The sequence below is a fragment of the Nitrospina sp. 32_T5 genome, from assembly GCF_052156635.1.
Lineage (GTDB): Bacteria > Nitrospinota > Nitrospinia > Nitrospinales > Nitrospinaceae > Nitrospina.
The window spans coordinates 918999-974654 of sequence record NZ_JBQKUO010000001.1 but is presented as its reverse complement, the minus strand read 5'-3'; the positions used below and the strand labels follow the sequence as shown (position 1 = coordinate 974654).

General features: G+C 59.0%; 55 protein-coding genes, 6 tRNA genes and 1 other RNA gene (1 of these 62 cut by a window edge). 25 read left to right on the top strand and 37 right to left on the bottom strand.

Annotation, left to right across the window (positions count from 1 at the left end):
- Positions 1 to 266: 266 nt before the first annotated feature.
- From rsmG to ACTRW9_RS04560, 6 genes are all read right to left on the bottom strand, one after another.
- A complete protein-coding gene (gene rsmG / locus ACTRW9_RS04585) occupies positions 267 to 914 on the bottom strand; it encodes a 16S rRNA (guanine(527)-N(7))-methyltransferase RsmG (RefSeq protein ID WP_442428463.1) in 648 nt (215 codons plus the stop codon).
- Positions 915 to 921: 7 nt separating this feature from the next.
- On the bottom strand, positions 922 to 1917 hold the full coding sequence (locus ACTRW9_RS04580) for an electron transfer flavoprotein subunit alpha/FixB family protein (RefSeq protein WP_442428462.1): 996 nt from the start codon (positions 1915 to 1917) through the stop codon (positions 922 to 924).
- Positions 1918 to 2122: 205 nt separating this feature from the next.
- Positions 2123 to 2551 (bottom strand): OsmC family protein, encoded by a 429-nt coding sequence (locus ACTRW9_RS04575; protein WP_442426947.1) that lies wholly within the window; start codon positions 2549 to 2551, stop codon positions 2123 to 2125.
- Positions 2552 to 2718: 167 nt separating this feature from the next.
- A complete protein-coding gene (locus ACTRW9_RS04570) occupies positions 2719 to 3276 on the bottom strand; it encodes a response regulator (RefSeq protein WP_442428461.1) in 558 nt (185 codons plus the stop codon).
- A gap of 82 nt (positions 3277 to 3358) precedes the next feature.
- A complete protein-coding gene (locus tag ACTRW9_RS04565; RefSeq protein ID WP_442428460.1) occupies positions 3359 to 4468 on the bottom strand; it encodes a saccharopine dehydrogenase C-terminal domain-containing protein in 1110 nt (369 codons plus the stop codon).
- Positions 4469 to 5324: 856 nt separating this feature from the next.
- Positions 5325 to 6113: an electron transfer flavoprotein subunit beta/FixA family protein gene (locus tag ACTRW9_RS04560; RefSeq protein ID WP_442428459.1), complete on the bottom strand. Its 789-nt coding sequence runs from the start codon at positions 6111 to 6113 to the stop codon at positions 5325 to 5327.
- A gap of 113 nt (positions 6114 to 6226) precedes the next feature.
- Here ACTRW9_RS04560 and ACTRW9_RS04555 point away from each other — a divergent pair, with 113 nt between their 5' ends.
- Together ACTRW9_RS04555 and ACTRW9_RS04550 are read left to right on the top strand one after the other, a co-directional pair.
- Positions 6227 to 7816: a hypothetical protein gene (locus ACTRW9_RS04555; RefSeq protein WP_442428458.1), complete on the top strand. Its 1590-nt coding sequence runs from the start codon at positions 6227 to 6229 to the stop codon at positions 7814 to 7816.
- 81 nt (positions 7817 to 7897) lie between these two features.
- Positions 7898 to 8179, top strand: coding sequence for a hypothetical protein (locus tag ACTRW9_RS04550; protein ID WP_442426942.1), 282 nt, complete (start codon positions 7898 to 7900; stop codon positions 8177 to 8179).
- A 3-nt stretch (positions 8180 to 8182) separates the two neighbouring features.
- On the opposite strand, the gene ACTRW9_RS04545 is transcribed toward ACTRW9_RS04550, so the two are convergent.
- Together ACTRW9_RS04545 and ACTRW9_RS04540 are read right to left on the bottom strand one after the other, a co-directional pair.
- Positions 8183 to 8698 (bottom strand): hypothetical protein, encoded by a 516-nt coding sequence (locus ACTRW9_RS04545; protein ID WP_442428457.1) that lies wholly within the window; start codon positions 8696 to 8698, stop codon positions 8183 to 8185.
- Positions 8699 to 8778: 80 nt separating this feature from the next.
- On the bottom strand, positions 8779 to 9138 hold the full coding sequence (locus tag ACTRW9_RS04540; RefSeq protein ID WP_442428456.1) for a hypothetical protein: 360 nt from the start codon (positions 9136 to 9138) through the stop codon (positions 8779 to 8781).
- Between the two features lie 329 nt (positions 9139 to 9467).
- On the opposite strand from ACTRW9_RS04540, the gene ACTRW9_RS04535 reads away from it, so the two are divergent.
- Positions 9468 to 10349, top strand: a complete 882-nt coding sequence (locus ACTRW9_RS04535; protein WP_442428455.1) for an XRE family transcriptional regulator — start codon at positions 9468 to 9470, stop codon at positions 10347 to 10349.
- 73 nt (positions 10350 to 10422) lie between these two features.
- On the opposite strand, the gene ACTRW9_RS04530 is transcribed toward ACTRW9_RS04535, so the two are convergent.
- The 16 genes from ACTRW9_RS04530 to ACTRW9_RS04455 form a co-directional block, all read right to left on the bottom strand.
- On the bottom strand, positions 10423 to 10914 hold the full coding sequence (locus ACTRW9_RS04530) for a hypothetical protein (protein WP_442428454.1): 492 nt from the start codon (positions 10912 to 10914) through the stop codon (positions 10423 to 10425).
- A 41-nt stretch (positions 10915 to 10955) separates the two neighbouring features.
- Positions 10956 to 12107 carry a hypothetical protein gene (locus ACTRW9_RS04525; RefSeq protein ID WP_442428453.1) on the bottom strand — a complete coding sequence of 384 codons (1152 nt, stop codon included), beginning with the start codon at positions 12105 to 12107 and terminating at the stop codon, positions 10956 to 10958.
- A gap of 15 nt (positions 12108 to 12122) precedes the next feature.
- On the bottom strand, positions 12123 to 12569 hold the full coding sequence (locus tag ACTRW9_RS04520; RefSeq protein WP_442428452.1) for a hypothetical protein: 447 nt from the start codon (positions 12567 to 12569) through the stop codon (positions 12123 to 12125).
- A 2-nt stretch (positions 12570 to 12571) separates the two neighbouring features.
- Positions 12572 to 12925, bottom strand: a complete 354-nt coding sequence (locus ACTRW9_RS04515; RefSeq protein ID WP_442428451.1) for a hypothetical protein — start codon at positions 12923 to 12925, stop codon at positions 12572 to 12574.
- Between the two features lie 99 nt (positions 12926 to 13024).
- Entirely contained in the window at positions 13025 to 16054 is a 3030-nt protein-coding gene (locus tag ACTRW9_RS04510; RefSeq protein ID WP_442428450.1) for a hypothetical protein, read from the bottom strand.
- Between the two features lie 18 nt (positions 16055 to 16072).
- The gene (locus ACTRW9_RS04505; protein ID WP_442428449.1) at positions 16073 to 16390 is read right to left on the bottom strand and encodes a hypothetical protein; all 318 of its coding nucleotides are present in this window, start codon (positions 16388 to 16390) and stop codon (positions 16073 to 16075) included.
- A gap of 4 nt (positions 16391 to 16394) precedes the next feature.
- The gene (locus tag ACTRW9_RS04500; RefSeq protein WP_442428448.1) at positions 16395 to 16769 is read right to left on the bottom strand and encodes a hypothetical protein; all 375 of its coding nucleotides are present in this window, start codon (positions 16767 to 16769) and stop codon (positions 16395 to 16397) included.
- Positions 16766 to 17446, bottom strand: coding sequence for a head-tail connector protein (locus tag ACTRW9_RS04495; protein ID WP_442428447.1), 681 nt, complete (start codon positions 17444 to 17446; stop codon positions 16766 to 16768). The genes ACTRW9_RS04500 and ACTRW9_RS04495 overlap by 4 nt, the downstream gene beginning before the upstream one ends.
- Positions 17447 to 17547: 101 nt before the next feature.
- Positions 17548 to 17937, bottom strand: a complete 390-nt coding sequence (locus ACTRW9_RS04490; protein ID WP_442428446.1) for a hypothetical protein — start codon at positions 17935 to 17937, stop codon at positions 17548 to 17550.
- A gap of 175 nt (positions 17938 to 18112) precedes the next feature.
- Positions 18113 to 19303, bottom strand: coding sequence for a phage major capsid protein (locus tag ACTRW9_RS04485; RefSeq protein WP_442428445.1), 1191 nt, complete (start codon positions 19301 to 19303; stop codon positions 18113 to 18115).
- Positions 19304 to 19367: 64 nt separating this feature from the next.
- Positions 19368 to 19895 carry an HK97 family phage prohead protease gene (locus ACTRW9_RS04480; protein WP_442428444.1) on the bottom strand — a complete coding sequence of 176 codons (528 nt, stop codon included), beginning with the start codon at positions 19893 to 19895 and terminating at the stop codon, positions 19368 to 19370.
- A 67-nt stretch (positions 19896 to 19962) separates the two neighbouring features.
- Positions 19963 to 21204: a phage portal protein gene (locus ACTRW9_RS04475; RefSeq protein ID WP_442428443.1), complete on the bottom strand. Its 1242-nt coding sequence runs from the start codon at positions 21202 to 21204 to the stop codon at positions 19963 to 19965.
- Between the two features lie 214 nt (positions 21205 to 21418).
- Positions 21419 to 22063 carry a phage terminase large subunit gene (gene terL, locus ACTRW9_RS04470; protein ID WP_442428489.1) on the bottom strand — a complete coding sequence of 215 codons (645 nt, stop codon included), beginning with the start codon at positions 22061 to 22063 and terminating at the stop codon, positions 21419 to 21421.
- Between the two features lie 833 nt (positions 22064 to 22896).
- Positions 22897 to 23349, bottom strand: coding sequence for a hypothetical protein (locus ACTRW9_RS04465; RefSeq protein ID WP_442428442.1), 453 nt, complete (start codon positions 23347 to 23349; stop codon positions 22897 to 22899).
- The gene (locus tag ACTRW9_RS04460) at positions 23342 to 23731 is read right to left on the bottom strand and encodes a hypothetical protein (RefSeq protein WP_442428441.1); all 390 of its coding nucleotides are present in this window, start codon (positions 23729 to 23731) and stop codon (positions 23342 to 23344) included. The genes ACTRW9_RS04465 and ACTRW9_RS04460 overlap by 8 nt, the downstream gene beginning before the upstream one ends.
- A gap of 116 nt (positions 23732 to 23847) precedes the next feature.
- The gene (locus tag ACTRW9_RS04455) at positions 23848 to 24036 is read right to left on the bottom strand and encodes a hypothetical protein (protein WP_442428440.1); all 189 of its coding nucleotides are present in this window, start codon (positions 24034 to 24036) and stop codon (positions 23848 to 23850) included.
- Between the two features lie 503 nt (positions 24037 to 24539).
- Between ACTRW9_RS04455 and dnaA the strand changes: the two genes are divergently transcribed.
- From dnaA to ACTRW9_RS04360, 19 genes are all read left to right on the top strand, one after another.
- Complete coding sequence (dnaA, locus tag ACTRW9_RS04450) at positions 24540 to 25931, top strand: chromosomal replication initiator protein DnaA (protein WP_442428439.1); 1392 nt, start codon at positions 24540 to 24542, stop codon at positions 25929 to 25931.
- 245 nt (positions 25932 to 26176) lie between these two features.
- Complete coding sequence (gyrB, locus tag ACTRW9_RS04445; protein WP_442428438.1) at positions 26177 to 28780, top strand: DNA topoisomerase (ATP-hydrolyzing) subunit B; 2604 nt, start codon at positions 26177 to 26179, stop codon at positions 28778 to 28780.
- 49 nt (positions 28781 to 28829) lie between these two features.
- Positions 28830 to 31247, top strand: coding sequence for a DNA gyrase subunit A (gene gyrA, locus ACTRW9_RS04440; protein WP_442428437.1), 2418 nt, complete (start codon positions 28830 to 28832; stop codon positions 31245 to 31247).
- Positions 31248 to 31283: 36 nt separating this feature from the next.
- On the top strand, positions 31284 to 32132 hold the full coding sequence (locus ACTRW9_RS04435) for an outer membrane protein assembly factor BamD (RefSeq protein ID WP_442426920.1): 849 nt from the start codon (positions 31284 to 31286) through the stop codon (positions 32130 to 32132).
- An 8-nt stretch (positions 32133 to 32140) separates the two neighbouring features.
- Positions 32141 to 33421, top strand: a complete 1281-nt coding sequence (gene serS / locus ACTRW9_RS04430; protein ID WP_442428436.1) for a serine--tRNA ligase — start codon at positions 32141 to 32143, stop codon at positions 33419 to 33421.
- Between the two features lie 124 nt (positions 33422 to 33545).
- Positions 33546 to 33631 (top strand) — tRNA-Ser (locus ACTRW9_RS04425).
- A gap of 95 nt (positions 33632 to 33726) precedes the next feature.
- Positions 33727 to 33819: transfer RNA gene (locus ACTRW9_RS04420), tRNA-Ser, on the top strand.
- Positions 33820 to 33896: 77 nt separating this feature from the next.
- Positions 33897 to 34898, top strand: coding sequence for a zinc-dependent alcohol dehydrogenase family protein (locus ACTRW9_RS04415; RefSeq protein ID WP_442428435.1), 1002 nt, complete (start codon positions 33897 to 33899; stop codon positions 34896 to 34898).
- Positions 34899 to 35163: 265 nt separating this feature from the next.
- Positions 35164 to 35748 carry a DUF2155 domain-containing protein gene (locus ACTRW9_RS04410; RefSeq protein WP_442426916.1) on the top strand — a complete coding sequence of 195 codons (585 nt, stop codon included), beginning with the start codon at positions 35164 to 35166 and terminating at the stop codon, positions 35746 to 35748.
- A 59-nt stretch (positions 35749 to 35807) separates the two neighbouring features.
- Positions 35808 to 35881 (top strand) — tRNA-Arg (locus tag ACTRW9_RS04405).
- 15 nt (positions 35882 to 35896) lie between these two features.
- A tRNA-Ser gene (locus tag ACTRW9_RS04400) sits at positions 35897 to 35982 on the top strand.
- A 103-nt stretch (positions 35983 to 36085) separates the two neighbouring features.
- Positions 36086 to 36171: transfer RNA gene (locus ACTRW9_RS04395), tRNA-Ser, on the top strand.
- A gap of 161 nt (positions 36172 to 36332) precedes the next feature.
- Entirely contained in the window at positions 36333 to 37118 is a 786-nt protein-coding gene (gene rhlP / locus ACTRW9_RS04390; RefSeq protein WP_442428434.1) for a rhombotarget lipoprotein, read from the top strand.
- Between the two features lie 92 nt (positions 37119 to 37210).
- A complete protein-coding gene (locus ACTRW9_RS04385) occupies positions 37211 to 37588 on the top strand; it encodes a rhomboid family intramembrane serine protease (protein WP_442428433.1) in 378 nt (125 codons plus the stop codon).
- Positions 37589 to 37642: 54 nt separating this feature from the next.
- An RNA gene (gene ffs / locus ACTRW9_RS04380) (signal recognition particle sRNA small type) lies at positions 37643 to 37740 on the top strand.
- A 52-nt stretch (positions 37741 to 37792) separates the two neighbouring features.
- On the top strand, positions 37793 to 39508 hold the full coding sequence (gene dnaX, locus ACTRW9_RS04375; RefSeq protein WP_442428432.1) for a DNA polymerase III subunit gamma/tau: 1716 nt from the start codon (positions 37793 to 37795) through the stop codon (positions 39506 to 39508).
- A gap of 18 nt (positions 39509 to 39526) precedes the next feature.
- The gene (locus ACTRW9_RS04370) at positions 39527 to 39856 is read left to right on the top strand and encodes a YbaB/EbfC family nucleoid-associated protein (RefSeq protein ID WP_442426914.1); all 330 of its coding nucleotides are present in this window, start codon (positions 39527 to 39529) and stop codon (positions 39854 to 39856) included.
- Entirely contained in the window at positions 39853 to 40461 is a 609-nt protein-coding gene (gene recR / locus ACTRW9_RS04365) for a recombination mediator RecR (protein WP_442428431.1), read from the top strand. Before ACTRW9_RS04370 ends, recR begins: the two co-directional genes overlap by 4 nt.
- A gap of 409 nt (positions 40462 to 40870) precedes the next feature.
- Positions 40871 to 40945 (top strand) — tRNA-Asn (locus tag ACTRW9_RS04360).
- 71 nt (positions 40946 to 41016) lie between these two features.
- On the opposite strand, the gene ACTRW9_RS04355 is transcribed toward ACTRW9_RS04360, so the two are convergent.
- Positions 41017 to 41979, bottom strand: coding sequence for a ketopantoate reductase family protein (locus ACTRW9_RS04355; RefSeq protein WP_442428430.1), 963 nt, complete (start codon positions 41977 to 41979; stop codon positions 41017 to 41019).
- 275 nt (positions 41980 to 42254) lie between these two features.
- On the opposite strand from ACTRW9_RS04355, the gene ACTRW9_RS04350 reads away from it, so the two are divergent.
- Positions 42255 to 44009 (top strand): YeiH family protein, encoded by a 1755-nt coding sequence (locus tag ACTRW9_RS04350; protein WP_442428429.1) that lies wholly within the window; start codon positions 42255 to 42257, stop codon positions 44007 to 44009.
- The gene (locus tag ACTRW9_RS04345; RefSeq protein WP_442428428.1) at positions 44006 to 44203 is read left to right on the top strand and encodes a hypothetical protein; all 198 of its coding nucleotides are present in this window, start codon (positions 44006 to 44008) and stop codon (positions 44201 to 44203) included. The genes ACTRW9_RS04350 and ACTRW9_RS04345 overlap by 4 nt, the downstream gene beginning before the upstream one ends.
- A gap of 22 nt (positions 44204 to 44225) precedes the next feature.
- Here the strand turns inward: ACTRW9_RS04345 and hypE are convergent, their stop codons facing one another.
- The 12 genes from hypE to ACTRW9_RS04285 all read right to left on the bottom strand — a co-directional run bounded on the left by hypE (position 44226) and on the right by ACTRW9_RS04285 (position 55411).
- Positions 44226 to 45290, bottom strand: coding sequence for a hydrogenase expression/formation protein HypE (gene hypE, locus ACTRW9_RS04340; RefSeq protein WP_442428427.1), 1065 nt, complete (start codon positions 45288 to 45290; stop codon positions 44226 to 44228).
- Positions 45291 to 45300: 10 nt separating this feature from the next.
- On the bottom strand, positions 45301 to 46386 hold the full coding sequence (gene hypD / locus ACTRW9_RS04335; protein ID WP_442428426.1) for a hydrogenase formation protein HypD: 1086 nt from the start codon (positions 46384 to 46386) through the stop codon (positions 45301 to 45303).
- 7 nt (positions 46387 to 46393) lie between these two features.
- Positions 46394 to 46648 carry a HypC/HybG/HupF family hydrogenase formation chaperone gene (locus ACTRW9_RS04330; RefSeq protein ID WP_442428425.1) on the bottom strand — a complete coding sequence of 85 codons (255 nt, stop codon included), beginning with the start codon at positions 46646 to 46648 and terminating at the stop codon, positions 46394 to 46396.
- 161 nt (positions 46649 to 46809) lie between these two features.
- A complete protein-coding gene (gene hypF / locus ACTRW9_RS04325; RefSeq protein WP_442428424.1) occupies positions 46810 to 49275 on the bottom strand; it encodes a carbamoyltransferase HypF in 2466 nt (821 codons plus the stop codon).
- A complete protein-coding gene (locus tag ACTRW9_RS04320) occupies positions 49262 to 49558 on the bottom strand; it encodes a hydrogenase/urease maturation nickel metallochaperone HypA (protein ID WP_442428423.1) in 297 nt (98 codons plus the stop codon). The genes hypF and ACTRW9_RS04320 overlap by 14 nt, the downstream gene beginning before the upstream one ends.
- Positions 49551 to 50039 carry a hydrogenase maturation protease gene (locus ACTRW9_RS04315; RefSeq protein ID WP_442428422.1) on the bottom strand — a complete coding sequence of 163 codons (489 nt, stop codon included), beginning with the start codon at positions 50037 to 50039 and terminating at the stop codon, positions 49551 to 49553. The genes ACTRW9_RS04320 and ACTRW9_RS04315 overlap by 8 nt, the downstream gene beginning before the upstream one ends.
- 11 nt (positions 50040 to 50050) lie before the next feature.
- Complete coding sequence (locus ACTRW9_RS04310; protein WP_442426903.1) at positions 50051 to 51343, bottom strand: Ni/Fe hydrogenase subunit alpha; 1293 nt, start codon at positions 51341 to 51343, stop codon at positions 50051 to 50053.
- Positions 51321 to 52142 carry an oxidoreductase gene (locus tag ACTRW9_RS04305; protein ID WP_442428421.1) on the bottom strand — a complete coding sequence of 274 codons (822 nt, stop codon included), beginning with the start codon at positions 52140 to 52142 and terminating at the stop codon, positions 51321 to 51323. Before ACTRW9_RS04305 ends, ACTRW9_RS04310 begins: the two co-directional genes overlap by 23 nt.
- A 1-nt stretch (position 52143) precedes the next feature.
- Positions 52144 to 52992 (bottom strand): FAD/NAD(P)-binding protein, encoded by an 849-nt coding sequence (locus tag ACTRW9_RS04300; protein ID WP_442428420.1) that lies wholly within the window; start codon positions 52990 to 52992, stop codon positions 52144 to 52146.
- Positions 52992 to 53474: a cyclic nucleotide-binding domain-containing protein gene (locus ACTRW9_RS04295; protein ID WP_442428419.1), complete on the bottom strand. Its 483-nt coding sequence runs from the start codon at positions 53472 to 53474 to the stop codon at positions 52992 to 52994. The genes ACTRW9_RS04300 and ACTRW9_RS04295 overlap by 1 nt, the downstream gene beginning before the upstream one ends.
- Positions 53471 to 54634 (bottom strand): 4Fe-4S dicluster domain-containing protein, encoded by a 1164-nt coding sequence (locus ACTRW9_RS04290; RefSeq protein ID WP_442428418.1) that lies wholly within the window; start codon positions 54632 to 54634, stop codon positions 53471 to 53473. Before ACTRW9_RS04290 ends, ACTRW9_RS04295 begins: the two co-directional genes overlap by 4 nt.
- Positions 54635 to 54673: 39 nt before the next feature.
- Positions 54674 to 55411, bottom strand: coding sequence for a 5-formyltetrahydrofolate cyclo-ligase (locus tag ACTRW9_RS04285; RefSeq protein WP_442428417.1), 738 nt, complete (start codon positions 55409 to 55411; stop codon positions 54674 to 54676).
- A 96-nt stretch (positions 55412 to 55507) separates the two neighbouring features.
- On the opposite strand from ACTRW9_RS04285, the gene ACTRW9_RS04280 reads away from it, so the two are divergent.
- On the top strand, positions 55508 to 55656 hold the 5' portion of the coding sequence (locus tag ACTRW9_RS04280) for a thermonuclease family protein (protein ID WP_442428416.1). It continues 535 nt past the right edge of the window; the window shows 149 of its 684 coding nt (coding positions 1-149); the start codon lies at positions 55508 to 55510; its stop codon lies beyond the right edge, outside the window.

Here is a 55656-nt window from a genome sequence, read left to right as displayed (position 1 = left end):
CGGATTTTTATACCCCGCCAACCGAAAAACCCCGGCCATGCGGCTTGTGACCCGATTTCAACCGGTTCCGTTCGTCCAGACAAAAGCCTCAATGTTCCACGTGAAACAGGGCCTGAGGCCCCATTCAATGTATTGCAGTTGAAACCCTCACAAATTCATTCATATTCCCCCCGGGCGGGGCCCGGTGTTTCACGTGGAACATTGGGGAAGGCGGGGGATTATTGAAATGGTTGATTGAGGGTTTTGGCCCCGGAAAAAGGGAAACTTCAGTGTTGGAGGCGGAATACGAGGAGCCGCGACTCTTTGCCGTCATGCCCGAAAATAGGGAAGGCCTGGTCTAATACAAAGGGGCTGGTGGCCGGGATGGTGGCCTCCCCTTCTTCCAGACCCTTTTTCACCACCACCCGCCCTCCCGGTTTCAAAAACGGCCGGGCCCATTCGAGGCATTGGCCGGTGGAACCCACCGCGCGGTAGGTGACGCAATCGAAAGATTCCGCCAGAGCCGGGTCGCCTGCCGCCTCTTCCGCCCGGGCGTTCACCACTTCGAAATCGTGGAACCCCAGTTCCGACCCGGAGGCATGCAGAAACCCGGTTTTCTTGCGCAGGCTTTCGAGCAGGGTGAGGGGAAGGTCGGGAAACAGGATTTTGAGCGGAATCGCCGGGAAGCCTCCGCCGGAACCAATGTCAAGGGTTCGCAAATCCGGCCCCACCGCCCGCGCGTATTGCAGGGAGTCGAACACATGCCGGCGGATCACTTCCCCCGCGTCTTTTTCAGAGGTCAGCTGGATTTTGGGATTCCATTTCTCCCACAGGCGAAGGAAACGCGACAGGGATGAAACGACAGCCGCGGGGTCCGGGTGCTTCGGCAGGTTCAGGTTGGGGTGACGCAGGAGGTCGGCGATCAGTCCTTCCACGGCGGGATCACTTTTGCAGGACTTTTTTGAATTCCGCCGTCATCACAGGAAGGATTTCCAGCACGTCACCCACGATGCCGTAATCGGCGACGTCGAAGATCGGCGCGTTGGGGTCCTTGTTGATGGCGACGATGCAGCGCGACGAGGACATCCCGGCCAGGTGTTGCACGGCGCCGGAGATGCCGCAGGCGATATAGAGGTCGGGGGAAACCGTCCGGCCCGTCTGCCCGACCTGGTTGGAGTACTCGCGCCAGCCGTTGTCCACCACCGGTCGGCTGGCACCCACCGCCGCGCCCAGCAATTCGGCCAGTTCTTCCAGCAGGGAAAAGTTTTCCGGCTTCTGCATGCCCATGCCGCCAGATACGATGATACGGGCTTCGGTGATATCAAGCTTGCGTCCGGCGGCCTGCACCACTTCCTTCACTTTCAGACGGAGGCCGTTTTCCGCGATGTCCGCTGTGACCGGCTCAACCGACACGGCATCGCCGGGGGTGGTCTCACCGGGACGGAATACGTTGGGTCGGAGCGTGAGAATGCAGGGCCGGGTGTCGCCGAACTGGAAGGTGATGTGCGCCTTGCCCGCGTACACCGGGCGGCGGGCTTTCACCACCCCGCCTTCGCCATGGAGTTCAATGCAGTCGGTGGCCAGGCCCGCACCCAGTTTGGCGGCAAGAGCCGGGGCCAGTTCCTTGCCGTGGTTGGTGGCGCCCATCATGACCACGTCGGGCTTTTCCGACTGGATCCCGGGGACAAGCGCTTCCACCAGCGCAAGGCTGTTGAAGGTTTCCAATGCCGCATGCTGAATGTGGAGTACCCGCGCGACACCGCAGGTGGCAACATCTTCCGGAATTTCGGCACCGGGTGCGGTGGCCACCACGGCCGTCACCGTCGCACCCAGTTCACCGCCCAGGGTCTGGCCCGCATGGAGCGCTTCCAGGCTGACCGGTTTCACCTGACCGCCCAGCACCTCCGCCAGAACCCAGATCTGTTTGCCCTCGCTCATGGCTCTCCTCTTGATTGAAATTCACAATCCCATTCGGGGCACCCCGCCAGCGAGCCTATTCTAAACGGAACCGGGCCCGTTCGGGGCGATTTTTTATAATGCCATTTTGGGCATCCTAAATATCTGCCACTTCAACCGGGTGCCTGAAAAATAAAAACCCCGGGAACTTGCGTTTCCGGGGTTTTTTGGGAACTGAAAAAAAAGTTTACTTCTTGAGAGTGGCCTGAAGTGTGATCTCCGGGCCCGCCAGTGCCTTGGACACCGGGCAACCGACTTTGGCGGCTTCCGCGATTTCCTGGAACTTGGCGTCATCGATGTCCGGGATGGTGGCTTCCATAACGAGATCGATCTGGGTGATGCCGAAGCCCCCTTCGACCTGGTTCAGGTGAACCGTTGCCGTGGTGGCCACCGACTCGGGCGTGAACCCGCTCTTTCCCAGAGTGGCGGAAAACGCCATGGAGTAGCAACCCGCATGTGCGGCGGCGATCAGCTCTTCGGGGTTGGTGCCGTCTCCGGATTCAAACCGGGAAGGAAACGAAAAGGGTCCCTCGTAGGCACCGCTTCCGAGTTTCATGGTTCCTTTCCCCTCTTTCAAACTTCCGTTCCAGCGTGCAGATGATTTTCTTTCAGGCATGGTTCTCCTCTCCAGAAAAGAAATAAATATTTATTGGGAGTATTTAAAGATTTGTATCTGATGGGTTGACCTGTCCAAGGTTATATTTTTAGAGGAAGGAATGGGTAAAAAGATTTATTTTAGGCGCATTTTTTTAGCCTCGTTCGGAGTGCGGGCATTTTCAGGGGTCAGGGAATATGCAGGATTTCCTTTATTTTCCTCATAAACTGCAATTTGGTATAGGGTTTAGGCAAAATGCCGTCGCACCCGGCCTGGCGGATGGCCTCCAGGTCCGAATCCCGGCACAAACCGGTGAGGGCGATGATTTGGGCCGGAAACCGTTTCTGCACCGATTCCATCCTGCGGATGGCTCGAGTGGCGGCCAGCCCATCCATTTTGGGCATTCGCATGTCCATGAAAACAAAGGGAAAGGGATCCCTTTGAAACTTGTCCACCACTTCCATCCCGTCGCTGGCAAACTCCACCATGAACGGAAAGGCATTCATATAGTACTTGATCAACAACTGCTGCTCCGGGGAATCCTCGGCAACCAGCACACGCACCGATTGAATGGGCATCGGCGCCATCCCGGGCTGGCCTGTCCGGTCCTGCAGGGGGGTGGAGGCGGGAGCGTCCAGAATATTTCCCGGGGACCCGAAATCCAAGGGGCAGCTGTCCAGCCGCTGCACCGGGATCTGGTTTTTTTTTCCAAAAATACCCGTATCCGCTTTTTTAAATCCGGACAAGACCGTTTCCCTCGGGCCGCAAATCTTTCTGGACATCATATGGATACCGGGGCCTCCCTTGGAATCCGCCCCCTCCCTGAGCTCATGCTTCAAACTCGGGAAAGTCGGTGCCCGGCCGGGATTCCTGGTCGTCGTACATGGCACCGTTACGGGTTTTGAAAAACAGATCCAGCGGGATGGTTTCCTGCTGCAGAAATCCGTTTTGCGGCAGGTCCCCATTGGAAACGAGTTCGACCACCGCACAAACGGAAGCCGCAGTGGTCCAGGAAATGGCGCGCCAGTGGTTGCCCGCAATTTTTCGCGGGTAATAACTGCGCACAAACTCCGCCCGGCCCAGTTTTTTGTTCCGCCAGCCTTCCACCGCCGCATACACGAACACCACGTCGTCGTTCACCGGCGGCTTGGCGTTGACCAGGATTTCCCCGGCCATTCTGCGGTCGTTGCGCAAGTGCAGTTCGTTGAAGAAAAACCGCATCAGTTTGTTGTGCCCGGGGTAGCGGATGGTTTTGTAATTCAACCGTTCCACCTTGCCGTCGTAGGCCTCGCACATGGTGCCGAGACCGCCTGAGGTGGAAAACGCCTCCAGTTGCATGCCGTCGATCACCACGGTCTCCAGGTTTTCCATCGCCGGAACCTGCGCGCACTGTCCGTCCTGGATGACATCGCAGTCGTTCAGGTATTCATTCACCACCCCCTCCGGCGACCAGTTGAAGGCGTAACCCAACAGCCCGCTGGGATTTTGCGGCAAGGCACCGACGCGCAGTTCGATGCTCCTCAATTTTTTGAAGGTCTTGGCAAGCTCCGCACCGACAATGCTGATGTACCCCGGGGCCAGCCCGCATTGGGGCGCAAGAATCCCTTTGCCCTTTCGGGCCATTTTACGGATTGCCGCCGTGGTGGCCACGTCTTCCGTCAAATCAAAATAATGTATTCCCAGGGAGTGGGCGCACTCGGCCACCGCTGTGTTCAGGTCATAAGGCAAGCACGACACCACCGCGTCATGACCGCGCATCTGCTTACGCAAGGTCGCAACCCGGGTCGCGTTTCCCTGCTTCACCGCAAACGGCAGGTCCTCATGAGTTTCGCTGTCCAACCCTGTTACAACGAAACCGGATTCATGAAGCAGGATGCCCACCAGTCGGCCCACTTTTCCCAGGCCAACCACAAGCACCGACTCGATTTTGCGATTCATATCCTAAACCCGAACCCAATGAAATTCATGGCTGATCATACCTATATTGTATGATTATTCATAAATCGATGTCTGGAATTTCACCCAGAATCCACAGATTTTTTTACTGTAAGGAGCCGCGTTTCCTTATCGGAAATCCGGAAAATCGCCCTTAGCCTAAAATGCTGAATGTTTTACGGATAGAACAAATATCATTTGGTATTTTTGGCATGATTTCTGCTTAATTTAACGCAATTGAACTATTTTCAAAGGAAACCTGGAACCATGTTGAACGGACAGATTTTCAACGCATCCTCATTCAAGCGGAATCAGCCCAAATATCTCAAAGCCGTCGCTCTTCTTGCCCTGTTGACCGTTCTTTTCATGGGGACCTCGAATCCGGTTTCAGTCTCCGACTACACCAAAACGATGAACAGTTCGGTTGCCTCCCGGAACTGACCCCCGGGAGCTTCATTCCCTGAAGTCGGGAATGACCATTGGTTCTCAGTCCATCTCCTGCTCACCTGCACGGACTCTCCTTTGTATAGACTTCAAACCTCCATGTAAAAAGGGGGAGGCTGGGGCCTCCCCCGGATTACACTTCCTCACCCGACTTTTTCCCAATTAAAATTTTCCCGGTGGCAAAAACAAGGAAAGGTTCAGGATCGACTCAAATTCAAAAAACTCGCCCGCGGCACCCAGAGTCAACAGGAACAAATAAAAGATCAGCGATCCCCATCCCCACCTGGCAAGCTTATTGTGTCGGACCGGGTCTGAAGCTGAGGGAAGGGCGTTGCGGGAGGAAGCAGGAGGGTCTTTGCCGGAAGGGTCCATGGACTTTTGCCCGATTTGGAAAGAGGGAGAACGTGGCCGTCGGTCACACCACTTTGATTTCGTCCCGCAGGATTCCAACCAGCTTTGAACTGATTTCCTGCGGACTGCCTTCCAGCATCACGCCTTTCTTGCGTGCGGGGGGTTTGGCCAGGTCCACCTGCGTGATGTGATTGGCCGCCGCTCCCTGTGTCGCGGGATCGAACCCGATCGCAGCCGCATCGAGCACGGCGATCTCTTTTTTCTTTGCGGCCATGATGCCTTTGAGCGACGGCAGCCGTGGTTCGTTCAGGCCTTTCTGACAGGTCAGCACAGCGGGCAGGGGCGTCTCGATGATTTCCGACCCGCCTTCGATCTGCCGGGTCACCTCGGCACTTTTCTTGTCGTCCGCGAGGGTCAGTTTGGTGATGACGGAAACGAACGGCAGACCGAGCAACACCGCCAGCGACGGACCCACCTGCGCCATGTCGTCGTCCACCGCCTGGCGGCCGCACAGGATGAGGTCGTGGTCGAGCGTGCGGATGCCCGCCGCCAGTACCTGTGCCACGCCCAGCGAATCCAGTCCCTCGAACGCCGGATCGAGCAGGTGCACCGCCTTGTCCGCACCCATGGCCAGTCCCCTGCGAAGGGTGTCCTTGAAATTGTCCGGCCCCATGCTGATGAGCGTCACCGTGCTTTCGCCGTCGCTTTCCTTGATGCGCACCGCTTCTTCCACCGCGAATTCGTCGTAAGGATTGAGCACGCGCGGCAGGCCTTCACTCTGCACCTTGCCGTCCTTGATTTCGATCGCCGCTCCGGTGTCGATCACCTGCTTGACGCATACGAGGATGTTCACTGTCGTCTCCGTCTGAATTGAAGGTTTCCGTTCAGTTTTGTTGGAAATTATCCCACGCTTGCCTGAAAATGTTAACAGCCAAAGTCAACCCGTCAACCCCTGAACAACCGCCTTTGCCGAATCCAACTCCAATCCAGCACCACAACACGCCACCGGGCCCCGGCGAAACGCCGGCTCCCGCCCGTCCGGCAGCCGAAAAGCACCTCATCCTCTGGGCGCGGGCATTCATTTACGTGTGGGCCGTCGCCTGGTTTTCGCTGGTGAGCGCCGACCCGGACCTGTGGGGCCACATCCACTTCGGTAAAGAAATCGTCGAACAGGCTGCGGTGCACGACACCAATCCGCACTCCTACACGGCGGAGGGTTACCGCTGGATCAACCACGAATGGTTGATGGAGGTGATCTTCTACGGCATCTATGCGGCGGCGGATTCCACCGGTCTCATTCTGGCCAAGCTGGGCCTGGGTATTTACATCATACATTTGCTGTCCGGGTTGCACTTCGCGCGATCGCGGAATGTCACCGTGTACCTCGGCCTGTTCCTGCTGGCGGTGCCGGCGATGTCCGCTGGCTTCATGACGCGCCCGCACCTGGCGACGTTCCTGTTTCTCACCTGGATGGTCGTCGTGCTTCAGAAATTTTTCGACGGCAACCAGCGTGTGATCCTCTGGATGCCGCTGATTTTCCTGGGATGGGTGAACAGCCACGGCGGGGTGGTCGCGGGTCTGGGCATCTTCGGCCTCATCACATTCATCGAGGTGGCGCGCGGATGGAAATCCGGAGAGCGCGCCCCACGTCTGCTGGTGAATATTTTCGTCCTGTGCTGCGCTGCGGTTTTGATGCATCCCAACCATTACAAGCTGTGGGTGTTCTTTTACGAATCGCTCGGCCGCGAGAGGGTCATCACCGAATGGATGCCGGTGCCGCTATGGACCACCGATTACATTCATTACAAATTCCTGGCGGCACTGTTTGTTGTGAGCTGGTTTTTGCCAACGAAAAAACGCGTCTGGGAAATCGCGGTACTGACCGTGGCCCTGGTTTACGGATTCAAGCACCAGCGCCACACGGTGCTGGCGGTCATCCTGTTGCTGCCGTACCTTTCCATGCAGTACAGCCTGATGCTGGGCAGGCTGGATTTCAGGCCGCACTACGTTAGGTTGTCCAACCATTTCCGCTGGGCGGCGCAGGCGGTGCTGCTGGTGTTCATGATATTTTTCCTGATCAACCGCTGGCAGTTGTTTTCCGGCAACAATTACAAAATCTGGGTCGAGGCCAGCGTGTATCCAACGTACGCCGCCCGTTTCATGCAGGCCAACGGTCTATCCGGCAACACGGTGGTGCCCTTCGACTGGGGCGAGTACTGGATCTGGAAATTTCCGCAGGCGAAGGTGTCGATCGACGGCCGCTTCCGCACGGCCTACCCGCAGAGCACCATCGATTTGAACGCCGCATTTGCTACAGGCAGATCAAAGGGGGACCGCTTGCTCACTGACTTTCCAACGCAGTTCGTGTTGACGGGACATCATGAAGCGGCACACCGGGCCATGGAAGGCAAGCCCGGCTGGGTGAAGATCTACCAGGACCCCATCTCCAAAATCTTCGTCCGGAAAACGAAGCCACCTTCCCCGGAGTTGGAAAAGCATCGCAAAGGAGGGCTGATCGACCCCACCTCCCCCGTCCCTTACGAGTTTCCGGGCTGATATGAAATTTCACCGGGTGTCCGGTTCAAGTTGAAATAGAAGCAGGACGGGCGCAGAATGGATGAAAGGAAGGAGTCTGGTATGAACAGCGTCATTCTGGGCGTTTTCGGGGGGCTCATCGTTCTGCTCGTGGTGCTGGTTGTGCAGAACACCATCGGGCCGATCGTCGCCCTGGGCCTGGGTTTTCTGGTGCCGCCCGTGATCGGGATTCTGACCGGATACATGATCGGCGCGGGCACCACCCTGCAGCGCAAACGCAGCCCGGTTTTCTTCTGGACCTACTTCACCCTGTTCACCGTGCTGGGCGCGGTCATTCTCTACATCGGGCTCATTGCCACACCATCCCCCGAAGTCACTCCCTGAGTCTCACCGAATCCGTTCCTCGATTTTTTTGAGCGCGGCTTTGATGTGGTCGGCGAGCGCCTGGCTGGATATGCGCATCACCTGCGCCGCTTTTTTCTTTTTGAGCCCGCCGTAAAACACCAGGCACACCGCGGTCAACTGCTTGTCGGTCAGCGCCGCGTCGTTGAGGTCGATGGACGCCGACTTTAGATGAGAGTAGTCCGGCCGCGGCTGATAACCGCCCACCGGCGCGTCCCACAACCCCGTGTTCACCAGCGCCTCCAGGATCTCCGGAGACGTCGGCCGAAGGTGGTTGTCGGTTTCATCCATCGCATCGGCGACAAACTCCGCGTCGGTGGCTTGCGCTTGCCTGCCATCACCCGCCCCTTGCACAACCGCGAGCGGGTAACGTTTCAGAAACGAACCGACGCCCCACTCCATCAACTCGAACCGGTAATGGTACTGGCACAGAGGCATTCCGTTGCGGACAAGTTTGCCCACGCCCTCGCCGCCCGCACCGGACAGGGTCACCGATTCCACTTCCCCCCAGCAGGGTTTTTGGGACCACCGTCCCACTTCACATGATTTTGGTTTCCGTTGTTCCCCTTTCATAGACCGCCTCAATGCGCCTCCCTGTTTCGCAGGTACTGTTGAAATTGGTTTTCGTCGCCCTGCACATACAACCGGAACCATTCCGGCGGACGGGGATCAGCGAGGTCGCGCATGCACTCCGGCGGCAAGCCGTCGCCCGCCCCGCGCACCGGAACACCGTTGACGTATTCTCGTCCCCCGCTGCTTTGCACCCGCCAGTACTCGCGGCCCAGCCGGAAATGAAACCACAGCTCATCGAGACTCGATCCTGCCTTGTATTGAACGTTACCGCAGTAAAAACATTTGAGGCCTGCTTCGAATGGAGCGAGTCCTCGCCGGCCGCAACCCTTTTTCACCGTCTCCCCGGTCTCCAGGGTGATCACCGTCACCGCACAGCGCAGCAGCCTCCGGCCTGGTGTACGGGATACGCGCAACTTCCGGATTTTAAGGTGCCTCGAGAGGTCCCCCGGATGTGCAGCGGTCCCCTCCGCAGGTTGCGCGGAAGAACATCCGGGCGTCACCGGCCCGGTGTTATAATGACGGACTTTTTCCGGTTGCGGTTTCAACGGTATCATTCCTTTATCCGGTCGCATGACAACTCCATTTTTATCTTTTTAATACAGGCCCATTGCAACTGAAGGGGACTTTTGTCCTTTCTTGTGTTATAGTGTGGGAAGTTTGTCCTCTTGTCAACGGATATTTTGGGAATGCCTAATTTATGAACAAGGTGTTGAAACGAATCGAAACCCTGCAGAACGGAGAGCCGCTCACCGGCTTCTGCCAGGACACCGGTGTCAATTACGAGAAGCTGAAGAAATGTTTTCAACGCGACACCCTGCCGGACACGGAAACGCTGGCCAAAATCGCAACGCACTTCCGTCTCGATCTGCAATGGATGGTGTCAAGTACCGGAGGAGCGTCTCGACTGCACACGCGCATCGGCAAGAACCTTAAAGAATGCCGAAACATGAAGGGCTGGTCGGTGGACGAATGCGCCTCGCGCATCGGCATTCCGGGCCACGTGCTCGGCCACTACGAAAGGGGAAAGGTAATCTTGTCATTCGACTTCCTGCAGGAGGCCGCGCGCAGGCTGAAGGTCGATTTGCATGCGCTTTTGTCGGAGGACCGGGGCTGGACGGTGCAGGTGCCGGACCTCAAAGTGTTCCAGACGACAAACACGTCTGTTGCGCCGAAGATGGCAAGCGAGGATTACGTTTCCATTCCGCTCACCGGCTCCGCCATCGCCGCAGGGCACCCGATCATTCAGGAAAACAATATCGAGGATTACGTCCTGCTCCACGTCCGTGCGGCGGGCAAACGCACCAACCTGGTGGCCAGCCGGGTCGACGGCGATTCCATGGAACCGATGCTGTCTTCGGGGGACATCGTGGTGATCGACCGCAACGACAGGAAAATCGTGAAGAACAAGATTTACGCCATCTTTTACGATGACGGGTTGACCGCGAAGTACCTCGAACGCAAAAAAACCCTGCTCATCCTGCGGCCGATCAATCCCACCGCCGACGTGCAGATCGTCGATCTGCACGAGAACCCCGACCCCATCGTCGGCCGCGTCATCGGCGCGTGGAAGGAGCTTTAGTAGCAGTAATTAAGCTACTCATTCCCTGAAGGAAGACTCGATCGGTCCCTCACCTGAATAAAGCCGTATCAATTTACAGTTCCGCCGGCCAGGTCACATCCCTTGCCGCATCGAAACCAATCTTTTCGTTGATGGTCAGACGGGGCAGGGTGGCGATTGCAGACTCCGCCGCCCGGCGCACGCTTTTCACCCAGGCGTTGGCCGCCAGCAGGGCATCCAGCTCCGCCTGTTCCACGGCGGTGAACGACCCGTTGGTGATGCGGTTGAGCAACAACTCATTCGACCGCGCCAGCATGCGGTCTTTCATCGTGCTGTCGTACACCGCACCGACTCTCCGGTCGGCTTCCTGCCGGATCGCGGTTTCCAACTCCGCCACCGAAGGCACATAGGGCGCGATGCTGTTCCCCGCGCTCACCCACGCATCCAATGCCTGCCAGTGCCGGTTGGCCGGATCGGAGGAGACGATCATCTCCTTGCCATCCTCCACAACCTCCACACTGCCGTCTTGCAGGAAGCGCGCCGATTCGATCTCCGCTTGAACCACATCCGGCCACGCACAAAACATGATTAACCAGAATTTCTTTTCATGATTCTTTCTTTTTTAACTTATAATTCCGCATCGCAGGCAAATAATTCATCTTCCTTCACCACCGCCGGATTACCTGCATTGGCGCCGGTGAACCCATTGAGCCGAAGCCACACGCCCTGGGTTGTAACACTTGAGGCAGTAATAACAGAGGAGGATCCGGTTTTATCGCCGACCGAAACTTCTTCCAGTACCGGAGTCGAGTCTTTTAGGATCAACGTGCATGGGGCTCTCATGGGCGGTTTCAACACTGTACCCAAGGTCACCTCAGTAGGGGAATGCCAACCGCCAGTCATTCCAAGCCCAAACCGACGGTAATAGCGTTCGGCCAGACCCAACTCCACACTTGGCGCACGCTCTTCAAACGGGGTACCCACACCGCCAGCTTCAAGCTGAACTTGGGCAATGTCTATGGTTCCGCCGAAATTATTCTCCCACACAAAGCGCACACCCAGAAAATCGTCCCCATTAATGCCAAGGTTTTTACCGAAAATTGATTCCAGCTTGTACGTCGCGGTACATCTCTGCCACACCGTTGTGAGATTACAGGTGGCAGAAGTTGTATCAACCTGCGTTGAAGTCGTGCCCCCAGTGCCAAAGTTTTGTCGCAGGTTAACGCGCAAGTTACGTGCAGAATCAGCCCGCGCATAGTAAGTCAGGGTTGCCGTTCTACCCGCTAGAGTGCGCACCGATTCAATATACTGGTGCAACTCAGGCGGCGCTCCATTCCCTCCAGCCTTTTCCATTGATAGAAAATACTGCGGCTCGCCGGGAACATCGGTTTGACCCAACGTAAATATTTGTCGAGAATACACCGTGGTGTTGCCGACGCCGCCATACAGTTTCCATCGGTCGGGACCGTACCCGCCGTTGGGGTTGGCAAAGCTGGTCCCCCGTTGCCACAGGCGAAAATCCCCATTGATAACCACATTTTTCCACTCTCCAGAAATAACAGGGTTTTGGATTCCGAAAGAATCCAGAGCCATCAGGTTACCATCGGTTTGAAAATACAGCTTGCGTTTGCCGGAGGGCGGATTGGAAGGGGGCGTGGCCTGTTCTGAAAACATCACACTTTCATCCGCTTCCAGGTCACCCTTGTAAGTGATGGCGCCGGCCGGCCCGGCCCACGCCAGCACCATCGCGACGCTGCCAACAATCAAAAAACGTTTCATGATGAGATCACTCCTTTAAGGAAGGGGTTGAGGGGAGTAGTGAATGGTGAGGGAGATTTCTGAACCCGCCACCGTAGATCCCACACCTTTCACTTTAAGACCGAAGTCTTCCAGCGTGGAAAAGTTGAGCCCGGTGACTGCCACAGCGCCGCTTTGGTTTCCGGCCGAAAGGGAGGCAACCTTATTCTGCTCGACACCGTTTTTAAGCACATCGATGGAAAACGCCGCGCCTTGGGGAGCCTGACGGGCAAACAGGGATATCTTGCTGATGGTTACGGCGACTTCGAAACGGAGCCCGTCATACACGACTTCCTGGTCGATGGCCGCGCCGCCCAGATGCACGCTCAGGGTCTGCGCCGCCGTTTCGTCCAGTTTGTCAGCCCAACTCGTCACGTCCGAAGACCACGAAATACTCCCGGTATCGGGTTGGGTGAGATTCAATCGGGGGGTTTGTGTCGGCATGATTACTGTCTCGCGTAAGTGTGTTCGATGGTGATCTGCAGCGAATCGCCCGCGCCCTTGTTCTTTACTGGAAAGGTGATGCGGGAAAGCAGACTGCCGCCCGAGACGGCGTTCAGCAGGCCAACCTCCGTCAGCGCACCCGTACCAACGCCGGGACCGAAGTCGGCGACGTACACGACCTTTTTGGCCGAACGCGTTTTGGAAGTGAAGGCGACGCGCGCTAGTTCGGTTTCAAGCGAGGTATCGCCCGGCGACTCAACGGTCTGACCCGTCCCCACCGCCATGTGGCTCATCGTCGCCTCGCCCTGTTCCGCAAGCTGGTCGGCGATGTGTTGCAGTCCGGAATCTACAATCATGGGTGTGTCTCCTTTTTATAATGGTTAACCGTTCCTTCACCGAGCCGTCGGCCGCGGTGAGGGTGAAGGTCACACGCTCTTCTTCAATCAACCCGCCGTTCACAGCGCCACCTTGCCACCCCAGCCGGTATCACCCCAGCCCTGCACACCCCAGCCGTCGGCATCGTTGGTGAATGCGCCATCGGCAACCGCCAGGGTTTCTGTAAAAGAGGGAGCGTACTGCGTAAGGGACGACCACGTTTCGCCAGCAAAGGCGGTATCGATAAAGTCTGAGCGGGTGGATTCAGCCGGGAACAACCGCAGAGTGATCAACAGGGTGTGCAGGCGCCCTTCCCTGCCAGAGGCCAGCCGTTGCGAGCCTGGCAGGACCTGTCCCAGCATCCACGCACTCCCCAGGTCCGATTGAAACTCGACGATATCGCCCGGTTCCAGCTCCAGGTGGTTCGGGAAGACTTCGATCTCAACCAGGGTGTTGGGCCTTGTGGACTCGCCCAGATAAAACCGGGCGAGGTCATCCGCCTGCTCCGCTGCCTGGGTCCAGTCAAAATCGAATTCACCGGGATGCTCCTGCTGTCCGTAAAGCGAAATGGAGGCGGCATTGGATACGGAGGTCCAGCCCCGCCGCACACCCTCCACCCAGTCTCGGTGGTAACGCAGTTCGATGTGGTTGGCGATATCGTCAAAAGGTGTACGCTGAAACCGCATGCGCGGCAGGCCCGTTTTAGGATCGCGAACCACATCGTTGTCAGTTAGCGTTTTGACATGCAGACCGACCACGGCGTCGAATTCGTTGAGCGGACAAAATTTTAGCCTTACTCTGCCTTCCGCATCCCAGGAAAGGGCGCACCGGCTCTCTTTCATCCACTGCCGCCACAAATCACGAAGCGGCTTCTTCTTGTCAACAATGCCGGCCAGTTGGTATCCACCGGACACCGCAGCAGCCAGGGCCGTCCCCCCGCTGTTGAAGGACGCGTCGTCTAAATCCAATGCATCCAGTGAAGCCGGGTTCAGCAAGGACCAGCGGAACAGGTGATCGGGACGTTCAAGGACGGCGTTGGGCGTACCGGTGATCGTGCCCGCCGCGTCGTCTTTCACACCCTCAACCTCGGCACTCACCGCATCGGTGGTCACGAGCCTCCTCCGTGCGAATTCGATTTCGAACGCAACGTGGATGATGAATGCCGTTCTGCCGTCCTGCGTACCTGTGTATTCGATCTCCACCACACGATTGGTGAACCAGTTCCAGTCGCGGTTGACCAGCCCCGTGATGTCGAAAAGGTTGATGACGGTCTGCGTTGTCTTGTCGGTCACCGCACTCATTGCGGGCGACGAACCGTGCTGGCTGACGTTGCCGCCTTTCACCGTGTCGAGTCCGTTGCCCTGCGTCGCGGGATTCGGCGGATAAAACAGGGTGCGCTCGACCGTCAGTGCATCGAACCACATTGACCCGTTGTTGATTTTGAAACTCCAAGTGTTCCCACCGGGCCCGCTGGAGACGGTGAACGTTTGCGTGTAATCGAAATCGCCTCGTGTGGGGTTGAAGGTGCCAACGGTGCGCACGTCCGCGCCATCGACAAACGTCACAACCGGGTTGGTGCCGGTGAAGGTGATCGACTTGAAACGCCAGGTGACGCGGTACTCCGCGCTCAGCACGTTTCCCGAAGGCGGCGAGGGAAAGGTGATCGGGATGGAAAACGGGCCGACGTCAGCCGGACCCGTCACCTTATGATCGCCGCCGGGTCCACTGCTCGCCCCCTGCACGATGATGTGGTCGGCTTCCGACGTCGCGCCGTGCAGGTGGTCGGGGTTGTTGACCGGAAAGCCCAACGTATCAAGATGCGTGTGGGTGATGTCCGTCGAGCCCGAAGTCAACGCTCCTTCGTCCGCAGACGGAGGCGACAACACCCCCACCTGGCCCAGGCCTTCAAAGCGGGCGAACACGCTATCGTTCGGCAGTTTTTCCTCGACGAAATGCTCGACGCGCAGGAACACCTTGTTGATCTCGCCGATCGCAGGCATGGCGTCGGTCTGTTGCAATTTTAATAAAGGTTGAAACTGGTTGATCCGCGCGTACTGCGTTTTCCCGCCGGGATCCATGGCCTTGATGGCGTCCACCGCCGTGTTGCCTGCCGCCACCGTATCGAATTGCGCCTGCAGAAACCGTGTGTCGATGGATTGCGTCCGGCGCGGCTTTTCAGTGAACACCACCTCTCCCTTACTGACATCGATGCTGTAGCTGGCCGGATCAGCGGGCACACCCGCGACCTGCACGTTGCGGATATCCGCAATGGGGTAAGCCGGGTCGGAGAACAGGTAGCGGTGATCGGTCACCCACTCCAGCACTTCATCGCCCGCATAATGATAATCGTTGACGCCGCTGCACCCGGTGAACGCGGTGGGGGTGGTGCCGGTGTAAGCGATGTTGTCTTGGTTCACCACCAGAGTACCGGATTCGGGAAAGCCACCGGTATCGGCGACGTCCAGCGTGGTGGCTCCCGGGGAGGCGACCGAGGTCATGCGTGTGGTTCGAGTTTTCCTCACCAGCACACCGGGAGCCCGGTCCACCCGGCCGAACACGATGGGACACATCCGCCCCAGGTTCTTCTCCGGTGCCTGAGGGTAATCGGTTAAATTGATGGCACGCCCGAAATGAATGCGTCCGAAATACTCATGTAAATTTACAAGGCGAAGGCGGCAAAATGCGGGGTCGTACTCAATGGGATCCACCAGCCGCCCGGTGAGAAGCGGCACCAGATCGTTCTCATCCAGACCCGCCTCCTCGAACCAGTGATAGAGGGTCACCGTCGCTGCTTCCGGCGGATAGATTTCAAACAGGTCGGAGAAACGCTCCGCTTTTTCCGCGAACACCGCCGGTGCGTTGATCAGCGTGAGGTGCACGTCCGGATACGATTCCGGAGTCGGTCCGCCGGTCCTGCGGTTGTCGAGTTCGCCCCAGTCGGCCACCAGCGCCAGCCAGGTTTCCTGACCGGTGGACATTGACCGGTCGGCCAGCCGCACCGTCAGCGGTGGGTAGCCGTTGACGGCGGACCAGTCGATTTTCAGCAAATGCACCGGCTGTTGTGCGGTCTGGTTTTTGGCCGTATCGAATGTGGGAGGGAAGGTACGCATGAAGAAAGATGAATTGGGTTATTGAAGGGAATGGTTGCCGCTGTTCATCAAACGAAGGCGGTCGTGAATGGAAACGCTGTCCTGTTTCTTGCGGCGGTGGCATTCTTCACGAACACGCGCCTGTATGATCTGCATCAAAGCGGCCTCCCAGTCAGGCGTCTTCTTGAGTTCGCGGTAGAAGTCGGTGCGCAACGAAACCGGTTGGGTGAATGCGGGAGTCCCGTCTTTCAACTTCACCATCACCGGAAACACAAACGTGTGCCCCACTTCCTGAATGCCTTCCACCTGCACGTCAAACGTAAGGTCTTCCAATCGGGTGTTCTGCCAGTCGATCATGGGATTATTCCTTTCTGAGAACGATGCTTCCGGAAAAGCGTTCCGGCACGGTTTCTTCAAACTCGAATTCATTCATCCAGCGCACGAGGTGCACCACCCCCTGGGGGTCTACATACTGAAACGTGTGAAAGGACTTCCGCACGGCCTGGAAAAAGGTTTTGAGCGCTTCATGATCGGCGGGGGGGATGCGGTCGAACACCAGCTCCCACTGCTCGCGCAGGCTTCCGGTGTCCTGTAAGTGCAGAACGCCGCCTGCCGTTTCGCCCGTTACCTGCGAGGGATATGCCGTGGTCTTCTTCAATGGAAAGCGCGGCGCCTTGCCGGGAATCCATTGCGCGGTGGGTGCGGCCTGGGTCGGGTAATAAAACGCGAGGCTCATCGTATTCCTCTCAATCCGAACAAGCGGAACGGTTGCCACAACGCTTCCACCTGCGCGGGAAGATGGTGGCGGTTCATGGCAGAGAGGCCCGTCACCTCCTCACCGGATTCAAACAGCCACTTCTGGTTGGCATAAAGCAGTTGCGCCCAGACAAGGATGCCCTGCTTGATCGGTTCCGGCACCGCCGCAGCCGCGCCGTACCCGGCGACGAACTCGATCTCCACCGCGTTCGCATTCCGCAGACCGGATGGCCAGGACGCACCCTGGTTGAGCACGAGCCGTCCCGGTTGGGAGGCCGTATCGACGAAATACTTCATGCTGTCGAACGTTGTCGGTTGATGATCTGCATCGTAGGTTTTGAGGAAGCTCACCGACTGCAACGGCGGCAGGGGCAGGTTAATGACGGGCGAGGCGGCATCGAAAGAATCAACAGGCAGGTCGAAGTGTCCGGAAGAAGGCGTGTTTTTCCGGTTGGTGCGGGGGAATCCGTCGAGCCACAGGGTCCACGTCTGGGTGACGAGCGGCCGGCCGGTCCACGCTTCGCAGGCGCGGCGCACGCTGGCGAGGATCCGCGTGATAAGCACGTCGTCATCGGATGACGTCACCTTCAGGTACGCCTTGACCTCGGAAAGGGAAAGCGGTTCTTCGGCGGGTGCGATTTTAAGGGTTCGGGCCATGGAAAAGGGTTCCTATATATAAGGAAAGGTTGTTATCGGGAAACCGCCCCTTTCCCTTCCTTTATAAGGAAGGGAAAGGGAGTCAGGAGGGGATTGCCCAATCACGCTATCGGGGCCTGGGCGGGGTGGCCGCGCAGGACGGTTCCTGCGGCCTGCACCGAAGGCGTGGTGCCGGCGATGGTGAGCACCGCACGGATGTAGCGCTTGCATCCTTTATAGCCGACGCGCTGGATGCTGTTGGCCGACAGGTTGGCGAGAGCGCCTTCCAGGTCGTCCGCTGCGACGGCGGTGTAGGTGACGTCGTCATCCGACTCCTCGACTTTCGGGGTGTAAACTTCATCCGTATCTGTGGTATCGGCGGCACCAGCACTGAACACGACCATGGCGGCGTCGTGGCCTTGCAGGTCCACGCCGGAGCCGTTGCTGCTGGCAGTGTACGCGGCGGGAGCAAGAGAGTTCACCGCGTCCACATTGCTTTTCATGTCTCGCATGTTGTCCTCCTGGGTTGGGAGATTTAAGAGTGAAAAGAAGAGATAATCATCGTTCACCCTCACCCCAGCCCGTCACTCAAAGAGTGCTCCCATCAAGGGAGAAGGGGTTTTAAAAGTTCCTTCTCCCCTTGCGGAAGAAGGCCAGGATGAGGGGTATAAATAATCCCTTCCCTGCCTACGCGGCGATTTTCTGGATGACCAGGGCTTCGAAGTTGGTGACGTCGCCGCCGGTGCGCTTGGTCGTGTAGAACAGCACAAAGGGTTTGGCGCTGAACGGATCGCGCAGCACACGCACGCCGGAACGGTCGACAATCGTGTATGCCTGCTTCCAGTCGCCGAATGCGATGGGCAAAGCGTTGGCGGAAACCGACGGCATGTCCTCCATGCGTTCGATCGGGTGACCCAGCAGCATCTGCGGTTCGCCTTCCTTCAAACCCGGTTCCCAAAGGTAACTGCCGCCGCCGTCTTTCAGCTTGGAGATGACCTCGATGGTGGAACGCGACATGATCCAGCGCGCGTGGCGGATGTAAGGTGTCTTGAGCGCATAGAACGCGGCGCGCAAACCGTCCGCGGTGATCTGGCTGGCGTGGCCGGAGTTCACCTGCCGCACCTGGCCGGGATTCGTCGTGCCCGCGGGGTAGGTCAACAGGCCGCGCGGTTTGTCGATACCGTCTCCGTTGATGAACGCGGAGTTCTCGACGTACGACATCTTCGCCGCGATCTTGTGGCTGAGCCACTCCTCGACGTTGACGCGCGCGTCGTCGAGCAACTTCTGCGTCGCCTTGGGCATGGCGTACAGTTCATGAACCGGGATGCGCCGCACGCCGATGGTGGGCGTGTCGGTTTCACTCCGCACGCCGGTCTCGGAAGTCCAGCCGACTTCGGTGTCGCTCAGGTCTTCCGGAATCTCCAGCGCGTCGCTGGAGATGGTCTCGACCGCCGCCAGGTGACGGAGCGGCGAGCTTTCGGCGATCTGCGTGATGACGCGTTGCGAAATTTCCGACGTCACCCAGTAACCGCCCTGCGGATCGCTGTCCACCGAGAGCAGTTTGACCTCGTGCGGAGAAAGCGCGCCTTCGCCTTTGCGCAGGTAGGTGTGGATGGCCTGCTTGCGTTCGGGATCGACGTGGAAGGTGCTTGCGGGACCGCTGTCAAAGATCGGGCGGTTGAGTTGCGTTTCGATGCGCTCCATGCGGCTTTTGATTTCGTTCAGGTCCTGCACCTCGTGGCCGAGGCGGTCGACCTGGTTTCCGAGAAGCGGATCCTGGCGGCCTTTCTCCAGCTCGCTGAGACGCTGGTCGTTGCGCGTCTTGAATTCCTGGAAGGACCGGTTGATGTCGTGTACCAGTTGTTTGATGTCCTGCATGGGTGGGTCTCCTTGTGGATGGGAAATATGAAACTTCAATTGACGAAAGAGGAAGGAATGCGTTTCAGGCCCGCAACGTGCTGAGCAACGAATGAAGCGAGTCGGCAAGCGCCAGGGGGCCGTGTGTCTTGACCCGCGTCACGCCCGCTTCCGGGTTCATGGGAAATGTGACGAGGCTGTACTCGAGCAGGCGGATTTCTTTCAGGTGGCGCACGCGGAAGTCGTTGGCGTCGGTTTCCTCGCGCACCGTCTGGAAGCCGATGGAAAGTCCGGTGTGGCCGCCGATCTGCGCCGCCATCTTCATGAGGGAGTGACGCTCCCGCGCCGCCTGCACGTTGAGGTCGAGCTGGCCGCGCACGAACAGGCCGTGGTCGTCCTCGCGCGCTTCCAGGTTCCAGCCCACCTGCCTGGCCGGGTCGTGGTGATCGAGAATCGGCACGCGGCCGTGCGTTTCCAGCAGCGAGTGAAGGAACGCGCCTTTGTGCACGACGTCGAGGCCGAGGTCGACGTTGCCGAAGGTGGCGGCGTAGCCATGGAAGCGGCCGCTGTCCGACACGTCGTCGAGTTTGAATGCGAAGGATTTGTACTCCATATAAGAACACTCCAAAAGTGGCACGCCAAGCGTGAGCGGTTACAGGGGTGTGAGAAGCAGAAGTTATCTAATGAAGAGTGGGAGAGTCCGAATTGGAATGGGACTTTGGTTTTTGGCCAAGCGGGGTGAGGTTTTGCGGCAGGAAGAGGCGGTTGCCATCGGGCACGGCGTCGTAGCCCACCATCTCGCGCTTCTCGTTGAGGGTGAGGAAATGCGACTGCACGGCGCGCCGCCATAACGAGTCGCGGTCTTCGGAGAGGGCGTCGATGCGGTCGGCGTCGTAATCGAGAAACAGCCCGTCGCCGAACCGCGGCAAAAGCCAGTTGTTGAGCGCATCGCGCAGGCGCGTGAGCAGGGGCAGGACCACTTCCGTGTACAACGCCTTGCGCGCTTCCCGGCGGTTCTGGTAGGTGGCGGGTTGCAGGCCGATGAGTTCCGGCGGCACATTGTAGATCTGCGCGATCTGCAGGGCGCTGAAGCGCAGGCCGTCGATCCAGTCCATGTCGCGCGGCGAAAGGCCGATCTCTTTCCACTCGATGTCTTCTTCCAGCAACAGAGGCGTGCGCGCGTTGGCGATGCCCTGCACCTGGTCGCGCATCTCGTCCTTGAGACGCGCGTACTGTTCGTCGGTGAGACGCTTCTTCGAGACGAGCGCGCCGGAAGGCACGGCGGAGTTTTGCAACAAGGCCGCGTTCCATTTGTCGGACGCGTTCATCTTGTCCACCGAGAGCGCCGCCACCTGCACCGGCGAGAGGCCATACCAGTCGTCGAGCGGATGGAACAGTTTGAGGTGCAGCACCTGCTCCGGAGAAAAGCGCACCGTCTGCCCGCCCACCGTGTACTCGTAGCCGCGGATGAAGCGGGTGGGATCGGGCAGGATGGTGATGCGGTCCGGGCGCAGGGCGTAGAGTTCCGTCGGCGGGGTTTTGGTTTTGGCGGCGCGGCTCTCGGGTCCGACCGCTTCCACATACGCGTTGCCGGAAAGGTAAAGGTGGGCGACGCAACGCTCGATCAACTCGAATTTGCCCTGGAAGGGGTTCGACCGGTCGAGCAGTTTGAGGAGCGGGTGGGTGGAGAGTTCTTCCAGGTCGCCGTCGGCTTTGCGCTGGTAGAGCGACCACGGCACCCCGGCGGCGGCTTCGGCGATTTCCTTGACGCAGGCGTGGACGACGCTGTTCTGCATGTAGCCCTCGCGCGCCAGCGATTCGTAGCTGCCGCGGAGACCCGAGCCGGGACGCAGCGGCATGAGCAGGGTGAGCGCGCGCGTGGTGGCGCTGACTTTGCGTTGAAACCAGTCGGTGATGTTCATAAGAGAGGCGTTTCCGTCGGAGGAAGGTTGGAAAGTGAAACGGGAGGGGAGGGAGCAGAAGACCCTCAACCCGTCCTGCATACAGCAGACAGGACAAGGGGAATTTTGGCTAAACGGTTATGTAAAAGAGGGTTTGCGGATTTAAAAAGGAGGGTTCGGATAATGACTGGTTTCAAACTTTTGAAACCATTCCTTTTTAAAAAACCTGTTTCAATCACAACAACCGCACCCTCGGCCCGGAGTGGTGCGCCTGGGTGATGAGGGAGAAGGTCATTTCGAGGGCGTCGGGGCCGTCGTCGTGGTCGGCTTTGGGGAAGTAGCGGAGCTGGTCCAGGAGCTGGGTCTGGTGGCGGCGGAAGCGGATGACGCCGTTCTTGATCTGCGGCTGGATCTTGGTGATGCGCAACACTTTGTCCGTATTCGGGCGCAGGCCCTCGACAGGTAAATACAACCGCCGTTTCGCGCTCTCCTTTATAACGAGGTCCTTGAACAGTTCCTGAAACTGAATCTCCTCGATACCCAGCACGGTCAGCCCGTACCTTTTATGATAGGCGAACAGGTCTTCCATGATGGCGTCCGGGTGCCGCTTCTGGATGTCCGCTTCCAGCACGTCGATGCCGCCCTCCGCGTCCACGCCGGCGATGACGATGGCCGACGGGTCGGCTTTCTGCGACTGCTTGCCGAGTGACGGATCGACGGCGCCGTAAAATTCGGTGTATTCCCCGGCCGCCAGCTTCTGCGCCACCTCGTCTTCTTCCACGTAACGAAACCAATTTTCCTGGAACAGGCAGTCATCGGGATTGATCGGCTGGTTCTGTTTTTCAGAATCGAAGTACGCGGGCCCGTCGCTCACCCGCATCTTCATCAAATAGTAATAGTCCTCGACCTTCGGCCACAGCACCTCGGTGCCCACCAGCATCTCCTTTTTATGCTGTGAAAAAAACCGGTCCGCCTCCTTTTCCTTGCGCGCGGCGAACAGGTGTTCCCATTCCACCCACAACGGCGACGCCGACCACGCCATCACGGCGCGCCAGGTGTCGGCCTGCCAGCCGGGTCGCTTCAAGAGGTGCGCCAGTAAGGAATCGTAATGCAACAGCGTGCCGACGACGAGGTACACGGAGTAGCGTCCGCCGATCTTCATCAGCGCCTTGAAAAACCATTCGCGGTCTTTGGCGCGTTGCTCGGGCGAATCGATGTTCTCGTCGCTTTCCAGATCGTCACATATAATGAGGTCCGGCCTTCGATGACCGTGCCTGGCGCCGCGCATGGCCTTGCGTTTGCCCCAGCATTTGAGTTTGACGCCGTTGGCGGTGATGACCTGTCCCGATTTCCACGTCCTGCCTTCGCCGCAGGCTTTCGGGAAATCCTCGATGAGGCGTTCGTTGACCTCCAGTTCCGCCTTGATGAATTCGAGGAAGTCCGCCGCCTGTTCGGTGGTGTCCGACACCAGGCCGATGAACTTGCGTTTCTCTGTCGCGATGCACCACAACGGCAGGATCAGGGAGGTGATCGTCGATTTGGCGTGACCGCGCGGCGCCGCCTGGGCGATGCGGGAGGGGAACGATGCATGGCCGCGTTGTTTCGGCGACTGGGCGCGGTCGATCGCCTGCTGGAACCGCCGGTAGAAGTGGCGGTGCATCTTCGACGGTTTTTCCGTCAGGTAATGCGGGAAATAGGTTTCCGCGAAAAACTTCAGGTCCCGGCACGCCCGTTGCCGCCGTTCCTCCTTATGCCCGGCGCTGGTGCGTCCGAACGGGGTGATGGCGCGGCCGAGGGTGCGGCGGATGTCCGCGTAGCCGTTTGCCAGTCTGGAAATGTTTTTGAATCCTGCCACGTCTCTTTCACCTTTTCACCGATGGCTTCCAGATGGTCGCCGACGAACTGCGCCATCCCCTCTTCCCCGCGTTCCAGCAGAAACCGCACCACGGCGCGGAGCGCGTCGATAAGCAATGCCTCCTTGTCCGCCGCCTGTTCCTGCAGAAGCGTTTTGCGGATGTCGAGGATGTGGCCGACGTACATGCCGTGGATGCGGTGCAGCTGCACCTCTTCCGGCGCGTGGCGCAAAATCTCCTGGATCGATTGCCGCAGCGCCCCCACCTCTTCCAGCAGAACTACGAGAGTGGGATCAGGCCGGGCGTCAGTCATGGTTGTTTTCCGCGGCGCCGATGTTGCGGTTCACCACCCGGTTGAGTTCGTTGAGCTGTTTGAAGATCCTGCCGATGGCGCTTTCGGTGCGGCCGACGGTACGGTGAAAGCCGTCCTTGTGCACGAACTGCTCGTACAGGTATTTGTGATCGGCCAGACGCGAACGTTCCAGCAGTTCCAGGTCGCGCTCCAGTTTGTCGATGCGTTTTTCCAGCTCGCCGCCCCGTTCGTCGATCTTCGCTTTCAGTTCGGTTTTGACTTCGAGGAAGTGGCGGTCGTTCTCGGCGATGAGTTTTTTCATCAGCCAGCCCACCACCCAGATGCCCGCGGTGAGCAGGAGCGTGATGTAGGGCGTGAGGATTTGCAGGAACGAAAGGGTCATGGCTTCGGATTCAGGGGGTGGAATGATGGAAGAATGCTCGCGATCCTGCGGCGTGGCCGACACAGGAAGGAAGAAAAGAACAAACCCGGCCGGGAAAATTCGTATTCAATTTTTTTTTATCGAAACAGGTTTTTGGAAACGCCGGCACGCAAAGTGCCGAGACCGATGCCTTCCAGCAGGGTGTTGAAGTGCGGACTCGAGACCAGGTCGGTCAGCGACGCGTCACCCGTCATGAGATTGATAATCGAAATGGCGACCATCATCGCCGCGACCAGGTAGGTTTTTTTTCCTCGCAACCAGTTCATGATGTCTCCCTTAAATGATAAAAACCAAAAACAAATTGAAAGAGGCGGGAGGAACGGACCGGACGTTCCGGTCCGTTCCATATACAGGCAGGGGTCGTCTTGTGCGCGGCAAGACGGGTGAGGTGAAGAACCGGCAAACGGCCCGGGCTGTCGACGGGATCCCCGTGATCGCGCGTCCGCCTGCGTTCAGCCGTTGGCGACCGGTTTCTACCAACAGCGCACGGCCCAGGGTATAAAGCCTGTAACCTTATATTTTTGAATGTGTTCTGATACCAAAAAAGGAGGGGCGGGTTTTCCACAAATTGAACACCTGTGGAAAATATGTGAGTAACAAATTTTTAATCAGGCAATTAACCTGTTATTGCACGACTTATTTTTGAAAGAACTTTCTGCCCATTTTTTGTGGTTGAATTGGTTCAGACCGTTTTATATATTCAACGCGTTCTCTCCTCACATTTATATTTCGTCCACACGATTTTTCTCAAGTAGAAGGGGCTGGGTTTATGGACGCTCTATGGAAGAATTGTCTCGATCACATCGAACAGAAAATTCTTCCTGAAAACTTCAACACATGGTTCACCCCGCTTTATCCCTGCGCCAAAAACGAAAACACACTCACCCTGGTGGTTCCCAACCGTTTCTTTGAACGGTGTCTTAGGGAAAACTATTTGGAGTTGATTCAAGAGACGCTGGAAAATATCGCGAACAAGAAACTGGAAGTGTGTTTTCAGGTAAACGGTGTTTCAACCCCGTCCAACAGCAATGTAAATGGAAATGGAAACGGGCATCACCCCGTTTCGGCCCCGTCTGAAGCGGGAATGGAGACCCCTGCCCCTTCTTCACCACAAGTGGAAGTGGGTGAATCTCCGCGCGCGGAAAGTTTCCTGAACCCGAAGTACGCGTTCGACCGTTTTGTCATCGGGCCCAACAACCAGTTCGCCCACGCCGCCTGCCAGGCCGTGGCGCAGAAACCGGCGTACACCTACAATCCGTTGTTCCTGTACGGTGCGGTGGGTCTGGGAAAAACGCATCTGCTGCACGCCATCGGCAACCAGATTTCAAATCAGAACCCCAACCTGCGCGTCCGTTACATTTCCGCGGAACGCTTCACTGTCGACCTGATTGAATCGATCAAACGGGACAAGATGGCCGCGTTCCGGGAAAGGTACCGTCCGCTGGACGTGCTTCTCGTTGACGACATTCAGTTCATTGCGGGAAAGGAACGCACGCAGGAAGAGTTTTTCTACACGTTCAATTCGCTGTACGAGTACCACAAGCAGATCGTCGTTTCGAGCGACCGGTACCCCAAGGACATGAAGAACATCGAGGAGCGTCTGCGTTCGCGGTTCGAAAGCGGGCTCATCGCCGACATCATGCCGCCGGACCTCGAAACCAAAATGGCGATTCTTTACAAAAAGGCGGATTCCCATGAAAAGGAAATTTCGCAGGACGTCGCCATGTTCCTCGCCAACAACATCAAGTCGAACATCCGCGAGCTGGAGGGCATTCTCCTGCGCGTGATCGCCTACTCTTCTTTCACGCGGCGCGACATCGACCTGGATCTCGCCAAGGAAGTGTTGAAGGATTTCACGGTGGACAAGAACAAGAACTTCTCCATCGCCAACATCCAGAAAACCGTGGCGCAGTACTTCAGCATCCGGGTGTCCGACCTCAAGTCCAAAAAGCGGTCCCGGGACATCTCCATCCCCCGCCAGATCGCCATGTACATCTGCCGGGAATACACCCAGGCGTCGCTTCCGGAGATCGGCAGGCAATTCGGTGGAAAAGACCACACCACGGTCATTTTCTCCCACCGCAAGATTTCCTCGCTGGTCAAGGAAAACAACGAGATGACCGGGTCCATCCAGCAGATTCTGAACATCCTCGAAAGCTGAGCCATTCCTTAAAAATTTGTGGAAAACCTGGGCAAAATTTGTGTCCTAAAGGGACCCTATTCGGGTATAATTATATAAGGTACGAATCTGTCCCCACCCGCAATGCGTTCGAGGCGTTCGGCCACATGAGTTGTTCAATCAATTATTCCTTTAAATTCATTGATTTAGACTGATTTTCCACATTCCCACAGCGCCTTCTACAACAACTATCTTGTTATTTATTATTTCTCTCTGATCTGGAACTGATGGAAACACCGCAAAAGGCTGTTTACGACTCGTCCAATATCAAGGTCCTGGAAGGTCTGGAAGCTGTCCGCAAGCGACCCGCCATGTACATTGGGGGTACAGGTCAGGACGGGCTCCACCACCTGATTTACGAGCTGGTGGACAACAGCGTGGATGAGGCCATCGCCGGATACTGCACCGAGGTTGAAGTCCAGTTGCACGTCGACAGCAGTGTGACCGTATCGGACAACGGCCGCGGCATCCCCGTGGACCACCACAAGGGCAAGAACATGTCCGCCGCCGAAGTGGTGATGACCACCCTGCATGCCGGCGGCAAGTTCGACAAGGACACGTACAAGGTGTCGGCGGGCCTGCACGGCGTCGGTGTCTCGGTCGTCAACGCACTGGCGGAGACGCTGGAACTGGAGATCAAGCGCGACAACAGGATCTACCAGCAGAAATACGAGCGCGGCAAACCGGTCACGTCCCTGGAAGAAGTGGGGCAAACCACCACCACCGGCACCAAGATCGACTTCCGGCCGGATCCCGAAATCTTTCCCGACACCAATTTCAGTTTCGACATCCTGTCAAACCGCCTGCGGGAGTTGTCGTATTTGAACAAGGGCCTGCGCATCAAGATTCACGATGAGCGGGACGGGCGCAGCCACGATTTCTTTTTCGAGGGCGGCATCCAGTCGTTCATCGATCACCTGAATAAAAACAAAAAGACCCTGCATCCCAAACCGATCTACATCGAGCGCGAACGCGACAACATGTTCCTGGAGTTGTCGATGCAGTACAACGACAGTTATGCCGAAGAAATTTTCACCTTCGTCAACAACGTCAACACCAGGGACGGCGGAACGCACCTGAGCGGGTTCCGCTCCGCCCTCACCCGCACCATCAACAGTTACGCCACGCAGAACAACCTGCTTAAAACCGCCGGCGTCAGCCTGACGGGCGAGGATGTGCGCGAAGGACTGGTGGCGGTGATCAGCGTCAAGATCCCGGATCCGCAGTTCGAGGGCCAGACCAAGGGCCGCCTGGGCAACAGTGACGTCAAGGGTCAGGTGGAGCAGATCGTCAACGAAAAGCTGGGTCAGATCTTCGAGGAAGAGCCCGCGGTGGCGCGGTCCATCGTCGGAAAGGCCATCAGCGCCGCTCAGGCACGCGAGGCGGCCAAGAAAGCCAAAGACCTGGTTCGGCGTAAGAGTGCGCTGGAAATCAGTTCCCTGCCCGGAAAACTCGCCGATTGCGCGGAAAAAGATCCGGCCGAGTCCGAACTGTATATCGTTGAGGGTGATTCCGCCGGCGGTTCCGCCAAACAGGGCCGCAACCGCAAATTCCAGGCCATCCTGCCGCTCAAGGGAAAAATTCTGAACGTTGAAAAAGCGCGCTACGACAAAATGATCAGCAGCGACGAAATCCGCGCCCTCATCACGGCGCTCGGCACGGGCATCGGCAAGGACGATTTCAACGTCGACAAGATCCGTTACCACAAGATCATCATCATGACCGACGCCGACGTGGACGGTTCGCACATCCGCACGCTCCTGCTCACCTTTTTCTTCCGGCAGATGCAGGAGGTGATCGAACGCGGATACCTGTATATCGCCCAGCCGCCCCTGTTCAAGATCAAACGCGGCAAGTCGGAAACGTACATCAAGGACGAAAAAATCCTGTCGCAGTACCTGGTCGAGCAGGGCAGCGAGAACCAGGAACTCCACATCGCCGACAACGGCAACGCCTACGCCGGACCCGAACTGGTCAAGATCGTCAACCAGCTGATCCAGTACCGCGATTGCACGGACATGATTTCCAAAAACAACATTCCGGCGGAGGTTCTGGACGCGCTGGTGAGCCAGACCATGGATGAGAACACCTTCCGCACGCTGGGCACCATGCTGAAAACCATCGAGGACATCATGGATCAGTTGATCGATGCCGATTGCCGGGAACGGTTCGAACTCGGAGGGGGTCTCAAAAACGTGCCCGTTGTCCTCAAAAACGGCGAGACGCTGGGCGAGGATGAAGCGGCGGAGTTCGGCAAATTCGGCATCGAGTTCGACGATCCGGAGGGCAACACCTACCGCTCGAAAACCGAGCACGGCCAGAAATGGATCCAGGTGACGACGTCGATCAAGGATTTTTACATCACCATCGACTACGATCCGGAAAAGAATTTTTACCAGTTCCTGTTTTCCGGACGTCGCTGGGGCCGGGAGTTCGGTGTCCAGTTCAACGCGGAGTTTGTGAAATCCCCGCTCATCAAGAAACTGTATTCGTATTACGAGCCGATCCGGGGGCTCGACCGCCCTCCGTTCACCCTGAATTACAAGAACGAGTCGCGCCAGCTTCCCAATAAGAACGAACTTCTGGACGCCATCATGGAATCCGGCAAGGGCGGCATGTACATCCAGCGTTATAAAGGCCTGGGCGAGATGAACCCGGACCAGTTGTGGGAAACCACCATGAACCCGGAGTCGCGGGTGCTGCTGCAGGTGCGCGCCGAGGACATCGTCGAACTGGAGGAACTGTTCTCGACGTTGATGGGCGACGCCGTGGAGCCGCGCCGGGAATTCATACACAAACACGCCATGGATGCCAAAAACCTGGATATCTGAGCCGGCCACCGCGCAGAACACACAACGACCTTAACCAAAGACACGACCCATGGGCCAGACCGTAGAGCTGATCAATATCGAAGACGAGATGCGGAGCGCGTATCTCGATTACGCGATGAGCGTCATCATCGGCCGCGCGCTTCCGGACATCCGCGACGGACTGAAACCGGTGCACCGGCGTTCCCTGTACGCCATGCACGACCAGGGCAACGTGTTCAACCGGCCCTACCGCAAGTCGGCGCGCATCGTCGGCGATGTCATCGGTAAATACCATCCCCACGGCGAGATGGCGGTGTACGACACCATCGTGCGCATGGCGCAGCCGTTTGCGCTGCGCTACCCGCTGGTGGACGGACAGGGCAACTTCGGGTCGGTGGACGGAGACTCCGCGGCTGCGATGCGCTACACGGAAATCCGCATGCGCGAGATCACGCAGGAGCTGCTCAACGATCTCGAAAAAGACACCGTTCAGTTCATTGCCAACTACGACGAATCGACGACGGAACCCACGGTGCTTCCGGCGGCGTTTCCGCATCTTCTGGTCAACGGTTCGTCGGGCATTGCCGTCGGCATGGCGACCAACATTCCGCCGCACAACCTGACGGAAATCGTCAACGCGGCCATCCACCTCATCGAAAACCCGGGGTGCAGTATCGACGACCTCATCAAAATCGTGCCCGGGCCGGATTTCCCGACGGCGGGGCTGATTTACGGCACCGCCGGCATCCGCGCGGCTTACCATACCGGACGCGGGCAGATCAAGGTGCGCGGCCGGGTGGAGATCGAGGAAAGCCCGAAAGGCGACCGCGAATGGATCATCATCCGCGAGCTGCCGTTCCAGGTGAACAAGGCGCGCCTCGTGGAAAAGATCGCGCAACTGGTGCGCGACAAGAAACTCGAAGGCATCAGCGACCTGCGCGACGAATCCGACCGCGAGGGCATCCGTGTGGTGATTGAACTCAAAAAGGGCGCCAACAGCCAGGTCATCCTGAACACCCTGTACAAGAACACGCAGCTGCAGGAAACCTTCGGCATCAACCTGCTGGCGCTGGTGGGACGCGAACCGCGTCTCCTGGACCTCAAGGACGCGCTCGAGCAGTTCGTGCTGTTCCGCCGCGAGGTCATCACCCGCCGCACGGAATACGATCTCAAAAAAGCACGCGAGCGCGAACATATCCTGGAAGGCCTCAAAATCGCCCTCGACCACCTCGATGAAGTGGTGCAGTTGATCCGCCAGGCCGCCGATCCCGCCAGCGCGCGTGACGGGTTGATGACGCAGTTCGGTCTGTCGGAAGCGCAGGCCAAGGCCATCCTCGAGATGCGCCTGCAACGCCTCACCGGCCTCGAACGGCAGAAGATCGTGGACGACCTGGAAGCGGTGCGCAAGGAAATCGCCGAATACGAAAACATCCTCGCCCACGAGGACGTGAAGCTCGACATCATCAAGAAAGAACTGGTCCGCATCCGAGACAAGTACGGCGACGAGCGCCGCACCGAGATCGTGGTGACGGACGAGGCGGACATCGACATCGAGGACCTCATCGCCGACGAGGACGTCGTGGTCACCTACTCCCGCGGCGGCTACATCAAGCGCCAGTTGATCGACAACTACCGCGCGCAGAAACGCGGCGGCAAGGGCATCAAGGGCATGGCGGTCAACGAGGAAGACGTGGTGCACCAGGTGTTCGTGGCGTCGAACCTCGACTACCTGCTGGTGTTCACCAACCTTGGCCGCGTGCACTGGCTCAAGGTGTATCACATTCCGGAAGCGAGCCGCATCGCCAAGGGGAAGTCCATCGCCAACCTCATACAGTTGCAACCGGACGAGAAAATTGCCAGCATCCTCACCGTGGACACGTTCGAAGCCGACAAGTTCATCACCTGCGTCACCGAGAGCGGCATCGTGAAGAAGACGTCGATGGAAGCCTACAGCCGGCCCCGCCAGGGCGGCATCATCGGCCTCACGCTGGACGAGGGCGACCGCGTCATCACCGCGCTCATCAGCGACGGCAAACAGCACATCCTGATGGCCACCCGCTCCGGCATGGCCATCCGCTTTGACGAGCAGGACGTGCGCCCCATCGGCCGCACCGGACGCGGCGTGACGGGCATCCGTTTCAAGGACGGCGACCGGGTGGTGGGCGCGGAAATCGTGGAACCGGGCAAACACCTGCTGGCGGTGGCGGAAAACGGGCTGGGCAAGCGCACGCCGATCGACGACTACCCCGTGCAGGGCCGCGGCGGCCGCGGCGTCATCACCCTCCGCTGCAACGAAAAAACCGGCCACCTCGTCGGCGTCGAGCAGGTGCAGGACGACGACGAACTGCTGGTGGTCACCTCGCGCGGCAACATCGTCCGCATGGAAGTCAGTGAAATTTCCGTCATGGGCCGCAACACGCAGGGCGTGCGCCTGGTCCGCATGGAAGAAGGCACGCAGATCGTCGGATTTGAAAAACTCGAAGACTGATCCCTGCCCGGTCACCAAACCCCATTAAGGCGGATCGTGTTGGATTCTCGAATCGCATTCCAGTTCCAGTTTCTGATTTGGATTGTGGCGCTCGTGTTCATCGGCGCCTGCCAGCCGGATTCCGAACCGCGCCGGTTGCTGGAAAAGGCGCACGACCGGTGGATCGACGGCCACAGCCACAGCGCCGTCGAACTGTTCCGCGCCGTCATCGAAATCTCGCCGAAAGGCCCCATCGCGCAGGAAGCCCTGTTTCGCCTGGGTGAAATCCATTACTTCGACCTCGACGACTACGAAAAGGCCCTCGGTTTTTTCCAGGACGTGGCAAAACGCAACCCCAAGGGACCCTTCGCCTACGATTCGCGCAAGTACATCGCCGAAATCGTGGAGCTCAACATCAAGGACCTCGACCAGGCGATCATCGAGTACCAGAACCTGATCAACCTCAACGAGCGTCCGGATGAAAACGCCGAGCATCAGTTCCGCATTGCGTCGATCTTTTTTAAAAAACACAACTACGACCAGGCGTTGATGGAACTCGAGATCCTGCTCGAGAATTACCCGAAATCCGACTGGGCGGAACGTGCGTATTTCCGTATGATGGAAATCCTGTTCTCGCTCAAGAAATGTGAAGAAGCGCGCGCCCGTTACACCGCGTTTCAAAATGCGTATCCACGCAGCGATTTCGAAGGCGACATGGAATTCATCATGGCCTCGTGCCTGGAGGAAGAGGGTCAACTGGACCAGGCGTACGAACGGTTTCAGGGACTGGATGGCAACTACCGTTACCCGGCGCTCATCAAAATGAAACTGGAAGGGCTGGAACAGCGCATCAAAAAGGGTGGCCGCTCGAAGCGGAAAATCCACCGAAGCCGCAGAAAAGATTAGGAACGCTCATGCTCGATATCAAACTCATCCGCGAAGACACCGCAGGCCTGCGCGCCCGGCTGGCCCAGCGCGGAAACGCGTTTGCCGACGGACTCGACCGCCTCGCCGGGCTCGATGCCGAACGGCGCGACGCGCAACGCGAGGCCGACACGCTCAAAAACAAAAAGAAAACCCTGTCGAACGAGGTGGGCCAGCTGAAGAAAAAAGGCGAGGACGCCAGCGTGCTCATGGACGAGGTGAAACAGATCAATGTGCGCATCAAGGAACTCGACGATGCGGCGGAAGACCTGGAACGGCAGGTGAGGGACACGCTGCTGGCCATCCCCAACGCGCCCAGCGACACCACCCCGGAGGGCAGGGACGAGACACAGAATGAATTCGTGCGCGAGTGGGGCACGAAGCCGCAGTTCGATTTCAAACCGAAAACCCACCTGGAGGTGGGCGAGGCGCTGGGCCTACTCGATGTCAAACGCGCCGCCAAAATTTCCGGCGCGCGTTTCGCCGTGTTCCGCGGTCAGGGCGCGCAGCTCCTGCGTGCGCTCATCAACTTCATGCTCGACGTGCAGACGCGCGAGAACGGCTACACGGAGTTGTACCCGCCGGTGCTGGTCAACGAGGAAAGCCTGGAAGGCACCGGGCAGTTGCCCAAATTCAAGGAAGACCTGTTCCGGCTGGAAGACGATTATTACCTGATCCCGACCGCCGAGGTGCCGGTCACCAACTACCACCGCGACGAGATCCTGAAAGAGGACGACCTGCCGGTCAAGTACACCGCCTACACCCTGTGTTTCCGGCGTGAGGCGGGATCGTACGGCAAGGACACGCACGGCATCATCCGCCAGCACCAGTTCGACAAGGTGGAGCTGGTGCAGTTCGCGCACCCGGACCGCTCGTGGGACGAGCTGGAAAAACTACTCTCGCACGCGGAATCGATCCTGCAAAAACTCGGCCTGCACTACCGCGTGATGAACCTGTGCACCGGCGACCTCGGCTTCTCCGCGGCGAAGACGTACGATCTGGAAGTGTGGTTGCCGACCCAGGACACGTTCCGCGAAATTTCGTCGTGCAGTAATTTCACCGACTACCAGGCCCGGCGGGCGAAGATCCGTTTCAAAAGCAGGGATGGCGGCAACCAGCTGGTGCACACGCTGAACGGCTCCGGCGTGGCGGCGGGACGCCTGTTCGTCGCCATCCTCGAAAACTACCAGCAGGCCGACGGCACCGTGGTCGTGCCGGAGGCGCTCCGTCCCTACATGCACGGTCTGGAAGTGATTGGCAAACCCGGCTGAATCTGGTACGGTTTCGCAGTTTGCGGAGCCGGGCGCGGGCCGGACGGGCCCCAAAGCCATGACTTCTTGCAGTTTGGGCCGGACTTGGGTACATTGAGGTCACCGAGGGCGATACCGAATGAATGGAGGGATGGCCGAGTGGTTTAAGGCGGCGGTCTTGAAAACCGTTGACCGAAAGGTCCGTGGGTTCGAATCCTACTCCCTCCGCCAGATACAGCGGGCGGGCGGCCCGTTTTAAAAAAGAAAGAAGTGGAACCCCGGCCGGAGCGGTGCCGGGACGTCTCGAAAAAAGAAAACGAATACAAGGAGAGGTGGCCGAGCTGGCTGAAGGCGCACGCCTGCTAAGTGTGTGTAGGGCTTAAACCTTACCGAGGGTTCGAATCCCTCCCTCTCCGCCAGTCATTCCGAAAAAGAGGGTTGAGCCCATCGACAGGCTTCAACCCTCTTCTGGTTTTTAGAACAGGAGTTGTGACTCATGAAAGCCTACCTGGTGCATGAATACGGCGAGTCCGCCAAGTTTGTCGAGGGCGAAGCCGCCAAACCCGCCGTCCAGCCCGGCCATGTGCTGATCGAAACCCGGGCCACCAGCCTCAACCCGGTCGACCACAAAATCCTGACCGCCGACCTGGGTATCAATCCGGACCTGCCCGCCATCCTGCATATGGATGTCGCGGGCGTCGTCGCCGAAGTCGGTGCCGGGGTCAGCGATTTTCAAGTGGGCGACGAAGTGTACGGGTGCGCCGGAGGGCTGAAGGGTCAGGCCGGAAACCTGAACGGGGCACTCGCCGATTTCATGCTGGCGGACGCCAACCTGATCGCCAAAAAACCCACCACCCTGGGCTTTGCGGAATCCGCCGCCCTGCCCCTGGTCAGCATCACCGCGTGGGAAGGCCTGTTCGACCGCGCCAAAATCGCGCAGGACGACACCCTGCTGGTGCACGCGGGAGTGGGCGGGGTCGGGCACATTGCCATTCAACTGGCCAAAACACGCGGACTGCGCGTGGCCACCACCGTCTCCACCCAGGACAAGGCCGACCTCGCCAAAAGCCTCGGCGCAGACGATATCATTTTCTACCGCGATGAAAGCGTGGCGGATTACGTGAAGCGCCTGACCGGCGGCAAGGGGTTCGATGTGATCTACGACACGGTCGGGGGAGCCACCCTCGACAAATCTTTGGAGGCCGCCGCGCCGTGGGGCCGCGTGGTGTCGATCATCGGCCAGAACACGCACGACCTGACGAACATGCACGTCAAGGGATTGTCCCTGCACCTGGTCTTCATGCTGTTGCCAATGATCACGGGCGAGAAGCGCGCCGACCACGGTCACATCCTGAGCGTGGTGGCCCGGCTGGCCGATTCGGGAAAACTGAAACCCCTCCTCCACGAGAAACGGTTTCGCTATGCCGAGGCGAACGAAGCGCACGCCCTGTTCGCCAGCAACAAGCACACCGGAAAAATCGTGCTGGAGAATTCATAGCAAGTGCAGATCAGCAATCCCTGTCTTACCCGGCCCGCACATCGACGGAGAAAACGCCACGCCCCAATTCACTTCGGCGGGCGACCATTCCTTTTTATTCAACCACTTGAGATTTGTGGACGGGGGCTCCCGGTTTCTGGTAAAGTGGCTCTACCAAATCGTTTTATTGAATAAGAAATTCCGTTGCCACCGGGTTCCAGCCGGGGCGGGAAGGTTATTTGTGAAAACTTCAATGAAATCATTGTTTCGGACCGCGGTCCTTGCTATGGTAATCGCTTTTCTCGGCGCGGCCTGCTCCATGGGCGACTCCGACGGCAAGGACACCGCAGGCGCGGTGGACGTCGCGGCGCTCAACGAAAAACCGCAGGACGTGGAAGGCTCGTTCTCGCGTGAGGCCCCGCCTCTGACCGACCAGCAGATGGCCGAGGGCTCTGCCACCGAAGTGGAGGGACACCCGGACCTCGAGCAGGCGGAAAAGGTGAACCGCAAGCTGGTGGTGCCGAAAACAGTTGAAGGAAAATGGAAAGCGGTTAAAATACTGGTCCGCGACAAGACCGACGACGAGAAAAGTGAAACGAAAACGGTGACCCTCGGGGACAGTTTCCCCCTGGGCACGAGCGGCATCACGGTCACGACGGGCGCGTTTCTGCCCAACTTCGTACTGACCGGATCCGAGATCACGTCGAAGGGCAACGAGTTGCAGAACCCGGCGGTCCGGCTGGTCATCACCGACAGCGGCAACCTGATTTTCGACGGATGGGCGTTTGCCATGTACCCGGCGATGTACGCGTTCGAGCATCCGCGCTACAGTTTGCAGTTGATGGATTTCATTCCGGAATCCGTAGGTTGACCGCGCCAGGCATGGCGGCGGAAGCCAATTAACACGACATTCGAATTTTAAAAGATCATGCGCCCATAGCTCAGCTGGATAGAGCGACGGTTTGCGGAACCGTAGGTCGGAGGTTCGAGTCCTCTTGGGCGTACTTATTTTTTCCTTGGGAGAGGTGGCCGAGTGGTCGAAGGCGGTTGACTCGAAATCAGCTGTACCCTCCGGGTACCGTGGGTTCGAATCCCACCCTCTCCGTTCCTATACAGGGAACGGGTAACGGGGTAATGCCCGGTGGGCGCATCGATGGTCCCCCAGCCCAATCTTAATGACAACCCGTTTCCTCTAAATTCCGAAACAAGGAGAGGTGGCCGAGCGGTTGAAGGCGCACGCTTGGAAAGCGTGTGTAGGTGACCCCTACCGAGGGTTCGAATCCCTCCCTCTCCGCTCTCCTCTACGAAGAGAAAACCGGTTGACCCTCTAGTGGGGGTGGCAATAGGTTGAGAGTGAACGCAAGTTCACAGTTTGAAATTACATGTGAAAGTATATCTAAAGCGCAATCTCGAGCCGGTATTACAAACCCATTAATCTGGCGGGAGGGTAAGGATATGCTCAAACATAAAATAGTTTTTTTTACCCTGATTGTATTTCAGCTTGCGCTGGTTGGATGTGCCACTTCAAGTCATCAAAAAACCAGTGTTGTTCAGTATTTATATCCGAACGAAGATTCTAAAATAGAGTCTCCCTCCATTCCAACTCTGTCGTTGCCCTTGCGGGTGGGTATCTCTTTTGTTCCTGGCAGTTCAATTGAGGTCCGTCGATCAGTCCATGCCCAGCAATCAGGTCTCATCGGAAACTACGGACCGGAAAGCTTTACTGAAAAAGACAAGATGATGCTCATGAAAGAAGTCGCGGCGCATTTCAAGCAATACGATTTTGTCAAATCCATTGAATTGATTCCATCTGCCTATTTAAAACCAAATGGAAGTTTCACCAATCTCGATCAGATCAAAACCATGTACGGTATCGATGTCATAGTCCTGTTGTCCTATGATCAAACACAATTTTCGGATGAAGATTTCAATTCTATTTATTACTGGACGGTCATTGGTATGTATGCGGTTAAGGGCGAGAAAAATGATACCCACACCATGCTGGATGCAGTCGTATATGACATCAAAAGCCGTAAGATGCTTTTCCGGGCGCCGGGTTTAAGCCATATAAAAAGTAAAGCGACCCCGGTTAATCTTTCAGAGCAAAGTCGCTTGGACAGGATGGAAGGATTTAATGAGGCTTCCAAAGACTTGATCGTCAATTTGAATGAGCAGTTGAATCTTTTTAAGGAGAAGATCAAAGAATCGCCGGAATCTTTTAAAGTGATACGCAACCCCTGATATACAGGCATGGGGAGTTTGGATATTTACTTCGTGCTTCTCAGTTTGATGATCGCATTGGGTTTGTATGTAAATCGGAATAAAACGATGCCATGACTAAAATCCCAGCATGGACCTGTGGAATTACTGTGGCGAGCCTGGCGGTTTACTTTACGCCTTCTTTGGAAAGCCTGTTTATTTATGACCGCAATGCTGTTTTTTCGGGTGAGCTATGGCGAATAGTCTCCTGCTATCTGGTACACTATTCGCCTTCACACCTATTTTATAATAGTATTGTTTTTCTTATTGTTGGAGTTTTGATAGAACAGAGAGACCATTCTTTTTTGGGTGCTCTATGTCTGGTAGTGGACGCAAGTCGATGGGCACCCCCCTTTACCATGGGGACTGAAAGCCCGATGAGAGGTGAGAAACGACGGGATTTAAAAGCCTTTTTGAATTCAGGCCGTTGCTCCCGGGTTCTGCCGGATTAAGGTTGGAATCGGGTGCCGTTTTGGCATAAGATGGTCGAAAGAATTTGGCAGTTTTGTTGGGCCTCACGCAACGAGGTCTTGTAAACCCCGCCAGGTCCGGAAGGAAGCAACGGTAGCAAGTTTCCTTGGGTGCTGTGAGTTCCCCAACAATTCTGCCTTGAATTTTCCCCAGCGTCCGCTGGTCCCCTCCGCAGGTCGTCACGCATGGATTACCAGGTCTCGGCGCGCAAATGGCGTCCGCAGAAATTTTCGGAGCTGATCGGGCAGGAGCATATTGTCCGCACCCTGAAAAACGCCATCGAGCTGGACCGCATCGCGCACGCCTACCTGTTTTCCGGCACGCGCGGCGTCGGCAAAACCACCACCGCGCGCCTGCTGGCGAAAGCGCTCAATTGCGAGCAGGGTCCCACGCCCGAACCCTGCGACACCTGCACCCATTGCATCGAAATCCGCGAAGGCAACAGCCTCGACGTGCTGGAGATCGACGGCGCGTCGAACAACGGCGTCGCCGAAGTGCGCGACCTCATCGAGAACGTGCAGTACAGCACGTCGTCGTGCCGCTTCAAGGTGTACATCATCGACGAAGTGCACATGCTGAGCCGCAGCGCCTTCAACGCGCTTTTGAAAACGCTGGAGGAACCGCCGCCGCAGGTGGTGTTCCTGTTCGCGACGACGGAACTCATCAAGATTCCGGAAACCATCCTGTCGCGGTGCCAGTGTTTCGAGTTCAAGCCGCTCAACCATGCGCAGATCTGCGCCCAGCTCGAACTCATCTGCAAAAAAGACAACATCGCCATCGACCAGAAAAGCTTGGAAGAAATCGCCACCAACGGCGCCGGGAGCATGCGCGACGCACAGAGCCTGCTCGACCAGGTGATCGCCTTCGCCGGGCGCGAGGTGGACCACGCGTCGGTGGAGTCGGTGTTGGGCATCGTCGGCCAGGGCATCCTCGAACAGTTCATGGACCGCGTCATCGCAGGCGATGCCGCGGCGCTGCTGGGTCTGGTGCAGGAAGTCGCCGACCGCGGCAAGGACCTGAGCCTGTTCTGCCGCGACCTCATCGAATACGTGCGCAACCTGATGTTCGTCAAGGTTTCGGCCAAACCCGAAACGCTGGTCAGCACCCGCACCTGCGACATCGAAACGCTGAAGAAACAGGCGGGCCCCCTGGAGACGGACCAACTGCAGCAAATGTTCACCGTGCTGTCGCGTGCGGAGATGGACATGAAACGGGGTTCCCTGCCGCGCCTGATTTTCGAGATGGCGGTGTTGCGTCTCACCGACGTCCGTCCGTACCAGGAGATCGACCAGTTGATCCAGAAGATCAACGCCGCAGGTGGCGCCGCACCCGTTCCGTCCTCGGCCGGAGCCGCGGTGGTGACGCCGCAGGCTGCGCCTGTTGCGACCCAACCGGCCTCCGTTTCCGTGCCGGTGCCGTCCAGTGAGCCTGCGCCCTCCGCCCCGCCCGTGGCCAGGGCACCCAGCGCCCCGGCAGGATCGCAGTGGGAGCAGATTCGCGCGCTGGCCAGCGAGAAGAAACGGTCGCTCGGCACCTTCCTCGACAACTGCACGGTGGTGGCACTCGGTGAAGACGGTTTGCACCTCCGCTTTCCGGATCCGTACACCCGCGACCTGGTGGGCAAAGAGGAAAACCTGGAAGTGATCCGCGACGCGGCGCAGGCGGTGTGCGGGCGCGCAGGCATCCCGATCCAGCTCGACATCGCCAACGGCAACGACGGCAACGGCGCGGACGCAAGCGACGCACCCGCAGCACCGGTCGCGGCAGCGGCACCCAGCGCGGCACCCGAGGGCACGGCTCAAAAAAAAACGGCAAAACGTTACGATAAAAAAGGCAGTCCGTCGGAAGAGGAAATCCTGAAAGACGCCCTCGATATTTTCGGCGGCATCGTCATTCGTTAAACGCAAAAGGAACTCATCATGTTCGGTAAATTCGGCGACCTCATGAAAAACGCGCAGGCCATCCAGGAAAAGATGGCCGAGATGCAGAGCGAGCTCGCAGGCAAGACCGTCGAGGCCTCCGCCGGCGGCGGCATGGTGAAGATCACCGCCAACGGCCTCAACGAAATCCTGTCGGTGCACATCGACGAAGAATTGATCAACATGCAGGACCGCGCCATCCTGGAAGACCTCGTCACGGGTGCGATCAACGAAGTCCACCGCAAGGTGCAGGCCCTGTCACAGGAAGAGATGGGCAAGATCACCGGCGGCCTGAACATCCCCGGCCTGTTTCCGCCCCCGCAAGCATGAAGCGTCCCGCACCCGTCACGGAACTCATCGAAGAGCTCAAGCGGCTGCCCGGCATCGGGCAGAAGACCGCCGAACGCCTGTCGTTCTACCTCATGCGCGGGCCGAAAGAGCAGGCGGAGAAACTGTCGCGCGCCGTCGTCAACATAAAAGAGAAGATCGTGCTGTGCAAAAACTGTCACGGCATCAGCGACAAGGAACTGTGCGACATCTGCTCCGACACCCGCCGCGACCACGGCGTCATCTGCGTCGTCGAGGAACCGTACGACGTGTACGTGATGGAGAACGTCGGCGACTTCAGAGGCGAGTACCACGTGCTGATGGGGGTGATCTCGCCGCTCGACGGCATCGGCCCGGCGGACCTCACCATCGGCGAGTTGAAGGCCAAGACCGAGACGCGCGAGATAAAGGAAATCATCCTCGCCACCAACCCGGACATGGAAGGCGAGAGCACCGCCGTGTTCATCGCGCGCATGATGAAGGGATACAACGTGCGCGTCACCCGCATCGCGCGCGGGCTGCCGGTGGGCGGCGACATCGAATACGCCGACCCCGTGACCCTGTCGAAATCATTGGAAGGCCGCACCGAGATGAAGTTTTCCGACTAGCGGGCGTGGTCCACAGCGAATGGGCGAATGCGGGGTGCCGCGAACGAGAGTCCGCGAGCGCAATGCTAGATCGATCCCGCCGCCTCCGGGTGCAACCCGGTTCCCCCTTGTGAGGGGGGCCAGGGGGGGGTTCCCTGTCAGTTGTCATTCTGAGCGTGAGCGAAGAATCTATAGGTTGAATTGTACCCACCGATCATCGTTCGACCTGCACGCAAAGCGGTCCAAACCTTTGTCAAAGGGCCTCCGTTGCCTTTCCCCCGACCATCGTTCGCCCAATTTGCATGGCCGATTATCTGATTTTGAATGGGAAAGTCTGCTTCCCCCGCAGGGGGTGGTTTTGACTTGACCGGTCGGGTATAATTGCGTAAATTATGGGGTTTTCAGAAGCACCCGATCCCGAAACTACCATTCCGGAGTGGCGCAATGGTAGCGCAAGCGGCTGTTAACCGCTGTGTTACAGGTTCGAGTCCTGTCTCCGGAGCCAGATACAGAAAAGCCGTCCCCGCACTGCATCGCGGCGGACGGCTTTTTGCTTTTCGGCGTTCCCCCTGTCAATCAAGCTTTCAATTCCCGTTTGGTTTCCGCGAAGCGGATGAGGTGGTACACCTGCGTGTTGTGCGGCACCGGGACGCCGTGCTGTTCGCCCAGCCTCATCACCGCGCCGTTCAGGGCGTCGATCTCGGTGCGTTTGCCGGCGCGCAGGTCCTGCAGCATGGAAGGGATGTGACGGTAGGTTGCGGGCAGTTGCTTTTTGTAAAAGGTGTCGAGGTAGCCGTCCACCGACTCCCAGTGCGTGCGGTACCCCGCCTCCTGCATGACGGCGAACACCTCGCGCGCGAGGGCGTCCATCAGCCGCCGCGTGTCGGGCGATTCGCCGAGCAGTCCGTACGGCACGTCGAACAGCGTGCTCAATCCGTTCAGCATGCAGTTGTACAACATCTTCGCCCACAGGTCGCGTCCCACCGTCCTGGTCACCGCCGAGGGCAGGCCGCCGCCGTCGATCGCTTCGCTCAACGGTTTCAAATCGTCCACGGCCTCGTCGAACAACGAACCGATGTGCATGGTGTCGGCGTGCACGGTGACATCGACGTGATGCGGTTCCGGACGGGTGAAGCCGGTGATGACGCGCGCGCTCTTCACGCGCTCTTCAGGAAAGTGTTGCGCGAAGATCTCCGCATTGCCCCAGCCGTTCTGGCACAGCACGAACGGGGTGCGGGCATCTTTTATGAACGCAACCGCTGCCAGTTCCCGTGCCGCCTGGTCGGTGTCGAACGACTTGGTGCAGACGAGGATGAAATCGTAAGCGGTGTTTTTGAGTTCGGTTACCGACGCCACCGCGCCGAAGGCGGACGACGGCGCCTGGACCTCGCCGAACAGTCCCGTGCGCGTGAGGCCATGCTGGCGCAGGGCCTCCACCGTTTGCGCGCGGCCGACCACATCGACCCGATGCCCCGTCTTCACCAGGCAGGACGCGATCCCGAGTCCCACCGCCCCGGCTCCGTAAATCAGGATTTTCATAGCGGCATTGTATCACCCCACTGCGTGGGGAGGAATATGGGTACTGCCTGATGGTTTCTGCGATGATCGCCGGGCCCGTTATGAAAGTTTCTCTTGCCTGACGCGGGCCCCGCCCACCCATTGCATGGGAGGCGGATGGATCCTTCTCCGGTTCCTTTGCGCCGGGGCACTGTCCGAAAAAAGCGCACGCTCAATTCAGGTTGGATAAGCGGAGCCGGTGATTTAAAATTTGTCCACCAATTGATAACCCCATCGCAAGGTTCCATTCAAGCACCATGTCCGATCCCGCCTCCAACGGCCAGACCGATTACGTCGTCGACAAAGCCGAAAGCCGGTGGAGCGACCTGTGGAAGACCGAGGACTGCTGGGCCATCTGGCTGGGACTGTTCCTGCTGTTCGTCGGGCTTGTTGTGTACCTGCCGAATCCTCCCGCCGGACTCGACTCCAAAATCGCGGAAGCCAGCGCCGTTCTGGAAAAGGAGTCGAAGCGCGCGCCGTTCCGCACGCTCGCCTGGTTTGAAGCTGATGATGCGAAATCGGCGTTGAAAGCCACCGGCGAACCGTACGCCAAAACCATCAAGCAGTGGACCGGCAAACCGCACAAGTGGTCGGACAATCCTCTGGATGCGTTTTTTCTCTCCGAAGAACGTGCAAAGACCAAAGCCGCTCTGGGGAAGAAAAAGTACGAAGCCTTGAAAGCCGAATCGGAAACGTTGAAGGCCGCCGCGCAGCAGGCTGAACAGAGCGCCGGGTCGGCGGGCTTCAACGACGCGGCGCTCAACGCTCAGGCGAAAGACGCGATTCAAAAATACCGCGATCACCTGCGCAACGTCGCCGCAGCCAAAAAGAAAACCAAAGCGAAGGCGTACAACCAGATTCCATACCTCCTCGCTACCGGTCTTGCCATCGCGCTTCTGTTTGCGCTCGGCATGCAGGTGATGAACGGCAACGGCCTGGCATTTCTGAAAGGCTTCGCTTTCATTTTCATGCTGGCGGTGCTGGCGTTTTTCTTTGCGGCGCAGGCGGACATCAAGTCGCTCGGCATCGGTTACGCGGCGTGGGCGATTCTGCTGGGCCTGCTCATCAGCAACACGCTTGGCACTCCGGAGTGGGTGAAGCCCGCGGTGCAGGTGGAGTATTTCATCAAAACGGGACTGGTCCTGCTCGGTGCGGAGATTCTGTTCAGCAAGGTATTGACCATCGGCCTGCCGGGCCTGTTCGTCGCGTGGGTGGTGACGCCGGTTGTCTTGATCACCACCTACTGGTTCGGTCAGCGCGTGTTGAAGATCGAATCGAAAACCCTCAACATGACGATCAGCGCGGACATGTCGGTGTGCGGCGTTTCTGCGGCCATCGCCACCGCCGCCGCCTGCCGGGCGAAGAAGGAAGAGCTGACCCTCGCCGTCGGCCTGTCGCTGGTGTTCACTTCAGTCATGATGGTGGTGATGCCGAACATCATCCTCGCGTTCGGAATGGACCACGTGCTGGGCGGAGCGTGGATGGGCGGGACGATCGACGCCACCGGCGCCGTGGCCGCGGCCGGGGCGTTCCTGAGCGACCGCGCGTTGTACGTCGCCGCCACGGTGAAGATGATCCAGAACATCCTCATCGGCGTCATCGCCTTCTGCGTCGCGCTGTACTGGGTGACGAAGGTGGAACGCGATCCCGCGCGGCCGCGTCCCGGCCTCATGGAAATCTGGCATCGTTTTCCCAAGTTCGTCATCGGTTTCGTGTTCGCCTCGATCCTGGTGTCGTCGATTTACAGCGGACTCGGACCCGGCGTGGGGGAGGCGATGATCACCGACGGCGTCATCAAGGGCTGGACGAAGATCGGCCGCGGCTGGTTTTTCTGTCTTGCGTTTGTCAGCATCGGGCTCGCCACTGACTTCCGCGAGCTTGGCCATTACTTTCACAAGGGCAAACCGCTCATCCTGTACCTGTGCGGGCAGACGTTGAACCTGATCCTGACTCTGGCGATGGCGTACCTGATGTTCTTCATTGTCTTTCCGGAGATCACGGCCCAGATATGAAAACGCAAATCAACGAAACCCTCCCGGGCAGCGTCCGCAATTTTTTATTGGGGGTGGTGTTGCTGTTGGTGTTCGCATTCGGTTTGCTGCCGTGGGTGGCGGGTCACCTGCCCTGGGCGGAGAGTGTGGCGGCCTCGGTGAAAGCCAACGGACTCAACGCCTCCGGCCTGTTCTACACCGATGTGGATTATTGAAATTGCGTGAAAGTGGAATCCGCTAGCAGATGCGCGGCAGCTGGTCGCCGCTCAGCATGTCGAGCAGGCGCGTGGTGCCGAAGGCACTGTGCAGGGTGACGCGTCCGCGCGCCTCTTCCTTTTCCACAGTGCCGATGCGTGCCGCGTGGCGTCCGGTTTCGTGCCGTCGCATGATCCGAAGTGCCGGCTCCGCCTGCTCTTCCGGAACGAACGCCACGCACCGTCCCTCGTTGGCGACGTAAAGCGGATCGAATCCCAAAAGCTCGCACGCGCCGCGCACCGCGTCGGTCACCCCGATCTTCGTTTCCTCCAGAGCCAAGGGCAACGAGGAGGCTTTGGCGATTTCCACCAGCGCCGTGGCCAGTCCGCCGCGCGTCAGGTCGCGCAGGCAATGCACGTCGATGCCGCCTTCGATCAGGTCGCGCACCATGCCATGCAGGGGCGCGCAATCGCTTTCGATCGCCGACTCGAACCGCAGGCCTTCCCGCACCTGCACGAGTGCCATGCCGTGGCGTCCGACATCGCCGTTAAGAAGAATCGCGTCGCCGGCCTGAACGCGGCCGGGAGCAACAGGTTGCGGTGCGATCACCCGCCCCACCCCGGCGGTGTTGATGAACATGCCGTCGCCCTTGCCGCGCTCGACCACCTTGGTGTCGCCGGTGACGATGCGCACCCCGGCTCTCTCCGCGGCGCGTTGCATCGACTGCACCACCTGCCACAGCGTTTCCATCGAAAGTCCTTCTTCCAGGATGAAGCCCGCGCTCAGGGAATCCGGCACCGCACCGCACATGGCCAGGTCGTTCACCGTTCCCCACACCGCGAGCCGGCCGATGTCCCCGCCGGGAAAGAACAGCGGATTCACGACGTAGGAATCGGTGGTGAATGCGAGTTCGCCTTCGTTCACCGGGACCACCGCGCCGTCGTGCTGGGTCGCCTGCGTGCCGAACGCGGCGGCGAATATCGTGTCGATGAGCTGGTGCATCAGCCGTCCGCCGCCTCCATGCCCCAGCAGGACCTGCGGAGTGTCGTTCAACGGAACGGGGCATTGCAGTCCATCGGCAAAAGTACGGTGTTCCGGTTTGTCCACGGTGCGCTCCTTATGAAGGGCGGTAACGGTAATAGGCCGCGCAGGCGCCTTCGGTGCTGACCATGGTCGCACCCAGCGGTTTTTCCGGTGTGCAGCGCGTGCCGAACGCCGGGCAGTCCGAGGGCTTGTCCAGTCCCAGAAGAATGCGCCCGCTGATGCACTCCGTATTTTCTTCCACGCGAGGTGAAGCGATGCCGAAACGCCGTTCGGCGTCGAACGCTGAGTACTCCGGGGTCAGGCCCAGGCCGCTGGCCGGGATTTCGCCGATGCCCCGCCAGGCGCGCGGCACCACGCGAAACACTTTCTGGATCAGCTCCTGCGCGGGATGGTTGCCGCCGCGCGTCACCGAACGCGTGTATTGGTTTTCCACCTCGGCGCGGCCGCTTTCCAGTTGGCGCACGCACAGGTACAGGCCGTGCAGGATGTCCACCGGCTCGAACCCTGTCACCACCAGCGGCACCCGGTAGCGTTCGGCGATCGGTTCGTATTCGGTGAAACCCATCACCGTGCACACGTGGCCCGCCAGCAGAAACCCGTCGATGCGGTGTTGTTCCGATTGCAGGATCGATTCCACCGCCGGCGGCACCAGCACCTGCGACACCAGCATGAAAAAATTTGTGAGGCCGCGCAGTTTGGCCTGGTGCACCGCCATGGCGTTGGCGGGAGCGGTGGTCTCGAATCCCACGGCGAAAAAAACCACCTGCCGTGCGGGCTGTTCTTCCGCCAGCTGGACCGCATCCATCGGCGAATACACCATGCGCACATCGCCGCCCGCCGCTTTCACCGACAGCAGGTCGCGGCCGGTTCCCGGCACCCGCATCATGTCGCCGAACGAGCAGAGTGTCACTCCCGGTTGCTGAGCGATGTCGATGGCGCGGTCGATCAACTCCACCGGCGTCACGCACACCGGACAGCCGGGTCCGTGCACGAGCGCGATGGGTTCGGGCAGCAGCTGGTCGATGCCGTGCTTGACGATGCTGTGCGTCTGCCCGCCGCAGACTTCCATGATGCGCCACGGTCGGGTGACGGTTTTGTGCAAAGCGTCGGCGAGGCGCCGGGCGGCTTCCGGATCGCGAAATTCGTCGAGGAATTTCATAATGGGGTCACTCCTCCTCCGGCGGCGGGGAATCGAGCCGGCCCATTTCTTCCAGGTACTTCAGGGCGCGGTGCGCCTCGGCTTCATCGACGCGGCTGATGGCGAACCCGGCATGCACGATCACGTAATCGCCCACCTCCGCCTCCGGCACGTAGGACAGCCAGGCTTCTTTCACGATGCCGCCGAAGTCAATGCGGCCTTTGCGCGTCAACGGCTCGCCTTCTTCGATGCTTTCGATTTTTCCCGGTATGGCCAGACACATAATAAACACCAACTTCCCTCTTTCGTTCCCTCTGTTCCGGGGCGATGTTCGCGCGGCAATTTTAAAAACCCACAGATGCTTGGCTGGCGCTCAGAATGACAAATCAGGCCCCAGCGTGTCATTCCGAGGAGCCGCAGGCGACGAAGAATCCATGTTTTCTTTCACATTATCGTTTTCGGAGCTTCTTTTTGCAGGGCGGCGAGGATTTGCCCCACCGCCACGCCGCCGTCGTTGGGCGGGATGCGCTGGTGCCAGGACGGCTGGAATCCCGCTTCGCGAAGTGCCGTCACCGTCATCTCCGTCAGCACCCGGTTCTGAAAACAGCCGCCGCTCAGCACCACGCGCGGCTCCCCCACAAGTTGCGCCATGCCCACCACGATGTCCGCCAGCGTATGATGAAACGTGGTGGCGATTTCATTCACCGCGCGGTGCCGGGCGAGGTCGTTTAAAATCTCCTCGATCATCGGTTGCCAGTCCACCACGTAAGTGTACCGGTGCACGGCTTCCGCCGGAGACTTCCCCGACTCCACTTCCAGGATTTTGAATGTGTAGCGTTCGTCGGACCATGGAATGCCGATGGAAAATGGACCTCCCGAGTTGCGGGGCGAGCCGACGATTTCCTCTTCGCTGATCCACGGTTCGCGGGCGGGGGACCTGACCGGGCCCGTTTTGCTTTCCGCCGGTGACAGGAAAATTCCCGTGGCGAATTCAAGCCGCATGGCCCCCTGTCCTTCGTAACGGTTGTGCAGGCCGAGTCCCAGCAGGGCCGACACCGCATCGAACAGGCGTCCGGCACTGGAGGTGCGGGGCGCGTTCATTTGTTTTTCCAGCATGCCGCAAAGCACGTCGCGTTCGGGAGGACTCCATCGCAATGAATTCATGAGGTCGTTGCGTTCGAACACCTCCACTCCCAGCATTTCATAAAGCAGGCCCAGCGCCGCGCGGCGCGGCTCGCGCACCGCCTGTTCCCCGCCGGGAAGCATGAAGGGACGGAAATGCCCTTCGCGTGAGAACCCTTCTTCCGTAACCAGCAGAAACTCGCCGCCCCACACCGTGCGGTCGAGTCCGTACCCCGTGCCGTCCCAGCTGACGCCGAGGGCCGGAGGCGGCACCTCGTTGTCCACCATGCACGCCAGCACGTGCGCGAAATGATGTTGCACTGCATCGCGCGGCAGGTCCCGGTCTTCCGCATAGCGCGTCGATGCGTAGTCGGGATGAAAGTCGTGCACCACCAACTCCGGCTGGATCCCGTAAAACCGCGTCAGCGTATCGATCGTTTTTTTGAAAGTGGTCACCGAATGCGGCGATACGAGGTCGCCGATGTGCTGGCTGAGCGCGATCTCTCCGTTTTTGTACAGGGCGACGGTGTTTTTCATGTGCGGCCCCACGGCCAGCACCTGCAGGTCCACACTGCCGAACCCCCAGTGCCGCGTGATGGGAAACGTGGCGGGTGCGAAGCCGCGCCCCCGGCGCAGTACCATCTCCCGCCCCAGCACCACCCGCACGATGGAATCATCCACATGGTTGACGATGTCGCGGTCATGCACAAGAAACCCGTCGGCCATCTTGTTCAACCGTTGCAGGGCCTCGTCGTTTTGCGTGCACAGGGTTTCCTCCGAAAGGTTGCCGCTGGTGGCGATGACCGGGCGACCGAGTTCGCGTGCGATCAAATGATGCAGGGCGGTCATTGGAAGCAGAACGCCGAGGTACGGGTTGTCCGGTGCGATGTTGCCGGGAAGCGAGTTGTTTTTGCGGTGGAGCAGAACGATGGGTGTTTCCGGTGACAATAACGCCCGCCGTTCCATCGGGGACACGTCGCATATTTGCTGGACCGATTCCAGGTCCGGGAACAGGACGGCCAGCGGCTTTTCTTCGCGCTGCTTGCTTTTTCTAAGTTGGCCGATGGCCTCCTCGCTGGTGGCGTCGGCCATCAGGTGGAATCCACCGAGACCCTTGACCGCAACGATGCATCCATCACGCAAGACTTCCACCGCGCGCATCAAAGCGTCGTCTCCGGCGGCCAGTCCGGTTCCGGCGGCGTCGAGGTAAGAGAGCCGTGGGCCGCACCGGGGGCAGGCGTTCGGCTGGGCGTGGAAGCGGCGGTTCTGCGGGTCTTCGTATTCGGCGAGGCAGGCCTCGCACATTTCAAATACACGCATGGATGTATTGGGCCGGTCGTAGGGAAGGGCGGTCATGATGCTGAACCGCGGGCCGCATCGCGTGCAGTTGGTGAAGGGATACCGGTGACGCCGGTTTTGCGGATCGAACACTTCCTCCAGGCAGTCGCCGCAGGTGGCGATATCCGGAAGCACCCAGAACGACTTTGCAGTTCCGTCGGAGCTTTCGCGGATTTCAAAATTTTCATAACCCTCCGGGTCGAGATACGTGTGTTCCAGACCCTGGATGTGAGCGAGTGGGGGTTTTTCCTCATCGATGCGATAAAGGAAGGCGTCGAGATTGGACAACGGGCCTTCCGCATCGATCACCACCCCCTGTCCCGTGTTGGCGACCCAGCCCGTGAGGTTGAGGTCCGTGGCCAGGTTGTAGATGAACGGACGGAAGCCCACGCCCTGCACCTTGCCCCGCAGGGTGATGCGGATGCGCGTTGTGATGTCACCGGTTTCCATGTCCCGACGAATCCTCCGAGAGATCCTCCAGTTCCACGCTTTCGATCCAGATCTCCTGCGCCTGCGGGTCGGTGGTGTCGGTGCCGACCTCGATGTTCACCCGCGCGCCTTCGGCCACGGTCCCGGCCGCGGCATCCCGGAAATGTTCCATAAAATGTTCCGGCGAAATGTGCGCCAGCGCCCCGAGCTTCACGTTCAATCCCACCACCCGCGCGTTCTGGTGGTTCAGCGAGACCGACAGGATTTTGCGCATCAGGTCGTTCATCAGCGATTGTTCATGCATGCCGGGTTTCCTTCATGAGAGTGTGAACCTGGTCGAGCACTTGGGCGGCGAGTTCATCCAGCGAAGCTTCCACTTCCGGGGACATCCCCTGCCCCGGCGAGAACGCTTTGCCCTCGATGCCGAACACGACCACGCGCGGTGGCAGTTTGCCAAGCGCGCGCGCCATCTCCACTGCGTCGTGCACGCTGAAGTTGTGGGTCGAACAACGCAGGAAGCGGGCGTTCATGCTTTCGGCGCTCACGTCCCAGCGGTGCACCGTGCCGGGGGTCGCGCCCGATTCCACCGCGTCGATCAGGACGGCGGCGTCGGGTGCTTCCAGCGCCTCCATCACCGCCGCGCCCTCGCCCTCCACTTCCCGCACCGTGACGGCGGGCGAGGAAATTTGTTTCGCCAGCCGCTGTGCCGCGTGGCGGCCTGCCGCATCGTCACCGCGCCACAGGTTGCCGATGCCGAGAACGAGAATAGGGGGCGAATCTGTCATGGAGAGTCCTTTCAGCAACGGTCCACTTCCATTTTCAGGAAATGCGTGGCGCAGGAGATGCACGGATCGTAATTGCGGATCGCCTGTTCGCACTGCCATTGCAGTTTGTCGTCGGGAAGATCCATATATTGGGGAACGAACTGCCGCAGGTCTTCCTCGATGGTCTTCTGGTTCTGCGACGTGGGCGGCACGATCTTCGCGTCCTGGATGAGGCCCGCGTCGTCGATGCGATAGCGGTGGTACAGGATGCCGCGCGGCGCTTCCGTGCAGGCGTATCCGGTTCCCGCTTTCGGTTCGATGTCGAGCGCCGGCCGATCCGGCATCTCGTAATGGCGGATCAGGCGCAGCGCCTCGTCCACCGCGAACAGCGCCTCCACGCAACGCACGATGATGCTCTTGAACGGATTGCGGCAGGGCGCCTTGAGTTTCGCCGCACGCGCCGCCTGCCTGGCGACGGGCGGAAGCTGGTGGTGATTCAGGTTGAATCGCGCCAGCGGCCCCACGAAATAATTGCCGCGTGCTTTCAATACCGAATGCAGCGCGTTGGACCGCTCGACGTGCTGTTCCTCAAAATGATCGTCGTACTCGCGGGCGGCGATGTCGAGTCCGCGACTGGACACGATGCGGCCTTCATTGAACGGGTATTCCTCCGGGTGGTGGAGGGCGACGAATTCGTAGTCAACTTCGAAATCGGGAAACGGCAGTTTCGCGACGAACTCAACCGCCTGCAGCGCGAAGTCGCGGCACCACTTCAGGTTTTCCTCCAGCTTTTTGAAATCGGTTTTGCGCGGCACCTTGTAAAATCCGCCGACCTTCACGTTGATCGGATGAATCTCGCGTCCGCCGAGGAAAGCGACGATCTCGTTGCCGTGTTTTTTGAAACGCAGAACGTTTTCGATGAGCTGTTTGTGGTCTTTCGCGATCTGGATGGCGTCGTGGTACCCCAGGAAATCCGGCGCGTGCAGCATGAAGGCGTGCAGGATGTGGCTTTCGATCCATTCGCCGCAGTAAATGAGGCGGCGCAGGGCCCGGAGCGGCGGGGTCATGGTCACCCCCAGCGCGTCCTCCATGGCGTGCACCGCGCTCATCTGGTAGGCAATGGGGCAGATGCCGCAGATGCGCGCCGTGATGTCCGGCGCTTCGGTGAACTGGCGACCGCGCAGGAACGCTTCGAAAAAACGCGGCGGCTCGAAGATTTTGAGTTGCACGTCCTTCAATGCGCCGTCCTGGATTTTAAGATACAGCGCACCCTCGCCTTCCACCCGCGCCAGGTAATCGACTTTAATGGTCCGGGTTTTTTTCATACGCTTCGCTTTCCCTGCGGAACTTTTTGGTCCAGCCGTAAACCCCGCGGAACACGCGGCGCACGCTGTCCTCGTCCATACCCATGTCCAGGAATGCGCGGCTCATCGCATTCGTGTTGGCTTTTTCCTTGGGACCGAAGCAGGCGTAACAGCCGCGGTTGTAACTGGGGCACAGCGCGCCGCACCCGGCGTGGGTGATGGGACCCATGCACGGCGTGCCGTGCGCCACCATCACACACACGTTGCCCGCGCGTTTGCATTCCAGGCACACGCTGTGCGGGGGCGTGTTCGGTTTGCGTTCGTTCAGAAACGCGTTGATCACCTCGAGCAACTGGTGCTTGTTGATGGGACACCCCTGCAATTGAAAATCGACGGCCACGTGTTCTTCGATGGCGGTCGATTTTTTCAGGCTGTCGATGTAATCCGGCGTGGCGTACACGATGGAGATGAATTCGTTGACGTCCTTGAAGTTGCGGAGCGACTGGATGCCCCCGGCGGTGGCGCAGGCGCCGATGGTGATCAGTGTCTTCGAAATGCGCCGGATCTGGTGGATGCGCTCGGCGTCGTGCGGGGTGGTGATCGATCCCTCCACCAGCGACACATCATAAGGCCCTTTCAGAATGCGGCTCGACGCTTCGGGGAAATTAGCGATGGTGATGTGCTCGGCCACGGTGAGCAGCTCGTCCTCGCAGTCGAGCAGGCTCAACTGGCATCCGTCGCAGGACGCGAACTTCCACACTGCGAGTTTCGGTTTGCGGTGCGACGGTTTGCGTTTGGCCGTGGTTTTCTTACCCGCCATGTCAGATCTCCCGTTTGCCGAACAGGCGGCGGATGCGCTGGTACGGAAACACCGGGCCGTCCAGGCACACGAAGTCCGGTCCGTACTGGCAATGTCCGCAGAACCCGATGGCGCACTTCATGTTGCGCTCCATGGTCAGGTGAATGTCGTCGCCGCTCAGTCCCTCATCCATCAACTCGTTGACCGTGAACCGCATCATCACCTCCGGCCCGCAGATCATGGCGACGGTCTGGTGCGCGTCGAACTTCGCTTTCTTCACGATCTGCGTCACCACGCCGACGTTGCCCAGCCAGCCCCGCTGGGCCGTGTCCACCGTCGCGTCCACTTCCAGGTCGAATCGGCCGCGCCACGCCTCCAGCTCCTTGCGGAAGATCATGTCAGCGGGCGTGCGGGCCCCGTACAGGATAAACACGTCGCCGTACTTTTCCCGCCGTGCCAGTACCTGGTAGATGGCGGGACGCAACGGTGCGAGCCCGATGCCCCCGGCGATGAACACGACGTCGTTCCCTTCCGCCGCCGCCACCGGCCAGTGCGATCCGAACGGACCGCGGATGCCGATGACGTCGCCCTTCCGCAGTTTTTTCAGGTGGCGCGTCACCGTGCCCACGGCGCGGATGGTATGGAGCAGGGTGTCCGGTTTCTGCGGATCGCCGCTGATGGAAATCGGCACCTCGCCCACGCCGAACACGTAAAGCATGTTGAACTGGCCCGGTTTGAAATCGAACCGCCTGGCTCCTTTCACCGGCTGGGTTTCCAGGGTGAAGCTGTCGCGGGTTTCCTTCTGCACGCGCAGGATGCGGTGCGGTTCCGGGATCATGGGTTGAGCCATCGGTTGCGCGGCGGCGAACATCAGACCGTGCTCCCGTACACGTCCATCAACTGCATGCGCGTGTGTTGCAGGCGTTCGGCGGCGATGATGAAGAACCGCCGGAACAGTTCATAACCCAGTTCGTGATCGGCCTCTATTTTTTTGCGCAGGCAGGCGGCATCCAGCGCGATGGCCCGCACGAGGGTCAATGCATGCGCATCGAAATGCCACAGGTGAGGCGGCGCCAGCCACGACCAGCCGAGCACCTGCCCGCCTTCGACGGTGTCCACGATCATCGGCGGCTTGTTGGGCGGCGCCATCTCCAGCGCCACGCGTCCGTGCCGGATGATGTAAAAATGATCCGCCGCCGCCCCTTCGCGAAACAGGAACTCCCCCGACTCGAACCGCACGTTCGATGCGCAGCCGATGACCAGCTTCATGTATTTGTCCTGCAATCCTGCGAAGAACGGATGTTCGGCGAGAATGGATTCCAGGGTTTTCATGTTGGTTTCCTGCGCGTTCATGGCGGAGACTCCTCGTCCTCGTGGTTGACGGAAGGGGGCGGCGGGATGCGGATGGCGGCCACTTCTTCCGTGATGTCGATACCCACCGGGCACCAGGTGATGCACCGCCCGCACCCGACGCATCCGCTGGATTCGAACTGGTCGTGCCAGGTGGACAGTTTGTGCGTCATCCATTGGCGGTAGCGCGACAGGGTGGAGTGGCGCACGTTGCCGCCGTGGATGTATGAAAAATCCAGGGTGAAACACGAATCCCAGCTGCGCCAGCGCTCGGCGTGGTCGCCGGAAAGGTCGGTGACGTCTTCAACGGTCGAGCAGAAGCAGGTGGGACAGGCCATGGTGCAATTGGCGCAGGCGAGGCAGCGGTTGGCGACCTGCTCCCAGCGCGGGTGTTCGTAATTGTTCTGCAGGAGTTCCCGCAGGTCGTCGCTTTTCATGCTGCGGCCCATCTGCTGGACGGCGTTGTCCCGGGCCTGTGCGGCTTTTTCGGTGTCGGCGGCTTTCGCCTTTTTAACCGGGACCCTGGAAAGCAGGCGCGCGCCGGCGTCACTTCCCACCTCGACCACGAAGTGGGAAGTGGTTTTCTGCACGATCTCGGTGAGCGCCAGGTCGAATCCCGATTCCGCTTTCGGGCCGGAGTTCATCGACACGCAGAAACAGGTGTTGCCTGCCTGCGTGCATTGCACGGCGATGATGAACGCACGTTCGCGGTGCGCCTTGTAGATGGGATCGACGTACGGGCCTTCCAGGAACACCTTGTCCTGAATGCAGATGGCGTGTAGTTCGCAGGCACGCACTCCCAGTAATGCATAGCGCGGCGCGTCTTCTTCGTTGGGTGTGATGGCCATGCCACGGCCCTTGCGGTCGGCTTCCCACAATTTCTGGCGCGGGGGAAACAGGAACTGTTTCCAGGAATGGGGACTGATGATGTAACCGAACAGCGCGGCGTCATCGCGTTTTTTCAAACGGTAGATGCCGCCTTCCTGTTCGTCGGTCCAGCCTTCGGGGAGGTCCTTGATCGACCGCACTTCATCGTACACCACCGCCTGGTCACGGAGGGTGGGTCCCACCACCCGGTAGCGGGCACGGCGCAGAGCCTGCAGAAGGGCGTCGAGTCCCTTGCGGTCCAGCAAAACCTGTTCGCCAACCTGCAACTCCGCCATAACCCGTACCTTTCGAATGGTGGGTCGGATACCTGTAGTTTACTCCCTTTGCGGGAAAGGTCCAATAAGTCTCTCCAGAATGGGGATGTCGCGTTGCATGGCGGGGTCGAGGTGGTCCCGCAACACGCCCTTCGGCCTGGCGTGTTTGTTTTTACATTCAATGGATTGCGTCGGAGTGAGGATCCAGTCGAGCGGAATGTCGTAAGGCATGACCTCCCATTCCGCATCCACCAGCTGCAGGTCGTGCACGGTGGTGACGATGACAGTCTTTTTCGTGATGAGTTTGAGGTCCGTGGCGATGCCGAACTCGAGGTCCGAGTAGCCCCCACCCTTGCCGATGCGCGTGCCGTTTCTGCGTACCGCCACCGACCCCGCGCTGATGAGGTCGATCGCCGGCATCTCCTGCGGCGTGACGGGCACGCCGAACTGTTCCGATCCCGATATGCTCGCCGCTTTTTTGAAGTTGCGCGGATCGATCTTTGCGGGATCGAGTTTCAGAAAACATTTTTCTTTTCTCAGGCGCGGCACCGCCATGAATACGGTTTTACCGTCCTCAAGCGCCGCCTGGCGCAGGGGCCGCTGGGGAGAATCGGGATTGCACTTGAGGGTTTTCGCCTTTTGATAGCAGGGCAGTGTGCGCAGGCGTTCGACCGCGGCTTCGGCTCCTTTGAAGTTCGGGATGCGGCCCTTGATGGGAAACGGAAAGCGCGCGACCTTCTCGTTTGTCATCTCCGACCACACCTCCTGCCGTACCGACTGTTTGGTTTTCCGCTTCATGGTTATTTAAATCGATACCTCTGTAATCGCATTCAATAGAACCACTTTATTGGCATGGGACCCAGGAATTTCCCCGTCTGTCCGATATAATAAGGTATGCATTTCCTAAAACTCGCGGTGGGGGTGGCGTTGCTGACGGCGGCGCTGGGCTCGCCGGAAAAAATCCTGGTCGGGCATGCGGTGGAGATCCTCTCCGGCGACGCCTTCGCCCTCGAGGTCGAGAATAAACGATACAAGGTGCGATT

What these genes read in the sequence shown, in the direction of transcription:
- ACTRW9_RS04580 (WP_442428462.1), bottom strand. Translation starts at nt 1,917, where the DNA reads ATGAGCGAGGGCAAACAGATCTGGGTTCTGGCGGAGGTGCTGGGCGGT.
- ACTRW9_RS04575 (WP_442426947.1), bottom strand. Translation starts at nt 2,551, where the DNA reads ATGCCTGAAAGAAAATCATCTGCACGCTGGAACGGAAGTTTGAAAGAG.
- ACTRW9_RS04565 (WP_442428460.1), bottom strand. Translation starts at nt 4,468, where the DNA reads ATGAATCGCAAAATCGAGTCGGTGCTTGTGGTTGGCCTGGGAAAAGTG.
- ACTRW9_RS04550 (WP_442426942.1), top strand. Translation starts at nt 7,898, where the DNA reads ATGAACAGCGTCATTCTGGGCGTTTTCGGGGGGCTCATCGTTCTGCTC.
- ACTRW9_RS04535 (WP_442428455.1), top strand. Translation starts at nt 9,468, where the DNA reads ATGAACAAGGTGTTGAAACGAATCGAAACCCTGCAGAACGGAGAGCCG.
- ACTRW9_RS04530 (WP_442428454.1), bottom strand. Translation starts at nt 10,914, where the DNA reads ATGTTTTGTGCGTGGCCGGATGTGGTTCAAGCGGAGATCGAATCGGCG.
- ACTRW9_RS04525 (WP_442428453.1), bottom strand. Translation starts at nt 12,107, where the DNA reads ATGAAACGTTTTTTGATTGTTGGCAGCGTCGCGATGGTGCTGGCGTGG.
- ACTRW9_RS04520 (WP_442428452.1), bottom strand. Translation starts at nt 12,569, where the DNA reads ATGCCGACACAAACCCCCCGATTGAATCTCACCCAACCCGATACCGGG.
- ACTRW9_RS04515 (WP_442428451.1), bottom strand. Translation starts at nt 12,925, where the DNA reads ATGATTGTAGATTCCGGACTGCAACACATCGCCGACCAGCTTGCGGAA.
- ACTRW9_RS04510 (WP_442428450.1), bottom strand. Translation starts at nt 16,054, where the DNA reads ATGCGTACCTTCCCTCCCACATTCGATACGGCCAAAAACCAGACCGCA.
- ACTRW9_RS04505 (WP_442428449.1), bottom strand. Translation starts at nt 16,390, where the DNA reads ATGATCGACTGGCAGAACACCCGATTGGAAGACCTTACGTTTGACGTG.
- ACTRW9_RS04500 (WP_442428448.1), bottom strand. Translation starts at nt 16,769, where the DNA reads ATGAGCCTCGCGTTTTATTACCCGACCCAGGCCGCACCCACCGCGCAA.
- ACTRW9_RS04495 (WP_442428447.1), bottom strand. Translation starts at nt 17,446, where the DNA reads ATGGCCCGAACCCTTAAAATCGCACCCGCCGAAGAACCGCTTTCCCTT.
- ACTRW9_RS04490 (WP_442428446.1), bottom strand. Translation starts at nt 17,937, where the DNA reads ATGCGAGACATGAAAAGCAATGTGGACGCGGTGAACTCTCTTGCTCCC.
- ACTRW9_RS04485 (WP_442428445.1), bottom strand. Translation starts at nt 19,303, where the DNA reads ATGCAGGACATCAAACAACTGGTACACGACATCAACCGGTCCTTCCAG.
- ACTRW9_RS04480 (WP_442428444.1), bottom strand. Translation starts at nt 19,895, where the DNA reads ATGGAGTACAAATCCTTCGCATTCAAACTCGACGACGTGTCGGACAGC.
- ACTRW9_RS04475 (WP_442428443.1), bottom strand. Translation starts at nt 21,204, where the DNA reads ATGAACATCACCGACTGGTTTCAACGCAAAGTCAGCGCCACCACGCGC.
- terL (WP_442428489.1), bottom strand. Translation starts at nt 22,063, where the DNA reads ATGCGGGTGAGCGACGGGCCCGCGTACTTCGATTCTGAAAAACAGAAC.
- ACTRW9_RS04465 (WP_442428442.1), bottom strand. Translation starts at nt 23,349, where the DNA reads ATGACTGACGCCCGGCCTGATCCCACTCTCGTAGTTCTGCTGGAAGAG.
- ACTRW9_RS04460 (WP_442428441.1), bottom strand. Translation starts at nt 23,731, where the DNA reads ATGACCCTTTCGTTCCTGCAAATCCTCACGCCCTACATCACGCTCCTG.
- ACTRW9_RS04455 (WP_442428440.1), bottom strand. Translation starts at nt 24,036, where the DNA reads ATGAACTGGTTGCGAGGAAAAAAAACCTACCTGGTCGCGGCGATGATG.
- dnaA (WP_442428439.1), top strand. Translation starts at nt 24,540, where the DNA reads ATGGACGCTCTATGGAAGAATTGTCTCGATCACATCGAACAGAAAATT.
- gyrB (WP_442428438.1), top strand. Translation starts at nt 26,177, where the DNA reads ATGGAAACACCGCAAAAGGCTGTTTACGACTCGTCCAATATCAAGGTC.
- gyrA (WP_442428437.1), top strand. Translation starts at nt 28,830, where the DNA reads ATGGGCCAGACCGTAGAGCTGATCAATATCGAAGACGAGATGCGGAGC.
- serS (WP_442428436.1), top strand. Translation starts at nt 32,141, where the DNA reads ATGCTCGATATCAAACTCATCCGCGAAGACACCGCAGGCCTGCGCGCC.
- ACTRW9_RS04415 (WP_442428435.1), top strand. Translation starts at nt 33,897, where the DNA reads ATGAAAGCCTACCTGGTGCATGAATACGGCGAGTCCGCCAAGTTTGTC.
- ACTRW9_RS04410 (WP_442426916.1), top strand. Translation starts at nt 35,164, where the DNA reads ATGGTAATCGCTTTTCTCGGCGCGGCCTGCTCCATGGGCGACTCCGAC.
- rhlP (WP_442428434.1), top strand. Translation starts at nt 36,333, where the DNA reads ATGCTCAAACATAAAATAGTTTTTTTTACCCTGATTGTATTTCAGCTT.
- ACTRW9_RS04385 (WP_442428433.1), top strand. Translation starts at nt 37,211, where the DNA reads ATGACTAAAATCCCAGCATGGACCTGTGGAATTACTGTGGCGAGCCTG.
- dnaX (WP_442428432.1), top strand. Translation starts at nt 37,793, where the DNA reads ATGGATTACCAGGTCTCGGCGCGCAAATGGCGTCCGCAGAAATTTTCG.
- ACTRW9_RS04370 (WP_442426914.1), top strand. Translation starts at nt 39,527, where the DNA reads ATGTTCGGTAAATTCGGCGACCTCATGAAAAACGCGCAGGCCATCCAG.
- recR (WP_442428431.1), top strand. Translation starts at nt 39,853, where the DNA reads ATGAAGCGTCCCGCACCCGTCACGGAACTCATCGAAGAGCTCAAGCGG.
- ACTRW9_RS04355 (WP_442428430.1), bottom strand. Translation starts at nt 41,979, where the DNA reads ATGAAAATCCTGATTTACGGAGCCGGGGCGGTGGGACTCGGGATCGCG.
- ACTRW9_RS04350 (WP_442428429.1), top strand. Translation starts at nt 42,255, where the DNA reads ATGTCCGATCCCGCCTCCAACGGCCAGACCGATTACGTCGTCGACAAA.
- ACTRW9_RS04345 (WP_442428428.1), top strand. Translation starts at nt 44,006, where the DNA reads ATGAAAACGCAAATCAACGAAACCCTCCCGGGCAGCGTCCGCAATTTT.
- hypD (WP_442428426.1), bottom strand. Translation starts at nt 46,386, where the DNA reads ATGAAATTCCTCGACGAATTTCGCGATCCGGAAGCCGCCCGGCGCCTC.
- ACTRW9_RS04330 (WP_442428425.1), bottom strand. Translation starts at nt 46,648, where the DNA reads ATGTGTCTGGCCATACCGGGAAAAATCGAAAGCATCGAAGAAGGCGAG.
- hypF (WP_442428424.1), bottom strand. Translation starts at nt 49,275, where the DNA reads ATGGAAACCGGTGACATCACAACGCGCATCCGCATCACCCTGCGGGGC.
- ACTRW9_RS04320 (WP_442428423.1), bottom strand. Translation starts at nt 49,558, where the DNA reads ATGCATGAACAATCGCTGATGAACGACCTGATGCGCAAAATCCTGTCG.
- ACTRW9_RS04315 (WP_442428422.1), bottom strand. Translation starts at nt 50,039, where the DNA reads ATGACAGATTCGCCCCCTATTCTCGTTCTCGGCATCGGCAACCTGTGG.
- ACTRW9_RS04310 (WP_442426903.1), bottom strand. Translation starts at nt 51,343, where the DNA reads ATGAAAAAAACCCGGACCATTAAAGTCGATTACCTGGCGCGGGTGGAA.
- ACTRW9_RS04305 (WP_442428421.1), bottom strand. Translation starts at nt 52,142, where the DNA reads ATGGCGGGTAAGAAAACCACGGCCAAACGCAAACCGTCGCACCGCAAA.
- ACTRW9_RS04300 (WP_442428420.1), bottom strand. Translation starts at nt 52,992, where the DNA reads ATGTTCGCCGCCGCGCAACCGATGGCTCAACCCATGATCCCGGAACCG.
- ACTRW9_RS04295 (WP_442428419.1), bottom strand. Translation starts at nt 53,474, where the DNA reads ATGAACGCGCAGGAAACCAACATGAAAACCCTGGAATCCATTCTCGCC.
- ACTRW9_RS04290 (WP_442428418.1), bottom strand. Translation starts at nt 54,634, where the DNA reads ATGGCGGAGTTGCAGGTTGGCGAACAGGTTTTGCTGGACCGCAAGGGA.
- ACTRW9_RS04285 (WP_442428417.1), bottom strand. Translation starts at nt 55,411, where the DNA reads ATGAAGCGGAAAACCAAACAGTCGGTACGGCAGGAGGTGTGGTCGGAG.